The organism is Isoptericola sp. NPDC019693 (assembly GCF_044389085.1).
In the GTDB taxonomy this organism is placed as follows: Bacteria; Actinomycetota; Actinomycetes; order Actinomycetales; family Cellulomonadaceae; genus Isoptericola.
This window is the reverse complement of record NZ_JBIRXP010000005.1, coordinates 170,863-227,797: the sequence shown is the minus strand read 5'-3', so window position 1 is coordinate 227,797 and position 56,935 is coordinate 170,863. Positions and strand designations below refer to the sequence as shown.

Here is a 56,935-nt window from a genome sequence, read left to right as displayed (position 1 = left end):
TGCCTCCTTCGGCCGCCCGTCGCAGGCGGACGGGCAGTCTCCCCTCCACGCGCAGCAGCTGCCGTGCCGGGGCGACGGCCTCGTCGACGCCGCCGGACCGGAGCAGGGCCAGGACGAGCGCACCGAGACAGACCGGGTCGTCGGGCGCGAGCCCGTGGGCGTGGCGCACCACGTCAAGGTCCTGGTACACGCCGTGGACCTGCCGCGTTCTCTCGAGAGCCGCGTGGGCCAGATGGACCCGATGGAGCCGCCGGAGGGTGGGGACCGGCCGCGGGTCATGATCCACACGGAGGTCGACGTCGCGCGGGCCCCGGATCACCATGGCGGCGGACAGGCGTCCTCGCACGTCACCACCCATCTCGTCGGAGGCGCGCAGTGCCGCGAGCAGGCCGTCGGCCAGGTGGTCGGACTCGTGTCGTCCGGCCGCGGCGTCGAGCGCAGCAGCGGCGACAGCCGACCGTTCCATGAGGTTCGCCAGCACCAGGATCCCCGGTCCGTGCGCCACGGAGACGTGCGGCTCCAACGCGCGTCCACTGCGGACGGCGGTCCGGCCGGCCGAGTCGACGACGCCGATCTGCGCATCCTCGGGGAGATCGGGGGCCAGAGAGTCCACGATGATCTGCGCGGTGTGGCCGGCGAGGAGTCGTCGTCGCACGACGTCGCGGAGGGCCAGGGGCGCTCCGCCCTGCACAGCCGCGGCGCCTCTCCCACGGACGACCACGGGGACCCGGGCCCCGACTGCCAGGACGAAGCTCGCAGCGGCCGCCCCGACCTCGCCGGTCGACCTGTTGCTTGCCAGCACGGTGAACGTCAACGTCGCCTCCTCCTCGATCCCGAACACGCGTCGTCCTCGCGCTTGCGCGACTGGCTACCATGGAGTCACAGGCATCGACCCGGCCATCACCGGTGAGCCTCCGGAAGAACCGAGCGCACACGCACTCTCAGTAGAACCGGACGGGTAGGCCCGTCACAGCCTCCGATGAGCGGCGGACGCCAGCACGACCGGCGTCCGCAAGCGAGGTGGTACCGCGGAACCGCGCCCTCCGGGGCGGGGCGTCGTCCTCGCACAGCAGCACCGACGTCGTACCACCGACCGCCAGCTCGTCCGCACAGGAGCCCACCCATGGCCTATCCGCAGCACCGTTCGTCCGACCCGTCTCAGCGGGGCGCCGCCTTCGGCATCGCCGGCGTCCCCGCGTCCCCGGACCTGCCGGCCATCGAGCGCGAGGTGCTGGACTTCTGGGCCGCCGACGACACGTTCCGCGCCTCGGTCGAGAAGAACCCGGCCGGCGAGAACGGCAGCAACGAGTTCGTCTTCTACGACGGCCCGCCGTTCGCCAACGGGCTGCCGCACTACGGCCACCTGCTCACCGGCTATGCCAAGGACGTCGTCCCGCGCTACCAGACGATGCGCGGCAAGCACGTGGAGCGCCGGTTCGGCTGGGACACGCACGGCCTGCCCGCCGAGCTCGAGGCGATGAGCCAGCTCGGCATCAAGACCAAGGACGAGATCCTCGAGCTGGGGATCGAGAAGTTCAACGCCGCCTGCCGCTCGTCGGTGCTCAAGTACACCTCCGAGTGGCGCGACTACGTCACCCGGCAGGCGCGCTGGGTCGACTTCGACCACGACTACAAGACGCTCAACGTCACCTACATGGAGTCGGTGCTGTGGGGCTTCAAGAAGCTCTACGACGCGGGCCTCGTGTACGAGGACTTCCGCGTGCTGCCGTACTGCTGGAACGACCAGACGCCGTTGAGCAACCACGAGCTGCGCATGGACGACGACGTCTACCAGACGCGCCAGGACCCGGCGGTGACCGTCGGGTTCGACGTCACGACGGTGCCGGCCGGCCAGGACGTCGTCCGCCCCGGCGACAAGCTGCTCGTCTGGACGACGACGCCGTGGACGCTGCCGTCCAACCTGCTCGTCATGGTCGGCACGGACATCGAGTACGTCGTCGTCGAGTCCTCGTTCACGGGCACGCCGCAGCGGTACGTGCTCGCCGAGGCGCGCGTGGACGCGTACGCCCGCGAGCTGACCGACGAGGGCGAGGAGGCGCCGCGCGTCGTCGGGCGCCTCACCGGCCGCGAGCTGCTGCAGACCTCGTACACCCCGCCGTTCTCCTACTACGAGGGCCGCGAGCGCGCGCACCGCGTGGTCGAGGCGGACTTCGTCACGACGACGGACGGCACCGGCCTGGTGCACAGCGCCGGCGCGTTCGGCGAGGACGACAAGGTCGTCTGCGACCGGGAGGGTGTCGCGTCCGTCATGCCCGTGGGCGCGGACGGCAAGTTCACGCACCCGGTCGACGAGTACGCCGGGCTGCAGGTCTTCGACGCGAACCTGCCTATCATCGACCACCTCAAGGCCCGCACCCGCGGGGAGGCCGACGCCGGCTCCACGACGACAGGCACGGTGCTGCTGCGTCGCGAGTCCTACGCGCACTCCTACCCGCACTGCTGGCGCTGCCGGCAGCCGCTGATGTACATGGGTGTGTCCTCGTGGTTCGTCGAGGTCACCAAGATCAAGGAGCGCATGCTCGAGCTCAACGAGGAGATCTCGTGGACGCCCGAGCACATCCAGCACGGCCAGTTCGGCAAGTGGCTGGAGAACGCCCGCGACTGGTCGATCACGCGCAACCGGTTCTGGGGCTCGCCCGTGCCCGTGTGGAAGAGCGACGACCCGGCCCACCCGCGCATTGACGTCTACGGGTCGCTGGAGGAGATCGAGCGCGACTTCGGCCGCCTCCCGCTCAACGCCGACGGCGAGCCCGACCTGCACCGCCCGTTCGTCGACGACCTCACCCGCCCGAACCCCGACGACCCGACGGGGAAGTCCACGATGCGCCGCGTCGAGGACGTCATGGACGTGTGGGTCGACTCCGGCTCCATGCCGTACGCCCAGGTGCACTACCCGTTCGAGAACGCGGACTGGTTCGAGCACCACTACCCGGGCGACTTCATCGTCGAGTACATCGGCCAGACGCGCGGCTGGTTCTACACGCTGCACGTGCTCGCCACGGCGCTGTTCGACCGGCCGGCGTTCCGCAGCGCCGTCTCGCACGGCATCGTGCTGGGCTCCGACGGTCGCAAGATGAGCAAGTCGCTGCGCAACTACCCGGACGTCTCCGAGGTGTTCGACCGCGACGGTTCCGACGCGATGCGCTGGTTCCTCATGGCCAGCCCGATCCTGCGCGGAGGCAACCTCGTCGTCACGGAGGAGGGCATCCGCGACGCCGTGCGCCAGGTGCTGCTGCCGCTGTGGAGCACGTACTACTTCTTCACCCTGTACGCGAACAGCGCGACCGGTTCCGAGGGGGACGGCGCGGGCTACACCGCGAAGCCCGTCACGGCCGAGCGGGTGCCCGGGATGCCTGCCCTCGACCGGTACCTGCTGGCGCGCACCCACGACCTCGTGGCGAAGGTGACCGCGCAGCTCGACGCCTACGACATCGGGGGCGCGTGCGAGTCCGTGCGCGAGCACCTCGACGTGCTCACCAACTGGTACGTGCGCACCCAGCGCGACCGGTTCTGGGCCGAGGACGCCGACGCGTTCGACACGCTGTACACGGCGCTGGAGACGCTCACCCGCGTCATGGCCCCGCTGGCCCCGCTCCTCACCGAGGAGGTCTGGCGCGGGCTCACCGGCGGCCGCTCGGTGCACCTCACCGACTGGCCCTCGACGGACGGCGCCGTGGACGCCGCCCTGGTGCGCGACGACGAGCTTGTCGCCGCGATGGACGAGGTGCGCGCCGTGGTGTCCAGCGCGCTCGCGCTGCGCAAGGCGAACCAGCTGCGGGTGCGCCAGCCGCTGGCGCGCCTCACGGTGGCAGTTCCGGACCCGGCGGCGCTCGCGGACTACGTCGGCCTGCTGACGTCGGAGCTCAACGTCAAGGCGGTCGACCTCGTGGAGGCCGACGCGGACGCGTCCGAGCGGTTCGGCATCACCGAGCGCCTCGCCGTCAACGCCCGGGCCGCCGGCCCGCGGCTGGGCCGCGGCGTCCAGGCCGTCATCAAGGCCGCGAAGGCGGGCGCCTGGCGCCGCGAGGACGACGGCACCGTCGTCGTCACGACCGACGCCGGCGACGAGCCCCTGCTCGAGCCGGAGTACGAGCTCACCACCGTGGTGGGCGACGCGGCCGGCGAGCACGTCGCCGCGTCCGTGCTCCCGGGCGGCGGGTTCGTCGTGCTCGACCTCGCGCTCGACGACGCCCTGCGGGCCGAGGGCTACGCCCGCGACGTCATCCGCGACGTCCAGGACGCCCGCAAGGCCGCGGGGCTCGAGGTGAGCGACCGCATCGCGCTGGAGCTCGACGTCCCGGCCGAGCACGTCGCCGCGGTGGAGACGCACCGCGACCTCATCGCCCGCGAGACCCTCGCCCTCGAGCTCGCGGTGTCGGCGGGCGACGGCGAGCGTGCGGTGCGGGTGGCCAAGCGCTGACCCGCCTGCCGAGCATCTCCGTCGGTCAGGATTCACCCGCGGGACCCTGACCGACGGAGACGCTCGAGCCTGTGCGGGGGCCGTACGGCGGACTACGCTGGTGCTCCCCGGCGCGTCGGCGCCGACGCCCGCGAGGAGTCCGCATGGTCGCGACACCCGCCCCCGAGAAGCGCCCCTTCGTCCCACCGCGCTGGTTCGTCCGGACGGCGTGGGCCGTCCAGCGCGCCGGCTACCGGATCAGCGGCGGCCGGTGGCCCCTGCGCCGTCCCACCCCGGGCGGCAGGTTCGGCATGCTGCGGCTGCGCGTCGTCGGGCGCCGCAGCGGCGAGGATCGCGCCGTCATCCTCGGCTACGTCGAGGACGAGGGCAGGTACGTGACCCTGGCGATGAACGGCTGGGGCGACCCGCCCCCGGCCTGGTGGCTCAACCTGCGGGCGCACCCGGACGCCGAGGTGGACACGGTGGACGGTCCGCGCCCCGTGCGCGCGTCGGCGGCCCAGGGGGAGGAGCGCGACCGGCTGTGGGCCCTCGCCGGCCGCCACCAGGGCTGGGGCGAGATCGACCGGTTCGCCGCGCACCGCGCCGGCGAGACCCCGGTCGTGGTGCTCTCGCCGCGCTGACCGCCGCCGTCGACGGGCGCGCAGCGCCTATCCTTCGGGGGTGACCCCCGACGCTGAGAACAAGCCCTCGTCCGCCGCGCGCAAGGCCCGGACCGCCGAGCGGAAGGCCGCGCGGCAGGTCGCGGAGGACGCCGTCGCGGCCGAGTCGCTGCGCGAGGTCTACGCGGAGATCATGTCGCGGGCGCCGGAGCACGACATCGACCCGACGCTGGACCGCGTGCGGCGCGTGCTGGAGCTGCTGGGCGACCCGCAGCACGCGTTCCGCGCCATCCACCTGACGGGCACCAACGGCAAGTCGTCGACGGCGCGCATGACCGAGCGCCTGGTGCGCGAGCACGGACTGCGCACCGGCCTGTTCACCTCGCCCCACCTCACGAGCGTCACCGAGCGCATCCAGGTGGACGGCGAGCCGCTGAGCGCCGCCCGGTTCGTCGAGGTGTTCGAGGACGTCGCGCCGTACCTCGGCGTCGTCGACCGCGAGTCGCAGGCGGCGGGCGGCCCGCGCCTGAGCTTCTTCGAGGTGCTCACGGTGATGGCGATCGCCGCCTTCGCGGACGCACCCGTCGACGTCGCGGTGGTCGAGGTCGGCATGGGCGGGCGCTGGGACTCCACGAACGTCGTCGACGGCGAGGTCGCCGTGCTCACCCCGGTCGGCATCGACCACGAGCGCTGGCTCGGCTCCACCCTCGCCGAGATCGCCACGGAGAAGTCCGGGATCGTCAAGGAGGGCGCCACGGTCGTGAGCGCCGAGCAGGAGGTCGTCGTCGACGAGATCCTGCGCGAGCGCGCCTCGGAGGTCTCCGCGCACCTGCTGCGCGAGGGCGTCGAGCTCGAGGTGGCCGGCCGTCGTGCGGCCGTCGGCGGGCAGCTCGTCGACCTGCGCACCCCCGCGGGGCTGTACACAGAGGTGCTGGTGCCGCTGCACGGCGAGTACCAGGCCCACAACGCGCTGCTCGCGCTCGCCGCCGTGGAGGCGCTGCTCGGCGGACGGGCGCTCGACGGCGGGGTGGTGGAGACGGCGTTCGCCGACGTCGTCGTGCCGGGCCGGCTCGAGGTGGTCCGCTCCAGCCCGACCGTGCTGGTCGACGCGGCGCACAACCCCCACGGCGCGCAGGCGCTCGTCGACGCGCTCGACGAGGAGTTCGACCTGCCCCGTCTGGTCGGCGTCGTCGCGGTCATGGCGGACAAGGACGCCGAGGGCCTGCTGGCGACGCTCGAGCCCGCGCTCACGGAGCTGGTCCTCACGAGGAACTCGTCGGCGCGTTCCGCGGACCCCGAGGACCTCCTCGAGGTGGCCCGCGACATCTTCGGCGAGGACCGCGTGCGGACCGCCGCGCGGCTCGACGAGGCGCTGCAGGTCGCGGCCGACCTCGCCGAGAGCGGCGACCAGGTCGGCGTCGGCACGGGGCGCGGCGTCCTCGTCACGGGCTCCGTGATCACGGTCGCGGACGCGCGGGTCCTCCTCGGCCGCGGCTGACGGCACCGGACGGGCGCGCCCAGGGGCACGAGCACGATCACCCGCCCGGCACGCGGCAGGGCGCTGCGTGCCGTGCCCACCGGGTGTTGGATGGGGGCAGGCCGCCAGGGAGCACGGCGGCGGCACGCGAGGAGGCACGACATGAAGAAGCTGCTCGACGACCCCACGGACGCGGTGACCGACTCGCTGGCCGGATTCGGGCTGGCGCACGCCGACCTGGTCGACGTGCACGACGAGCCCGTGTACGTCACCCGTGCCGGAGGCCCCGTCGCGGGCAAGGTCGGCCTGGTCAGCGGGGGAGGCTCCGGCCACGAGCCGCTGCACGCCGGGTTCGTCGGCGACGGGATGCTCGACGCCGCCGTCCCCGGTGCGGTGTTCACCTCGCCCACGCCGGACCAGATCGTCCCGGCGATCCTCGGAGCGGACACCGGCGCCGGCGTCGTGGCGATCGTGAAGAACTACACGGGCGACGTGCTCAACTTCGAGACGGCGGTGGAGCTCGTCGAGGCGGAGGGGTCGCAGGTGACGACGATCCTCGTCAACGACGACGTCGCCGTCGAGGACTCGCTGTACACGGCCGGCCGCCGGGGCGTGGCCGGCACCGTCTGCGTGGAGAAGATCGCGGGCGCCGCCGCTGCGCGGGGGGACGACCTGGGCGCCGTCACCGAGATCGCCGGCCGGGTGGTGGCGAACGTCCGCAGCATGGGTGTGGCGCTCTCCGCGTGCACGGTGCCGCACGTCGGGAAGCCGTCGTTCGACCTGCCCGACGAGGAGGTCGAGATCGGGATCGGCATCCACGGCGAGCCGGGCCGGCACCGCATCCCCTACGCCGGTGCCGCCGAGATCACGCGCAGCCTGCTGGACCCGGTCGCCGACGACCTCCACCTGGACGGCGGCGACGACGTGCTGCTGTTCGTCAACGGGATGGGCGGCACGCCGCTGTCCGAGCTCTACGTCGTCTATGGTCGAGCGCGCGGGCTGCTCGAGGAGCGCGGGGTCACCGTCTCCCGGTCGCTCGTGGGCAACTACGTGACGTCGCTGGAGATGCAGGGCGCGTCGATCACGGTGCTGCGGCTGGACGACGAGCTGCGGGAGCTGTGGGACGCGCCGGTGCGCACGGCGGCGTTGCACTGGTGACGGGCGCCGCGGGGCGCCCCGAGGCGAGGAGGCGTGCGGTCATGGGTCTCGACGTGGCATGGGCGGAGCGTTGGGTGCGGCGCACCGCCGACGTCGTGGCGGGGTCGAAGGACGAGCTCACGGAGCTCGACCGGCAGATCGGGGACGGCGACCACGGGGAGAACCTGCACCGCGGGTTCCAGGCCGTGCTCGCCAAGCTGGACGACGCCGGTGCGCCGGAGCGCGCGGAGGTGGGGGACGTGCTGATGCTCGTCGCGACCACCCTCATGTCGAAGGTCGGCGGCGCCTCCGGCCCCCTGTACGGGACCGCGTTCCTGCGCGCGGCGAAGCGGTCGGCCCGCCCCAGCGTCGACGGGTCCGGGGTGGTCGTGCTGCTCGACGCCGCGCTGGAGGGCGTGACGTCGCGCGGCAAGGCGCAGGTGGGCGAGAAGACGATGGTCGACGCCCTCGCGCCCGCGGTGGACGCGGCCACCGCCGCCGCGGACGCCGGGCAGGACCCGGTGGACGTGCTGCGGGCAGCCGCCGAGGCGGCCGACGCGGGCGCGACGGGGACGATCCCGCTCGTGGCGACCAAGGGCCGGGCGTCGTACCTGGGGGAGCGGAGCGCGGGCCACGAGGACCCGGGCGCACGCTCGACGGCGCTGGTGCTGCGCGCCGCGTGGGACGCTGCGCTCGACGCCGAGCCCGAGCCCGTGGCCGACGGCAGCGAGTCGGAGGCGGTCGGGGAGTGAGCGTCGGGCTGCTGCTGGTCTCCCACTCGGCGCGGTTGGCCGAGGGCGCGGTCGAGCTGGCCCGCGAGATGGCGCCCGACGTCGTCCTGGTGAGCGGCGCCGGCGACGGCGCGGGTGGCCTGGGCACGTCGCTCGAGGTCGTCCAGGACGCCCTCGGGCGCGCGCTGCCGGACGTCGACGGCGTCGTCGTCCTGGCCGACCTGGGCTCCGCCGTGCTGACCGTCGAGACGGCGCTCGAGGTCGACGAGGACCTGGCCGGCCGGGTGCGCCTCGCCGAGGCGCCGTTCGTCGAGGGCGCCGTCGCCGCGGCGGTCGCGGCACAGCAGGGCGGCGGCCTGGACGCCGTGCTGGCGGCCGCCGAGGGGGCGGGCGCGTCGGCGGCACCCGCCGCGGCGGCTCCGGCTGCCGATGAGGGCCGCACAGACGCCGAGGTCGTGTCGGCGCGGGTCGTGGTCCGCAACCCGCTCGGCCTGCACGCCCGGCCGGCGGCGGTCGTCGCACGCGCCGCGGCGGCGTTCGGCGGGCCGGTCACCGTGCAGGGCGTCGACGCGACGAGCGTGCTGCAGCTCATGGCGCTGGGCACCACGGCCGGCACCGAGGTGGAGGTCGCCGCGCGCGGGGCGGACGCGCACGACGCCGTGGCGACCGTCGTCGGGCTGGTCGAGGGCGGTTTCGGCGAGGTGTGAGCATGCTCACAGAAAATTGCACTTGGTGCAATATTGCAGTGGGTGCATGATTGTCCGGTGACTCCTCCCGCCGGCGACCTCGGACTGCGTGAGCGCAAGAAGCGCGCGCGCACTGACGCGATCGTCGACGCCGCCCAGCGCCTCGTGCTCGAGCGCGGCCTGGACGCCGTCACGGTGGAGGAGATCGCCGAGGCCGCCCAGATCTCGCCCCGCACGTTCTTCAACTACTTCGAGTCGAAGGACGACGCGGTGCTCGGTCAGGGCTCTCTCGAGCTGAGCGCCGAGACCCGCGAGTCGTTCGCGGCCGGGGGGCCCACCGGCCGCCTGGCAGCAGACCTCGAGGTGCTCGTCCGGTCGCTGCTCACCGCGTTCGCCGGTCCCGGCAAGGAGCAGGGCGAGCGCGTGATGGAGATCCTGCAGCTCGAGCCCCGCCTGCTCGGCCGGCACTTCGCGTGGTTCGAGCGGCACAAGACCCAGGTCGTCGCGCTGTTCGAGCGACGGCACGAGACCACCCCCCTTCCGGCCGACCCCGAGATGTGCGCCATGGTCGTCTTCGTCCTCACCCGAGCGGCGATGGACGACTGGGTGCGCACCGGGCACGACGGCGACGTCGGCGACCACGTGCCGCACGTCGTCGGCCAGCTCACCGCCGTCCTCACGTCGTGAGCGGCGGGCCCCCGAGCCCGCACCCCGCCGTCCGACCACCCGCCCCCGTCACTCCCCGGCGCCCCCGCGCGCCACTGATCCGAGGTGTCCCATGAGCAGTGGCTCCGCAGCCGCTCCTGCCACGCCGGACAAGCCCGTCGTCGTCCTGACGAAGCGCACCGTCTGGCTGATCTTCGGCGCCCTGATGGCGTCGATGTTCCTGTCCTCCCTCGACCAGACGATCGTCGGCACCGCGATGCCCACGATCGTCGGCGAGCTCAACGGCGTCGAGCACCAGGGCTGGGTCATCACGGCCTACATCCTGGCCGTCGCCATCGGCATGCCGCTGTACGGCAAGTTCGGCGACCTCATGGGCCGCCGCTGGCCGTTCCTGGTCGCGATCGGGCTGTTCACGCTCGCGTCCGTCGGCGCGGCGCTGTCCCAGAACATGATCGAGCTCGTCCTGTGGCGTGCCGTCCAGGGGCTCGGCGGCGGCGGGCTGATGATCCTGTCGCAGTCGATCATCGCCGACATCGTGCCCGCCTCCGAGCGAGGCAAGTACATGGGCCCGCTCGGCGCCCTGTTCGGCATCTCCGCCGTGCTCGGCCCGCTCATGGGCGGCTGGCTCACCGAGGGGCCCGGCTGGCGCTGGACCTTCTGGATCAACCTGCCCGTCGGCGTCGCCGCCTTCGTCATCGCCTGGTTCGCGCTCAAGCTCCCCTCGCACCGCTCGTCCCGCCCGATCGACTGGGGCGGCATCGTCACGATGGCGGTGGCCACCACCGGCATCGTGCTCGTCACCAGCTGGGAGTCACTGTCGTCGGCCGGTTACGACTGGACCGACTGGCGCCTGTCCGGCCTCGTCGTGCTGACGCTCGCCGCCGTGGCCGCGTTCATCCTCGTCGAGACGCGCGTCGCCGAGCCGCTGATCCCGCTGCGCCTGTTCAAGAACCGCACCTTCACCATCACCACCCTCATCGGGCTCGTGCTGGGCATGGGCATGTTCTCCGCGATGGCCATGATCCCGACGTTCCTGCAGATGTCCACGGGCGCGGGCGTCACCGAGTCGGGCTGGCTGATGCTCCCGATGATGGCCGGCATGATGCTCACGTCGATCGTCTCGGGTTTCGCGATCTCCAAGACGGGGAAGTACAAGGCCTACCCGGTGGCCGGCCTGATCGTGGTCGCGCTGGCGATGGTCTGGCTGACCGGCCTCACCGGCGACATGTCGATGTGGACCTTCGGCGCGATGATCTTCACGCTCGGCGCCGGCATGGGCCTGGTGATGCAGACCATCGTCCTGGCGGTGCAGAACGCCGTCGACCCGCACGAGCTGGGCACCGCTACGAGCGCCAACAACTTCTTCCGGGAGATCGGCGCGGCCGTGGGCTCCGCCCTGTTCACGACGATCTTCACCACGCGCCTCACGGACAACCTCACCGACGTCTTCGCGGGCGCCCCCGAGGCCGCCGGCGGCGCGGGGGAGTCGAGCCTGACGCCGGGCGTCGTGCAGTCGCTGCCCGAGCCGCTCAAGTCGGGGATCATCGACGCCTACGCGGACGCCCTCGCGCCCTCGTTCTGGTACCTCGTGCCCCTCGTCCTCGTCGGGCTCGTCCTGGCCTTCTTCCTCCCGGTGATCAAGCTCTCCGACGTCGCCGGCATGGTGGCGCGCGGCGAGGCGGTCGGCGACCCGGCCACGTCGGCGGCCGCCGACGAGGCGGCCGTCGCCGAGGGCGCGTCCGACGCGCCGGTGGCGGTCGCGTCGCGCGGGACGGACGGAGCGGACGACGACGGCGGTCCCGGGAGCCGCGAGCGCGCGGATATCGTGGGGTCGTGAGCAAGAAGGACGACCGTCCCCGCCCGGGGGACCGCATCAAGCCCCGCAAGCCCGCCAAGGTGCAGTTCACGTCGATGATGCTGCAGCTGGAGGCGTTCGTGGTGCTGTTCGCCGGCGTCGCCCTGTACGGGCTGCGGAACTCCGGCTACGAGCGCGGGCCGCTGGTGATCGAGTCGCCGCTCGCCCTGTGGCTCGTGATCGGCGTGCTGTTCGTGGTGCTGCTGGTGATGTCCCGCATGGTCGGGACTCCGATGGGGTACTACGCCGGGACGGTCGTGCAGGTGCCCGTCCTCGCGATGGGCCTGCTGCTGCCGATGATGTTCGTCGTCGGCGTCGTGTTCGTCGCGATGTGGGTCGTCTCCCTGCGGCTGGGTGGTCGCATCGACCGCGAGCGTGCGGAGTACGACGCCCAGCACCCGGAGACGGCGCCGAACCTCTGACTCGTCAGCCCCCTTCGAGCACGGGATCCGTATCGCCAAACCGGTGTTGAGCGATACGGATCCCGTGCTCGAAGGGGGCTTTCGTGACCTGCGGGAGCTGTTGGCCGGGCGTCCAGCCGAGACGTCGCAGCCGCGCTGCGACCTCCCGCCCCAGGGTGCCCGGGACTCGCAGGTCGCGGCCCGTGACCCGTTGCATCACGACGCTGCCGTCGGCCACGAGGGCGTTCTGCCGCCGCCGGTCGTCGTACAGGGCCGCAGGTGCGGCGTGCACGTCGGAGCCGTCCGCCTCGAGCCAGAACCATCGGCCGTCGGGCAACCGCCACACCATGTCGCCGCGCCCGAGGAAGATGCCGCGGCGGTCGACCAGCACGCGCTGGAGGTCGTCCGGCGGGACATCGGCGTCGACGCACTCGAGGCGGACCGCCGTCTCGAGCGGCGACTCGGCGCGCCCGTCGACCAGGCGCCACCAGTCGTGCGTCCGCTCGACGCCGCGGCGTCCGCGGGCGAGGTCGTGGGCCCGCTCCACCTCAGCCCGCGTGATGAGACCCTGGTGCACGGCGTTGTCCAGCACCGCGACCGCGTGCCGCCGGTCGAGCGTCGGCACGGCCTGTGCCAGGGCGTGGAGCACGGTGGGCACCTTCCGCCCGGCGATCAACACCGTCGGCGTCGTGGGGTCGTACTGGCGCACGATCGCGACGTCGCGCGGCAGGCGCGCCGAACCCGGGACGCTCGCCTCGGGCGCGATCCGGGTCGGCAGGCCTCGGACGTCGTGGAAGACGAGCGCGCACTGGCCGACGGGCATCGCGTTCGGCCCGAGGGCGAGGACGGCCCGCCACGCCGCCCGGCGTCGTCGATGGTCGAAGAAGTCTGGACGTTCGCGGTGGTCGACCGGTACCGGGTCCGTGTCATAGACGCCTGGCGCCACCCGCACCCATCTGCCCTGTCCCGCCATCCGTGCGAGGCGTGTCCGGGTCATCCCGGCCGCCTCGCACTGGGCGGTCGTGATCAGCCCGTCCTGGGAGCGCGCGAGGTCGAGGGCCCGGGTCGGCGGAGGGGAGAGCGGTCGCATGGCCGCACTCGACCACTGCGTGGCGGCGCCCCCGTGCGGACGGCGCCGTCCTGTGGACGGGCGACGGCTGGGGGCAGCCTCGACCCCTTCGAGCACGGGATCTGTGTCGTCATTCACGTGATGGCGAAACGGATCCCGTGGTCGAAGGGGTCGTTGGCGCCGATAGGCTCTCCGCCATGACCGACGTCGCAGACACGACCCTGCCCGCCGAGCCCGCCGTCGAGCGCACCCTCGTGCTCGTCAAGCCCGACGGCGTGCGCCGCGGCCTGTCCGGCGAGGTGCTCCGGCGCATCGAGGCGAAGGGCTACACGCTCGCCGCCGTCGAGCTCAAGCAGGCCACCCCGGAGCTGCTCGCCGCGCACTACGCCGAGCACGAGGGCAAGCCGTTCTACCAGCCGCTCGTCGACTTCATGCTCTCGGGCCCGACGCTCGCCGTCGTCGCCGAAGGGCAGGGCGTCATCCCGGGCTTCCGCTCGCTCGCCGGCGCGACCAACCCGACGGAGGCCGCCCCCGGCACCATCCGCGGCGACCTGGGGCGTGACTGGGGCCTCAAGGTGCAGCAGAACCTGGTCCACGGCTCCGACTCGCCCGAGTCCGCCGCGCGCGAGATCGGGCTCTGGTTCCCGCACCTCTGAGCCGACGCACCACCCCGTCCGACGCATCGAGCGTGCTGACGTGATCCTCGGGCGACACCGCTGAGGAGCGCGGCAGCACGCTCGACCCGTCCCGACGGGCCGGGGTGCGTGCGGGACCGGCGGAGTTCCGCGGATCCGCGCCGTCCGGCGGTTAGGCTCGCCGGGTGCACCTCAAGACGCTCACGCTCCGAGGCTTCAAGTCGTTCGCCTCGGCGACGACGCTGAGCCTCGAGCCGGGCATCACGTGCGTCGTCGGGCCCAACGGCTCGGGCAAGTCGAACGTGGTCGACGCCCTGTCCTGGGTCATGGGGGAGCAGGGCGCCAAGTCGCTGCGCGGCGGCAAGATGGAGGACGTCATCTTCGCCGGGACGGCCGGCCGCCCGCCGCTCGGCCGGGCCGAGGTGTCCCTCACGATCGACAACACCGACGGCGCCCTGCCGATCGACTACACCGAGGTGACGATCTCCCGCACGCTCTTCCGCAGCGGCGGGTCGGAGTACGCGATCAACGGCAGCTCGTGCCGCCTGCTGGACATCCAGGAGCTGCTGAGCGACTCCGGCATCGGCCGGGAGATGCACGTCGTGGTGGGCCAGGGGCAGCTCGACGCCGTCCTGCGCGCCACGCCCGACGACCGCCGCGGCTTCGTCGAGGAGGCGGCGGGCGTCCTCAAGCACCGCAAGCGCAAGGAGAAGGCGCTGCGCAAGCTCGAGGCGATGCAGGGCAACCTCGCCCGCCTCACCGACCTCACCGCCGAGCTGCGCCGCCAGCTCGGCCCGCTCGGGCGGCAGGCCGAGGCTGCCCGCAAGGCCCGCACCGTCCAGGCGGACCTGCGCGACGCGAAGGCGCGCCTGCTCGCCGACGACCTGGCCCAGCTCACCGCGCAGATGGCGCAGGAGCGGGCCGACGAGGCGGCGCTGCGCGAGCGGCAGCGGGAGACGGAGCAGGGGCTGGAGCGGGCGCGCGAGCACCTGGCGCGGCTCGAGGTGGCGGCGTCCGCCGCCGTCGCCGACGCCGGTCGCGCGGCCGACGCCTTCCACGCCCTCGGCGCCCTGCGCGAACGCCTGCGCGGCCTCGCGACCCTGGCGGACGAGCGGGTGCGGCTGCTCGGCTCGGCCGAGCCCGAGCACCGCGGTCAGGATCCTGCCGACCTCGAGGCGCAGGCGGAGCGCGCCCGGGCCACGGAGGCGGAGCTCGCGCGGGAGGTGGAGCTCGCGCGCGCCGCGCTCGAGTCCGCCGTCGCCGCCCGCACCGACGCCGAGAAGGCCGCTGACGCCGCGGAGCGCGAGCTCGCGACGCTGCACCGGGGCGCCGCCGACCGGCGGGAGGGCCTCGCCCGGCTCTCCGGGCAGGTGGCGGCACGCCGCAGCCGCGTCGAGGCCGGGGACGCCGAGCTCGAGCGCGTGCGCGAGGTCGTCGCCGAGGCGGAGCGCAGGGCGGCCGAGGCGGCGCGCGAGTTCGGCGCGCTCGAGGTGCAGGTCGTGGGTGCCGAGGAGGGCGAGGAGGACCTCGACGCCCGCCACGAGGAGGCGACGGCGGCGCTCGCCGACGCGCAGGAGGCGGTGCAGGACCTCGAGACCCGCGCGGCCGAGGCGGAGCGCGACCGGGCCACCTGGAGCGCGCGCGTCGAGGCGCTCGAGCTCAGCCTGGACCGCAAGGACGGCGCGGGAGCGCTGCTCGCGGACGCCGCCCCCGGGGTGCTCGGCTCGGTCGCCGCGCTGCTCGGCGTCGAGCCCGGGTACGAGGACGCGGTGACGGCCGCGCTCGGACCCGTCGCCGACGCCGTCGCCGTGCGCGACCTCGACGCGGCGGTCGACGCCCTGCGGCGCCTGCGCGACGACGACGCCGGCCGGGCCGGGCTGGTGGTGGGGGCCGACGAGCACGACCCGGGGGTGTCCCCGGTGCCGGCCGACCTGCCCGACGGTGCCCGCCGCGCGGCCGACGTCGTCACCGTGGCGGGGCCCGCGGCGACGCCGCTGCGCGCGCTGCTGCGCGACGTCGTGGTGGTGGAGGACCTGGCCCAGGCGCGGGCCCTCGTGCAGGCGACGCCGGCCGTCGTCGCCGTGACGCGCGCGGGCGACCTGCTGGGCGCGGCGCGGGCCTGGGGCGGCTCCGCGGCCGCGCCGAGCGTGCTGCACCTGACCTCCGCCCTCGACGAGGCCAAGGAGGGGCTCGACGACGCGGCGGCCCGGGGCGAGCGCTGCCGGTTCGAGCTGGTCGGGGCGCGGGAGCGGCTCGACGCCGCGCGGTCCGCCCACGACGACACGCTCGCGCGGCTGCACGAGTCGGACGCTGCGCTCGCCGCCGTCGCGGAACAGCTCGGCACCCTGGGCGCGGCGCACCGTTCCGCGCTCGCGGAGGCGGAGCGGCACCGCACGACGCTGGCTCAGGCGACCGAGCGGCGGGAGGCCGACGCCGTGGAGCTCGCGGAGCTGACCCGGCGCCTCGAGGTCGCGGAGGCCGAGCCCGCCCAGTCCCAGGAGCAGGTGGCCGAGGCGCAGGCCGCGCGCGAGGCGGCCCAGGAGGCGGCGACCGCGGCGCGGGCCGCGGAGACCGAGGCCCGCCTGGAGCTGCGCACGAGCGAGGAACGCGCCCGCGCCGTCGCCGGCCGGGCGCAGGGTCTCGCCCGGGCCGCCGCCCAGGAGCGCGCCGCCCGCGAGAAGGCGGAGCGCCGGGCCGTGCAGCGCGCGGCCGAGGCGCGCACGGCCGCCGCCGTCCGCGACGACGCGGGCACGGCCCTCGCCGTGCTGGCCCGCTCGATCGAGCGGGCGCAGGCCGAGCGCGCCGCCGCCGACGAGGAGCGCGGCGCGCGGCAGCAGGAGCTCGAGGCGGTCCGCACCGACGCGGACCGGCTCGCGGGCGAGCTGCGCGACCTCACCGACGTCGCGCACCGCGACGAGGTGGCCCGCGCGCAGCAGGTCGCGCGGCTGGAGCAGCTGCAGGCGCGGGCGGTCGACGAGCTGGGCAGCGACCCCGAGGTCCTGGTCGAGGAGTTCGGGCCGCACCGCGAGGTTCCCGTGGCCCGCCCCGCCGACGCCGCCGAGGACGACCCGGACCCGCAGCCCGTGCCCTACGTGCGGGCGGAGCAGGAGAAGCGGCTCGCGACGGCCGAGCGGGCGCTCGCCCGCATCGGCGCGGTCAACCCGCTGGCCCTGGAGGAGTTCGCGGCACTGGAGGAGCGGCACCAGTTCCTCACGGAACAGCTCGCCGACCTCAAGAAGTCGCGCCAGGACCTGCTGCACATCGTCGAGGAGATCGACGAGCGGGTGCAGCAGGTCTTCGCCGAGGCGTTCCGCGACACCGCGGAGCAGTTCGAGCGGGTCTTCGGCCGGCTCTTCCCGGGCGGCGAGGGGCGCCTGGTGCTCACGGAACCGGGGGATCTCCTCACCACGGGCATCGAGGTCGAGGCCCGCCCCGCGGGCAAGAAGGTCAAGCGGCTGTCGCTGCTGTCGGGCGGGGAGCGGTCGCTCACGGCGGTCGCGTTCCTCGTGTCGATCTTCAAGGCGCGGCCGAGCCCGTTCTACGTGATGGACGAGGTCGAGGCGGCTCTCGACGACGTCAACCTGGGCCGCCTGCTGGAGATCTTCCGCGAGCTGCAGGAGGACTCCCAGCTCATCGTCATCACCCACCAGAAGCGCACGATGGAGGTCGCGGACGCGCTGTACGGCGTGACGATGCGCGGCGACGGTGTGACGACCGTCATCTCCCAGCGGATGCGCGAGACCGTCGATGCGCGGGGAGAATAACGCCATGCTCACGTTCGTCCTCTGGGTCCTCGGGTCCCTCGTTCTCGCCGCGGTGGTGTTCCTCGTGGCCAACGTCATGGAGCGTCGTGAGGGTCAGGACGACGAGGCCCCCGGTCTCGGTCGTTTCCTCCGCGACTTCCGGTCCGGGCTGCGGCGCAGGCGCGTCGCGCCCCCCGCCCCGGTCGAGACCGGGATGGACGAGTTCTTCGCCGCGACGATCGAGGACGCCCCGGGCTACGTCGACCCGGAGGAGCTCACCGACGCCCTGCACCGGGCCCGCCTGCAGGCGCGCAGCTCGTGGCACGTGGGCACGGTCCGCAAGCCGGAGTGACGACCCGTCCGCGCGCCTGGCGGTGAGCCCCGCCGGGCGGCGCGCTCGTGCGCTTCTGGGAGACTGTGCGCGTGACTGATCTGCTCTGGCTCTGGATCCTTCTTGGCGTCGTCGTGGTCGGCGGCGGCGCCGCCCTGCTCGTCCCGCGGTCGCACCGTCGGCCCCCCGAGGTCGAGGCGCACGACGAGAGCACGACGATCGCTCCCGCCCCCGCAGAGCCCTCCGCCGGGCCCGCCCCCGGGGCGCCGCCCGCCGCGGAGCCCGGGGTGGCGGCACCGGAGGCGCCCGCGCTCGAGACGCCGGAGCCCGTGGCCGGCCGCCTGGTCCGCCTGCGCGACCGGCTCGCCCGCTCCGGGTCTCCGCTCGGGGCGCGCCTGCTGAGCGTCCTGTCGCGCGACCACCTCACCGAGGACGACTGGGACGAGCTCGAGGAGACGCTGCTGCTCGCCGACATCGGCGCCGGCCCGGCCGAGGAGCTGCTCGACGCCCTGCGCACCCGCGTGCGCGTGCTCGGCGTGCGCGACCCGAAATCCGTGCGGGACCTGCTGCGTGAGGAGCTGCTCAAGGTCGTCGACCCGTCGCTGGACCGGGCGCTCGCCACGACCGGCCCGGTCGGCGACGACGGCACGCGGCTCCCCGCCGTCGTCCTGGTCGTGGGGGTCAACGGCACGGGCAAGACGACGACGGTCGGCAAGCTGGCCCGCGTGCTGGTCGCGGAGGACCGGTCCGTGGTGCTCGGCGCGGCGGACACCTTCCGCGCCGCCGCGGCCGACCAGCTGCAGACCTGGGGCGCGCGCGTGGGCGTGGAGACGGTCCGCTCCGACCGCGACGGCGCCGACCCGGCCGCCGTGGCGTTCGACGCCGTGCGGCGGGGCAGGACGGACGGCACGGACGTCGTCCTCGTCGACACCGCCGGCCGCCTGCAGAACAAGGCGGGGCTCATGGACGAGCTCGGCAAGATCACCCGCGTCATCACCCGCGAGGCCCCGCTGTCCGAGGTGCTCCTCGTGCTCGACGCGACGACCGGGCAGAACGGGCTCAACCAGGCGCGCGTCTTCGGCGAGGTCGCGGGCGTCACCGGGATCGTGCTCACCAAGCTGGACGGCACCGCCCGGGGCGGCATCGTGGTCGCCGTGCAGCGCGAGCTCGGCGTGCCGGTGAAGCTCGTCGGGCTGGGCGAGGGGCCGGACGACCTGGCGCCGTTCGACCCTGAGCAGTTCGTGGACGGCCTCCTGGGCTGAGCGTCGCGGCACCTCGCGACACCGGGCGGCAGGGCCCCGTCACGCAAAGTTCACGCGTGACGGGGCCTTGTCACACCCACGAAACACCAGAACACCCCAGGCGAAACGCCGCCCGACCACGGTAGTGCCCGACCCGGCCGCCCGGCTGGTGAGGGAGGAACAACTCATGGAGCTGGACACCGGAGCAACCGCGTGGATGCTGATGTCGGCATCTCTCGTGCTCCTGATGACCCCTGGACTCGCGCTCTTCTACGGCGGGATGGTGCGCGGCAAGTCCGTGCTGAACATGATGATGATGTCGTTCGGCGCGATCGCCGTCATCGGCGTCGTCTACGTGCTGTGGGGCTGGTCGATGTCCTACGGCGCTGACATCGGCGGCATCGTCGGCAACCCGTTCGACCAGTTCGGGCTGTCGGGCGCGATCTACGACGCCGCCGGTGAGTTCGTGATCGACGACTTCGGCGTCCCCGGCATCGTGGGCGTGGGCTTCCAGGCCACGTTCGCCATCATCACCGTCGCCCTGATCTCCGGCGCGATCGCCGACCGTGCCAAGTTCGGCACCTGGATGGTCTTCGTGGCCGTGTGGGTGACCCTCTGCTACTTCCCGATGGCGCACATGGTCTGGGGCGGCGGTCTGCTGTCCGGTGACGGCCCCTTCGCGTCCATCGCGACGCCGATCGACTTCGCCGGCGGCACCGTGGTGCACATCAACGCCGGTGTGGCCGCGCTGGTCCTCGCCCTCGTGGTGGGCAAGCGCAAGGGCTTCGGGTCCGAGCCGATGCGCCCCCACAACCTGCCCCTGGTGATGCTGGGCGCGGCGCTCCTGTGGTTCGGCTGGTTCGGCTTCAACGGCGGCTCGGCGTTCACGGCCGACGGCTTCGCCGGTCTCGCCTGGGTCAACACGACGGTGGCCACCTCGGCCGCGGTGCTCGGCTGGCTCGTGGTGGAGAAGCTCCGCGACGGCTCGGCGACGTCGCTCGGCGCCGCCTCCGGCGTCGTGGCGGGCCTCGTCGCGATCACCCCGGCCGCCGGGTCGGTCAGCCCCGTGGGCTCGATCGCGGTCGGCGCGATCGCCGGCGTGCTCTCCGCCTTCGCGGTGGGACTGAAGTACAAGCTGGGCTACGACGACTCGCTCGACGTCGTGGGCGTGCACCTCGTGTCCGGCCTGTGGGGCACGGTCTCGATCGGCTTCCTCGCCACCGAGACGGGCCTGTTCTACGGCGGCGGCCTCAACCAGCTCGCGGTCCAGGCGATCATCGCCGTCGTCGCGATCGTGTTCTCCGGCATCATCACCTACCTCATCGCGATCGCCCTCAAGGCGACCATGGGCTGGCGGGTCTCCGAGGAGGCCGAGGTCGGCGGCATCGACCTCGCGGTGCACAGCGAGTCCGCGTACGAGACCGTCCCGCAGGGTTCCGCCAGCGGCCAGATCAAGAGGGAGATCCGCGCATGAAGCTCGTCACCGGGGTCGTCCAGCCCCACCGCCTGGACGACGTGAAGTCCGCCCTCGAGGCCGCCGGCATCCGCGGGATGACGGTCAGCGAGGCCAGCGGCTACGGCCGCCAGAAGGGCCACACCGAGGTCTACCGCGGCGCCGAGTACACGGTCGACCTGGTGCCCAAGGTCCGCGTGGAGGTCCTCGTCGCGGACGAGGACGCGCCCACCGTCGTGGACGTCGTCGTCAAGGCCGCCCAGACGGGGCGGATCGGGGACGGCAAGGTCTGGACCACCACGCTCGACGACGTGGTGCGCGTCCGCACCGGCGAGCACGGCGACGCGGCGCTCTAGGAGGCCCTGACCGTGCTCCCGGACGACCAGCCGGGCGCGAGCGAGCCCTGCACCCCCGACGCCGGGGTGCAGGGCTCGCGCGTCGTCACCGGCCCCACCGGCGCGTCAGGCACCCCCGACGCGCCGGCCGCCACCGGCGTCGTCGGCGCCCTGCGCGCCGACCTGCTCGCGGCCGCCGACGGGCTCACCGGCCCCGGCAGATCAGGGGTGGCCCGCCGCACGACCCTGCAGCAGCTCGTCACCGACCGCCTCACCCCGCTGTTCGCGGCCGCCACGGCGGACGTCGACCCCACGGGCCTCGCGCTGGCCGCCGTCGGCAGCCTGGGACGGGGCGAGCTGGGCCCGCTGTCCGACCTCGACCTCGTCCTCGTGCACGACGGCCGCACGCACAAGCCCGACGAGCTCGCCCGCGTCGCCGACGCCCTCTGGTACCCGCTGTGGGACTCCGGCGTCGACGTCGACCACGCGGTGCGGTCGCTGAGCCAGACGCGCCGCCTCGCCTCCACGGACCTGCCGGCCGCCGTCGGGTGGCTGGACGTGCGGCCCGTGGCCGGGGACGCCGTCGTCGTGCACCGCGCAGCGTCCGCGATCCTCACCGACTGGCGCTCGGCGTCCCGCCGCCGGCTGCCCGAGCTGCTGCACAGCGCCCGCGAGCGGGCCGAGCGTGCGGGGGAGCTGGCCTACCTCATCGAGCCGGACCTCAAGGAGTCGCGCGGCGGCATCCGCGACGCCGTCCTGCTCTCGGCGCTCGCGGCCACGTGGCTCACCGACCGCCCGCACGGGCGGGTGGACCGCGCCTACGCCCACCTGCTGGACGTGCGGGACGCGGTGCACGTCGTGACGCGGCGCAGGTCCACGAAGCTGCTCCTCGCGGACCTGGACGAGGTGGCCGCCCGGTGCGGCCACGACGACCCCGACGAGCTGCTGGCCAGCCTCGCGGAGGCGGGCCGCGAGATCTCCTACGCCCTGGACTCCACGGTGCGCCGCGCCCGGCAGGCGCTGCAGCGCCCGGCGGCCCGCCGGCCGGTCATGGTCCGGGGGCGCCGCTCTGCGCCGCGGCTGCGGTCGGTCGGCGACGGCCTGGTGGAGCACGACGGCGAGCTGGTGCTGGCGGTGGGGGCGCAGCCCGCCGAGGACCCCCTGCTCCCGCTGCGTGCGGCGGCCACCGCGGCGCGCACCGGCCTGGTGCTCTCGCCCGTGACGGTCCAGTCCCTCGCGGAGTCGCCGCCGCCGCCCGCGCCGTGGCCGTCGGCGGCGCGCACGGCGCTGCTCACCCTGCTGGGGGCGGGGCCCGCGCAGGTGCCCGTGTGGGAGGCGCTCGACCTGGCGGGCGTCGTGACGACGTGGATCCCCGAGTGGTCGGCCGTGCGCAACCGCCCCCAGCGGGCCGCGGTGCACCGGCACACGGTGGACCGGCACCTGGTCGAGACGGCGGCACGCGCCGCGCGGGTGCGCCGTCAGGTCGCCGCCGACGCCGGGGTCGCGCCCGCGCCGACGGAGACGCTGCTGCTCGGCGCCCTGCTGCACGACATCGGCAAGAGGCGCGGTGCCCTCGACGACGACCACTCCGTGGAGGGCGCGCGGGTCGCCCCGGACATCGTGCGCCGGACGGGCTTCGGCGACGACGTGGCGCGCGACGTCGGCATCGTGGTGCGCCATCACCTCACCCTCGCGCGGCTGGCGACGACCGCCGACCTCGAGGACCCGGCCACCGTGGCGGAGCTCCTCGACGCCCTCGAGCATCGCGCGGACCTGCTCGAGATCGTGCGGGTGGTGACGGAGGCGGACGCGTCGTCGCTGGGGCCGGCGGGCTGGACGGCGTGGCGCGCGAGCCTCGTCGACGACCTCACCGGGCGGGCCCGTCGGGCGCTCGCCGTCGGACGGTAGGCTAGGTGGCCGCACCCCACGACGACCTCTCCTAAGGACCTGCCTGGTGTTCAACTCCCTGTCGGACCGGCTCACCGCGACGTTCAAGAACCTGCGCGGGCGGGGCCGGCTCTCCGAGGCGGACATCGACGCGACCGTGCGCGAGATCCGCCGGGCGCTGCTCGACGCCGACGTCGCGGTGCCCGTCGTGCGCGAGTTCACGGCGGCGGTGCGCGAGCGCGCGCTGTCGTCCGAGGTGTCGGGCGCGCTGAACCCGGCGCAGCAGATCGTGAAGATCGTCAACGACGAGCTCGTGGCGATCCTCGGCGGCCAGACCCGGCCGCTGCAGCTCGCCAAGACGCCGCCCACGGTCATCATGCTCGCGGGTCTCCAGGGCGCCGGTAAGACCACCCTCGCCGGCAAGCTGGCGCTGGCGCTCAAGGAGCAGGGGCACACGCCGCTGCTGATCGCCGCCGACCTGCAGCGCCCCAACGCCGTCACCCAGCTGTCCGTCGTCGCCGAGCGGGCCGGGGTGCCGGTCTACGCGCCGCACCCGGGCAACCAGGGCGCCGAGACGGACGTCGTCATCGGGGACCCCGTGGGCGTGGCCCGCGACGGCGTCGCCGAGGCGAGGACCAAGCAGCACGACGTCGTCATCGTCGACACCGCGGGCCGCCTGGGCGTCGACCAGGTGCTCATGCAGCAGGCCTCCGACATCCGCGACGCCGTCCAGCCGGACGAGGTCCTGTTCGTCATCGACGCGATGATCGGCCAGGACGCCGTCGCCACGGCGAAGGCCTTCGAGGAGGGCGTCGACTTCACCGGCGTCGTGCTGTCCAAGCTCGACGGCGACGCCCGCGGTGGCGCCGCGCTCTCGGTGGCCACGGTCACGGGCCGCCCCATCATGTTCGCCTCGACCGGTGAGAAGCTCACCGACTTCGAGGTCTTCCACCCCGACCGCATGGCGTCGCGCATCCTCGACATGGGTGACGTGCTCACCCTCATCGAGCAGGCGGAGAAGGCCTTCGACGCCGAGGAGGCCGCCAAGATGGCGGCCAAGGTGGAGAAGGGCGAGGACTTCACGCTGTCCGACTTCCTGGTGCAGATGCAGCAGATGAAGAAGCTCGGGTCCATGAAGAAGATGCTCGGCATGATGCCGGGCATGGGGCAGATGCGCGAGCAGCTCGAGAACTTCGACGAGCGCGAGGTCGACCGCGTGCAGGCCCTCATCCAGTCGATGACGCCCGCCGAGCGCGACAACCCCAAGATCATCAACGGCTCGCGCCGCGCCCGCATCGCCCGCGGCTCCGGGCAGACGACGACGGCCGTCAACCAGCTGCTCGAGCGGTTCACCCAGGCGCAGAAGATGATGCGCCAGATGAGCAAGGGCGGCGGGATGCCGGGTATGCCGGGCGGCGTCCCCGGGATGCCGGGCATGCCCGGCGGCGGCAAGAAGTCGCGCGGCAAGCAGGCGCCGTCGAAGAAGGTCAAGGGCAAGTCGGGCAACCCGGCGAAGCGGGCCCAGCAGGAGCGCGAGGCGATGCAGCGTGCGCTCGGCGGCCCCGCCGCGAAGCCGTCGGCGCCCGGGTCCGCGTTCGGCGTGGGCGGCGGGGAGCCGGCCGAGCAGGACCTCTCGAAGCTCCAGCTGCCGGACGGCCTCGACAAGCTGCTCGGCGGCCGCTGAGGCACGCACGGTCCGGCGCCCGGGTCCCGGTCTCCCGACTCGGTAACCTTCGACCATGTCTGCCCCGCACGTCCCGCTCCACGTCACCGGTCACGTCCTGCTGGGCCACGACCGCGACGTCGGCGAGATGTGGGTGCGCGACGGGCGGGTGAGCCTCACCCGGCCGTCGCCGCAGGGCAGCGCCACCCGCGAGCTCGAGGGCTGGGTGCTGCCCGGGCTGGTCGACGTGCACTGCCACGTGGGTCTCGGGCCCGACGGCGCGGTCGACCAGCAGACCGCCGAGTCGCAGGCGATCACCGACCGCGACTCCGGCGTCCTGCTCGTGCGCGACGCGGGCTCGCCGGTCGACACCTCCTGGGTGCAGGAGCGCCCGGACCTGCCGCGCCTCGTGCGAGCCGGCAGGCACCTGGCCCGACCCCGGCGGTACCTGCGGAACTTCGGTCTCGAGCTCGACGACGTCGCGGCGCTCCCCGACGCCGTGCGCGCGCAGGCCCGCGGCGCCGACGGCTGGGTCAAGCTGGTCGGGGACTGGATCGACCGCGAGACGGGGGACCTCGGCCCGCTGTGGCCGCGCGACGTGCTCACCGAGGCAGTCGCCGCCGCCCACGCCGAGGCGGCGCGCGTCACGGTGCACGCGTTCTCCGAGGAGGTCGTGCCCGACCTGCTCGCCGCCGGGGTGGACGGCATCGAGCACGGGACGGGCATCGTGGGCCCGCTGGTGGACGAGGTCGCGGCGCGCCGCATCCCGGTGACCCCCACGCTGCTCCAGGTGGCCCGCTTCGAGGAGATCGCCCGGCAGGCGGAGGAGAAGTACCCCGTGTACGCGGCGCGGATGCGCCGCATGCACGCGCGCCGCTACGAGCACGTGCGGACGCTGCACGAGGCCGGCGTCCCCCTGCTGGTCGGCACGGACGCCGGCGGCAGCCTCGGGCACGGGCTCGTCGTGGACGAGTGCGCCGAGCTGGTCGCGGCCGGCATCCCCACCGCGGACGTCGTCGCGATGGCGACCTGGCGGGCACGCGAGCTGCTGGGGTACGGCTCGCTCGTCGAGGGGTCCAGCGCGGACCTGGTGGTGTACCCGGCCGACCCGCGCGAGGACGTCGAGGTGCTGCGCCACCCGACCGCCGTCGTGCTGCGCGGGCAGGTCGTGCGCGGCTGACCCGGCCCACCCGGGCGGGTATCCCGGCCCGTGGTCGCTGCTAGACGTCCGCCGGATCCGGACGGCTCTTCACGTACCGCACAGATTCGGGAAGGCGGCGGACCCACTCGGCGAGTGGGCGTGTCAATCCTCGGAAGAGACTCGGGGCGACGAGGTGAGCACACCCGGACGCACTGACGAGTTCAAGATCCCCGTCGCCGTCCGTCCCCGCGAGGACGACGTCATGAGCGCGTACGACCTGGTCCGGGCCGTCGCCGCGCAGCACGATCGCATCCTTGTAGACCACCACCGACATACCCCGAGCCGGTCCGAAGAGGCGCCCGCGGAAGACCCTGCCGGTGCCGGTCGGGGTCTCAGAACCGTGCTGCCGCTCGGGCCGGATCCCTGCGTCCGCCAGCGCTCGCTCCGTCCGCGCGCCGACCGACACGCTGCCCGGGACCGAGACCAGGAGAGACGCGGCGACCTCCGCGAGCACGTCGCGCACCTGGTCGGCCGTGACCGCCCCGAGCGACGCGCTCAGCTCTGCGGCGTCGAGCAGGCGGATCCCGCGGAGCTCGTACGCGGCCACGGTGTCGAGCAGGCTCGCCTGCACGGCACCGAGCGAGAGCTCGCTGGCGAGGGTCTCGCGGGCGTCGTCGAGGAGGCCCGCCGTCGGGCCCGCGTCGGCCAGGCGGTCCAGGGTGGCTACCGCGGTCGTGGCCACGGTGCCCGTGCGGTCCGGCTGCGGGTCGAGGTCCACCAGGACGAGCGTGCCCGAGGCGAGGGCGACGGCGCCGACCTCGACGGCGTACACGTCGCCGGTGGCCGTGCGTGTCGACTCGGTGAGCGCGTCGGACAGCACACTGCGAGCGAGCTCGACGGCGGCGCGGCCGTGGTGACTCCCCACCACGCCGCTGAGGTTGAGCTCCGCGGGGTGGAACGTCCATGCCCGCCCCGAGAGCACCGGGTCGGGATCCGCTTGTCGCTCCACCGGTCGTGCCGCGGGGAGGTCGAGCCGCAGGTCCGCCGGCACCGGCCGGGTACTCGTGAGCACGGCGTTCCCGGCGTGGAACCAGCGCCGCACGACGTCGAGCACCTCGCCCTCCCGCCAGTCGAGCAGCCGCGCGTGCGAGGCGACCGCCGTCCCGGGGCCTCGCGGCCCGTACCGGTGGGAGAGCGGGTCGGGGGCGCCGTACAGCCCGTCCTGCCCGATCTCGGCGAGCACGGTGCGGCGCTCCGCCTCCAGGTCGGCGTCGCCGAGCCCGCTCGTCGCCAGGTCGCGCACCGCGTCGCAGACGCGCCCGAGGAACTCCGTGGTCTGCGCGGGCGTCCCCGTGACGTAGAACGAGGTCGACCCGAGCGACGACTCGGCGTTCACCGAGTACCGAACGCGACCTACCCTGCGCATCACGAGGTGCTCCACGAGGTGGGTGATCCCTGCCGTGCCCGGTCTCAGGTCGCGGAGGCCGACGCCGAAGGTGAGCGTCGTGGTCGGGTCGGTCATGAGGTCGGCCCAGAGCACGGGCACGCCGTCCACGGCGGTGCGGTGCGTGCTCGTCGTCTCGGCGCGTGCGTCCGGGTCCATCGGTCGGTCGCCCTTCTGTGCTGGACGGCCGGGCGCAGGCGGTGCCATCGGTCGCGTCCCCGGGAGGGTAGAGGAGCGGGCCGAAGCCGACCAAGTGGTGACCGGGTGAAGCGCGTGAGCCCCGCCACCTGCGGCGGCTTTGGACCGCGCGAGGCCATCTGGCAGAATGGCCTCGTACTCGGCGTGCCCAGGCCCCTCTCTCCTGCGCAGGTCGCGTTCCTGACCTCCGGACACCGCCAGGACCCCACCCGGCGGCGCGCGAGGTCGCCCCACCAGAACCAGGAGACACCACCACAGTGGCCGTCAAGATTCGTCTGAAGCGCCTCGGCAAGATCCGGGCCCCGTACTACCGCGTCGTCGTGGCCGACTCGCGCTCCAAGCGCGACGGGCGCGTCATCGAGGAGATCGGGAAGTACCACCCGACCGAGGAGCCGTCGTTCATCGAGATCAAGTCCGAGCGGGCGCAGTACTGGCTCGGCGTCGGCGCGCAGCCGACCGAGCAGGTCGCCGCGCTGCTCAAGATCACCGGTGACTGGCAGAAGTTCAAGGGTCTTCCGGGCGCCGAGGGCACCCTCAAGACCAAGACCGTGAAGGCCGACAGCGCCGCCGCGGTCGAGGCTGTCGCCGCCGAGGCCGAGAAGGCCAAGGCGAAGGCCGCCGAGAAGAAGGCCGAGGAGCCGGCGGCCGAGGCCGCCGAGGCTGAGGCCGAGGCCTGATGCTCGCCGAGGCCCTCGAGCACCTGGTGCGCGGCATCGTGGACAACCCGGACGACGTCCGGGTGGCCGCGCGGACGCAGCGCCGGGGCGACCTGCTCGAGGTGCGGGTGCACCCCGACGACCTCGGCCGCGTGATCGGTCGGGGCGGACGGACGGCGAAGGCGCTGCGCACGGTGGTCGGCGCGCTCGCGACGGACGGCCCCGTGCGGGTCGACGTCGTGGACGTCGACCGCCGCTGACGCGCGCCGCACCCGCTGCCGCAGCTCTGACGAGGCCCGGTCCCACACCGTGGGGCCGGGCCTCGTCGTCTGCGGCGGTGCATGCTGGGACGGGCGGGCGCCCGTCCCGGGCCTGAGGACCGGGCCTGAGGGCCGGTCCATGAGACAGGTCCATGAGACAGGTCCACGAGACAGGTCCACTGAGACAGCCCACGAGACAGTTCGAGACAGGAGTGGTCATGCAGCTGGTGGTGGCGCGCGTCGGGCGGGCGCACGGGCTCAAGGGCGAGGTCGGCCTCGACCTGCGCACCGACACCCCCGAGGAGCGGCTCGCGGTGGGGACCACCCTCACGACCGAGCCGGTCGAGGCCGGGCCGCTGACGGTCACGGCCGCGCGGGTGCACCAGGGCCGCTGGCTCGTGTCCTTCGCAGAGGTGGCCGACCGCACGGCGGCCGAGGCGCTGCGTGGCGTCGAGCTGGTCGTCGAGGCCGACGGCTCCGACGAGGAGGACGCCTGGTACCCCCACGAGCTCCAGGGCCTGCGCGCCGAGCTCGAGGACGGCACCGTGGTCGGCGAGGTGACCGGCCTCGAGCACCTGCCGGCCCACGACGCCCTCGTGGTGCGGGAGACCGGCGGCGAGCGCACGCTCGTGCCGTTCGTGCGTGCGATCGTGCCGGTGGTCGACGTCGCCGGAGGGCGCGTCGTGCTGACGCCGCCGGGCGGTCTGCTCGCCCGGGACGCCGAGGCCGTCGTCGTCGACCGTGCGGACGACGCACAGGGCGAGGGCTGACGTGCGGGTCGACGTCGTCTCCATCTTCCCCGACTACCTCGCCGCGCTGGACCTGTCGCTGGTGGGCAAGGCCCGGCGCGCGGGCCTGCTGGACCTGCGGGTGCACGACCTGCGGGACTGGACCACCGACCGGCACCGCACCGTCGACGACACCCCGTTCGGCGGGGGAGCGGGCATGGTCATGCGGCCGGACGTGTGGGGCCGCGCGCTCGACGACGTCCTGCCGGCGGGCGGCGGCGGCCACCTGGTCGTGCCGACGCCGTCGGGCGACGTGTTCACGCAGCGGCACGCGGAGGCGCTGGCGGCCGAGGAGCACGTCGTGATCGCGTGCGGGCGGTACGAGGGCATCGACGCCCGCGTCGCCGAGCGCACCCGCGCCGCCGGGCACCGCGTCAGCGAGCTGTCCATCGGGGACTACGTCCTCAACGGCGGGGAGGTGGCCGCGCTCGTGATGATCGAGGCGTTCGGGCGCCTGCTGCCCGGCGTCGTGGGCAACCCGCACTCGCTCGTCGAGGAGTCGCACGGCGCGGCGGGCCTGCTGGAGTACCCGGTCTACACCAAGCCCCCGCAGTGGGAGGAGCTCGAGGTCCCCGAGGTGCTCCTGTCCGGGCACCACGCGCGGATCGAGCGCTGGCGGCGCGACCGCGCCCTGGAGCGCACGGCCGCCCGGCGCCCCGACATGGTGGCCGCGCTCGACCCGGCGGAACTCGACAAGGCGGACCTGGCCCTCCTCGCCGGCCTCGGCTGGGAGGTGCGCGACGGGCGGCTCCGCCCCGGGGCCGATCCCGGGCCGGGAGCCGTGCCGGAGGGTATGCCGGGACGTATGGCAGAATAGGGCGCTGGTGTGTTCGCCGACCCGGCCTCTGCCACAGGGGAGGTCACGGCGGCTGCTGGTCAGCCGGCCCGGTCGAGGAGCCGACGCACCACCGTTACGTCAGACATCGCGCGCCTGCGGGCGCGCCAGGATCTTGCACCTGACCTGTGGCAGGGCGGGGAGACAACCATGCACACGCTCGACTCCGTCGACGCAGCCTCGCTGCGCTCCGACGTCCCGGACTTCCGCGCCGGCGACACCGTCAAGGTCAACGTCAAGGTCGTCGAGGGCAACCGCTCGCGCGTCCAGGCGTTCCAGGGCATCGTCATCGCGCGCCAGGGCGGCGGCGTCCGCGAGACGTTCACCGTCCGCAAGATCAGCTTCGGCGTCGGCGTGGAGCGCACGTTCCCCCTGCACGCCCCGACCATCGACTCGATCGAGGTCGTCTCCCGCGGCGTCGTCCGCCGGGCGAAGCTGTACTACCTGCGCAACCTGCGCGGCAAGAAGGCGAAGATCCGCGAGAAGCGCGAGACCGCGCCCGCGAAGTGACGTTCCTCGTCACGGCGCGCTGAGGCGCGCCGCACCGCGCGAACGGGCGGCCCCGCCACACGGTGGGGCCGCCCGTTTCGTCGTCCGCACCGGGTTTCGCCGTGGACGGTGGCGAGTGAAAGAGTGAGAGCGTGGCAGACTCCGATCCTGTGACCGACCGGCCCAGTGCGCGCGAGCCCCGTCCCCATGATCCCGCGGGCAGCGGCTCCGGCGACGGGGTCGAGGGCTTCGACGCCGTGGTCGGTGCGGGCCGTCCCGCCCCCGCCGAGGGTCGCGCCCCGAGCCGTGGGCTCGGCGTCCTGCGCGAGACCGCGATCATCGTGGTCAGCGCGCTGGTGCTGTCGTGGCTGATCAAGACGTTCCTGGTGCAGGCCTTCTACATCCCCAGCGGGTCCATGGAGGACACCCTGGAGATCGGTGACCGCGTGATGGTCTCGCGCATGGTGCCCGACGTGTTCGACGTCAACCGCGGCGACATCGTGGTGTTCAAGGACCCGGGAGGCTGGCTGCCGCCGTACGAGCCGCCCGAGCGGACCCCGGTCGGGCAGGGCGTGGCGAACGTGCTGACGTTCGTGGGCCTCCTGCCGCAGGAGACGGGCGATCACCTGATCAAGCGGGTCATCGGGACGCCGGGCGACCACGTGACGTGCTGCGACGACCAGGGGCGCGTGAGCGTCAACGGGCAGCCGATCGACGAGGAGTCGTACATCAAGCCGGGCTCCGTGCCGAGCCAGGACCCCTTCGACACCGTCGTGCCCGAGGGCATGCTGTTCGTCATGGGGGACAACCGGCAGAACTCGCAGGACTCCCGCTACAACACGGGCAAGCCGGGCGGCGGGTTCGTGCCGATGGACAACGTCGTCGGGTCGACGTTCGCCACCGTGTGGCCGCTCGGTGACGCGACCCTCCTGCGCAACCCGGGCGACGTCTTCGCGAAGGTCCCGGAGCCGTGACGTCGCTCGTCGAGCGCGGTGCCGAGCGTGCTGTCGAGCAGGGCGCAGGGCAGCCCGGCCGCGTGGCCCCGGGGCCGGAGACGGTACGCCGGCCCACACCGCCCCGTCGCCGCGCCGCGACCTCCTCCGGCGCCGGCAAGCAGCGCCGGAGCCCGACGCTGCGTCAGGAGCGCGCGCTGCTCACGGGCGGGGCGCGCCTGGTCGCGGGCATGGACGAGGTGGGGCGCGGCGCCCTCGCCGGGCCGGTGAGCGTGGGGGTCGTCGTCGTGGACGCCGCGACACGGACGGCGCCGCAGGGCCTGACCGACTCCAAGCTGCTCACCCCGGCGGCGCGGGTCGCCATGGTGCCGCAGCTGCAGCGCTGGGGCGTCGCGTGGGCCGTGGGGCACGCGGGACCCGCGGAGATCGACGCGCACGGCATCGTGGCCGCGCTGCGGCTCGCCGGACGCCGGGCCCTGGCCCAGGTCCGCCGCACGTGCGGCGACGTCGACGTGGTGCTGCTCGACGGCTCCCACGACTGGCTGAGCCGCGGGGACGTCGACCTGTTCGAGGCCGCGGCGCTCGACCCGCTCGGCCCCGAGGCGCCGGAGCCGGGCGTGCGCACGCTCGTCAAGGCGGACCTGCAGTGCTCCTCCGTCGCAGCGGCGAGCGTGCTCGCCAAGGTGGAACGAGACGGCCTGCTCGTGCGCCTCGCGCGCCAGTACCCGGCGTTCGCGTGGGACCAGAACAAGGGCTACTCGGCGCCGGCGCACCTGGACGCGCTGCGCCGGCTGGGCCCGACGCCGCAGCACCGCAGGTCGTGGAACCTGCGGGCGCTCGCCGACGACGGCGGCAGGGCGTCCGGTACGGACGGCTCGCTGCCCGACGCGACCGCAGGCACGCTCGACGTCGCCCTCGCCGATGTGACACCCGATGGGAGGATGGCCCCGTGAGCGCCGAAGACCTCGAGAACTACGAGACCGAGATGGAGCTCGCGCTCTACCGCGAGTACCGCGACGTGGTGGGGCTCTTCTCGTACGTCGTGGAGACGGAGCGACGGTTCTACCTCGCCAACCAGGTGGACCTGCAGGTGCGGTCCGCGGCCGGGGAGGTCTACTTCGAGCTCCGGCTGGCCGACGCGTGGGTGTGGGACGTCTACCGCTCCGCGCGGTTCGTGAAGTCGGTCCGGGTGGTGACGTTCAAGGACGTCAACGTGGAGGAACTCGCGAAGGCGGAGCTCGCCCTGTAGCTCGGGAGCCCCCAGGACGTCCTCAGCCGTCCGAAGGCCTGGAGCCCGCCCACAGGGCGGCCCTGCTCGTCCGCTGTGCACAGGTCGGACCACCGCGCGTCTCGTCCGCCCGTCGGGGGCGCGAGGCTTCCCGCGGAGGTGGTTCGATGCGGGCGAAGGACGCCGTCGGACGGTACGGGGAACGGGTGGCTGCGCGCCACGTCGAGACGCACGGCCTGGAGGTGCTCGAGCGGAACTGGCGCGGCGCCGGCGGCGAGCTCGACCTCGTCGCGCGCGACGGCGACGTGCTGGTCGCCATCGAGGTGAAGACCCGGCGCGGCACCGGGTTCGGTCATCCGGCGGAGGCGGTGACGCCCGCGAAGCTGTCCCGCATCCGCCGCCTCACGGGGCAGTGGATCGCCGAGCACCGGGACGTGCGGTGCCGGGAGATCCGCGTCGACGTCGTGGCGGTGGTCCTCCCGCGAGCGGGCGCCGCCCAGGTCGAGCATCTCGTGGGGGTGCTCTGATGGGGCTCGGGACGACGGCGGCCGTCGCCCTCACCGGTCTGACCGGGCACGTCGTGGAGGTGCAGGCGCAGCTCGCGGCGTCGGTGCCCGGGTTCACGCTGGTGGGGCTGCCCGACACGGCGCTGAACGAGTCGCGCGAGCGGGTGCGGGCCGCGGTGCTCTCCACCGGGATCAAGTGGCCGCACCGCAAGATCACCGTCAACCTGTCGCCCGCGTCGCTGCGCAAGTCCGGGTCGTCGTTCGACGTCGCGATCGCCGTCGCGGTGCTCGCGGGGGACGGGACGGTGCCCCGGGCGGGGCTGGACCGGGTCGTGCACCTGGCCGAGCTCGGTCTGGACGGACGCCTCCAGCCCGTGCGGGGGGTGCTGCCGGCCGTCGCCGCGGCCGTCGAGGCGGGCTGTCCCGACGTCGTCGTCGCGACCGGGGACGCGGACGAGGCGCGCCTCGTCCCCGGGGCTCGCGTCCACGCCGCGTCGAGCCTCGCCGAGGTGGTGCTGCTGCACGGGGGCGAGCTCACGGACCCGCCCGTGCTGGACCCGGTCCGCGCGGCACGGCAGGCCGTGCCGCCCCGGTCGACGGGAGACCTCGCGGAGGTCGTGGGGCAGGTGCAGGCGCGGACGGCCCTCGAGGTGGCCGCCGCCGGCGGGCACCACCTGCTCCTGGTCGGGCCGCCGGGCGCGGGCAAGACGATGCTCGCCGCCCGCCTGCCGGGCATCCTGCCGGACCTCACGCCGTCCGAGGCCGTCGAGGTGACGTCCGTGCACTCGGTGGCCGGGACGTTCGACCCCGGGCAGGGCCTGCTCACGCGGCCACCGTTCGAGGACCCGCACCACACGGCCACCCCGGCGGCGATCGTCGGCGGGGGCAGCGGGCTGGCCCGGCCGGGCGCGGTCTCCCGGGCGCACCGAGGAGTCCTGCTGCTCGACGAGGCGCCCGAGTTCCCGTCCCGCGTGCTCGAGACGCTGCGGCAGCCGCTGGAGCAGGGCGAGCTGGTGCTGCACCGGTCCGGGGGAGCGGCGCGCTACCCGGCCCGGTTTCAGCTCGTCCTGGCGGCGAACCCCTGCCCGTGCGGGATGGCGTCGGTGAACAAGGGGCTGGACTGCAGCTGCACCCCCATGGCCAAGCGACGGTACTTCGGCCGCCTGTCGGGGCCGCTGCTCGACCGTGTCGACCTGCAGGTGGAGGTCCTGCCGGTGACGCGGGCCGACCGGACCGCCGGGGCGGAGGGGGAGTCGTCGGCGGTCGTCGCGGCCCGCGTCGCGCAGGCGCGGGCCGCGGCGCGCGAACGGCTGGCCGGGACGCCCTGGACCACGAACGCCGAGGTGCCCGGCCGATGGCTGCGGGAGCGCTCGCGCGACCCGGTGGTGCTGCGGCCGATCGAGCAGATGGTCGACCGAGGCGTCCTGAGCCTGCGCGGCGCCGACCGGGTGCTGCGGATCGCGTGGACGCACGCCGACCTGGCGGGGCGCGCCGCGCCGACCGTGGACGACGTCTCGACGGCCGTGACGATGCGCACGAGGGGGAGCCATGCGTGAGCCGGTCAGGGAGCCCGTCGTGGGCGGGACGCGGTCAGCGGGTGGCGGCGCGCTGCCCTTCGAGGGGGACGACCCGGTGCTCGCCCGCGCGGCGTGGAGCCGGTTGGCGGAGCCGGCGGACGCCGTGGCCGGCGCCCTCGTCGCGCACCTCGGCGCCTCGGCGGCCCTCGGGTGGGTCGTCGACGCCGTCCGCGACCCCGCCCGCGCGCTGCGCGGGGCGGCCCTGGAACCGCTGGGCAGCGAGGTCGCGGCCGATCGGCTGATGGAGGGCGTGGCCCGGTGGGCCCCGCGCCTCGACCGGCTCGACCCGCGGCGGGAGCTGCGGGTCCTCGAGCGGTTCGGCGGCAGCCTCGTGGTGCCGGGGGACCCGCGCTGGCCGTCCCGGCTCGCCGCCCTGGGTCCCGAGGAGCCGTTCGCCCTGTGGGTGCGGGGCGAGGCGGATCTCGCCGGCATGACGGAGCGCTCGGTGGCGCTCGTCGGGGCACGGGCGTCCAGCGCCTACGGGGACCGCGTGGCGGCCGACCTGGCGGCCGGGGTGGCGGACCGCGGGTTCGCCGTCGTGTCGGGCGGGGCGTACGGGATCGACGCCGCAGCCCATCGCGGGGCCGTGGCCGGCGGGGCCCCCACGGTGGCGGTGCTGGCGGGCGGTGTGGACCGCTTCTACCCGCCCGGCAACCAGGACCTGCTGCGGCGGCTGGCGGACGGCGCGGGCGCGGTGGTGAGCGAGGTCCCTCCGGGCTCGGCGCCGTTCAAGCAGCGCTTCCTCGCCCGCAACCGGATCATCGCGGCGGTGTCGTGCGCGACGGTCGTCGTGGAGGCGGCCTGGCGCTCCGGGGCCCTGTCGACGGCCCGGCACGCGACGCGGCTGCTGCGTCCGCTCGGCGCCGTGCCCGGTCCGGTGACGTCCGGCACCTCGACGGGCTGCCACGCGCTCCTGCGCGACGGGGCCGCCGTCTGCGTGACGGACGCTGCCGAGGTGGCCGAGCTGGCCGGCCCGTACGACGGCGACGCGGCGGGGGAGCAGGGCACGCGTCAGGAGGTGCCGGGCCCCGGGCCGGCCGCGCGCGCGGTGTCGAGGCGGCGGGTCCCGGCCGAGGTCGAGGCCCTCGGCGAGCGTGCGTGCCGGGTGTGGGACGCGCTGCCCGTCCGAGCGTCCGCCGGTCCGGACGCGCTCGTCCGGACCGCCGGTCTGGCCCCGGGGGAGCTGCTCGCCGGTCTCGGAGCGCTGGAGCTGCACGGCCTGGCCACGCAGGACGGCGGGCGGTGGCGCAGGGTCCGGCGCGACGACGGCCGCGCACGCCAGGAGAAGGCGAGCAGGTGAGGCCGGCAGGCGGAGCCGGCCGGGGCCGAGCGACGGGCTGTCTGCCGGCCCGGTACCGGCGTGCGACCTCGACACGCGCGCCGCCTCACCCCCTCGGCGACGCCTCAGGGGCACACTGACCTGGATGGACACCGATCCGGACCTGCCGCCGCTGCCGGCGCCGCTCGCTGACGCGCTGGCCCGTTTCGACGAGCATCTCGAGGTCCAGCGCGGGCACTCGGCCCACACCCGGCGGGCCTACCGGGCCGACGTCGGGTCGCTCCTGCGGTACGCGGTGCGGCACGGCGTCGACGGGCTGCCGGGGGTGGACGTCGGCGTGCTGCGCGGCTGGCTGGCCGCGCAGTCCGAGCGTGGTCTGACCCGGGCGACCATCGCCCGCCGCGGCGCGGCCGCGCGGACCTTCCTGAGGTGGGCGTACCGCGTCGGCCTGGTGCAGTCGGACCCGACGGCACGGTTGGCCAGCCCGAAGGTCTCGCGGACGCTGCCGACGGTGCTGAGCGCGGACGCGGCCGCGACGCTGCTCGACACCGCCCGTGAGGCGGCGCACACCGCCGAGCCGGACGCCCGCCCGGCGGCCCTGCGCGCGTGGGCGGCGGCAGAGCTCCTGTACGGCAGCGGCATCCGCGTCGGCGAGCTGGTCCAGGTCGACGTGCCCGCCGTCGACCTGACGGAGCGGCTGGTGCGGGTGCTCGGCAAGGGGGGCAAGGAGCGGGTCGTGCCGTTCGGCGTCCCGGCGGCGCGCGCCCTGTCGGAGTGGCTGGCGCACGGCAGGCCGGCCCTGGTGCAGCCCGCCTCGGGCGCGGCGCTCCTGCTGGGCGCGCGCGGCGGACGCTGGGGTCAGCGGCAGGTCCGTGACGCGGTGCACCAGCTCGCGGCGCGCGCCGGTGTCGACGACGTCGCGCCGCACGCGCTGCGGCACTCCGCCGCGACGCACCTGCTGCAGGGCGGTTCGGACCTGCGCTCGGTCCAGGAGGTGCTGGGGCACTCCGACCTCGGCACCACGCAGCGGTACACGCACGTGGACGACGAGCGCCTCCGCAAGGTGTTCGTGCAGGCGTTCCCGCGCGCCTGACCAGCGCCATCCGCACGCGCGCCGGGCGGGACTTGCCAGGCACACCGACCACCCCTAGGCTCTCTCGTGTCTCATATATGAGATACGAGACTGGAGGTCGGAATGCCGCTGCAGGCCCACGTGGTCGCACCGTCCCGCACGGCGCACGTGCTGGAGATCATCAAGGGGGCGATCCTCTCCGGTGACCTGGCAGCAGGGAGCCCGTTGGTCGAGACGGACCTCGCGCTCCAGCTGGGCGTGTCGAAGACACCGGTGCGCGAGGCGCTCAAGACGCTGGAGGGCACCGGGCTCGTGGTCATCCGGCCCTACCTGGGCGCGACGGTGCGCGAGATGTCCTACGAGGACGCCGCGGCGGTCTACGACATGCGGCTGCTGCTCGAGCCCGAGGCCGTGCGCCGCACGGTCGCCGCCGGCGGTCGCCTGTCCGCCGCCGAACGGGCCCTCGAGCGGGCGCGGGAGGCCGACGGGGGCGTGGCACGCAGCGCCGCCAACCGGGAGTTCCACCGCGCGCTCTACGAGGGCTGCGGCAACCCGTTGCTGGTGGCCTCGCTCGACGGGCTGCGCGACCAGACGTCGCTCGTGTCCGTCGCAGCGTGGGCCCGCCGCGCGTCGTGGGAGACGGAGGCCGCCGAGCACGAGGAGATCCTGGGCGCGGCGCGGGAGGGCCGGGCCGACGAGGCGGCCGACCTGGTGCGGCGCCACGTGGCGGCGTTCCTCGACCGGCTCCCGAAGCAGGACATCGATCCCGCGCCGCCGTCCCCGTGACCGGGACGCCCCCGCGGCCTGACCGCACATGAGCCACTGACCACACCGACGTGCCGACCGTCCGGTCGGCCGTAGAGGCACGGGCCGTTCTCCGCCAAGATCCCGACCCGTGCCCCTCATCAGGGCGCTCCGACCGGAGCGTCACCGCCACCCCAAGGAGCGACGATGCTTCATCATGACACGCGTCCCGACGCGGCTCAGGCCGCCGGGGGCGCCCGGCGACGCAGCCGGATGCGCTGGTCGATCGTCGGGTTCTCGGCCCTCGGCCTGACGATCGCCTACCTCGACCGGGCGGCCCTCAGCGTGGCCATGCCCTTCATGTCCGACGAGTTCCACATCAGCCCGGCCGTCCAAGGGGTGCTGCTGTCCAGCTTCTTCTGGACGTACGCGCTCTTCCAGATCCCGTCCGGCTGGCTCCTGGACAAGTTCGGCCCGCGGGTGATCTACCCGATCGCCGTGGGCTGGTGGTCGGTCTGGACGGCCCTCACCGCGCTCGCGACCGGGGTGGGGAGCGTCATCGTCTTCCGGCTCGGGCTGGGCATCGGCGAGGCACCGGTGCAGCCCGCGAACGTCAAGGTCGTCTCGAAGTGGTTCCCGCGCCGGGAGCGGGCCTTCGCGTCCAGCCTGTTCGACATGGGCCAGCAGATCGGCACGGCCCTGTCGGTGCCGCTCGTCACGGCGCTCGCGGTCTTCGCGGGCTGGCGCAGCGCCTTCGTGGTGATCGGCGTCGTCGGCCTGCTGTGGATCGTCGGCTGGCTCGCCATCTACCGCGCCCCGGAGAAGCACCCGCGCGTGTCGGAGGAGGAGCTGCGCCACATCCGCTCCGACCAGGGCGAGATGGTGGAGGCCTCGAGCGAGCAGCCGACCGTCTCCTGGAGGAGCCTGGTCCGCAACGGCCAGGTGTGGGCGCTGACGACCGGCTACGTGTTCCGCTCGCTCGCGGGGGCGTTCTTCCTGACCTGGTACCCGAGCTACCTGCTGGACGACCGGGGCTTCTCGGAGGCAGATTTCGGCATGGTGGGTGCGCTGCCCGCCGTCATCGCCATCGGGTCGACCGTGCTCGGCGGCATCGTGTCCGACCGGATGCTCGCGGCGGGCATGTCGACGAACCGGGCACGCAAGATCCCGATCATCGCGGGGCTCGTGCTCAGCGCCAGCATCGGGTTCAGCCCGTTCATCGAGAGCAACGCCCTCCTCATGGTCGTCCTGACCCTGTCCAGCGCCGCCCACTCGTTCGCGGGCGCCGCCATCCTGAGCCTGCCCGCCGAGGTGGCCGAGGACCCGAACCAGGTCGGCTCGATCGCCGGGTTCCAGAACTTCGGCTCGCAGCTGGGCAATCTCGTGAGCCCCATCGCGATCGGCCTGTTCCTCACCACGACGGGCTCCTACCTCGGCCCCATGGTGTTCGCCGCCGTGAGCTGTCTCGTCAGCGCCGCCGTCTACGCGTTCTGGGTCCGCATCAAGCCCGTCACCACCCTCGACCAGGTCGAGGGGACCGTCCCCGAGGAGCCCCGACCGTGACATCGACGACATCGACCGACCTGCACGAACGCCTGGCCACCGTGGTCGGCATCCCCGTCGTGCCCTACGACCCCGAGGGCCGGGTCGACGAGGAGCGCACCGCGCGGCTCGCCGACCGGCTCCTCGACGCGGGCCTGACCGTGATCACCCCGAACGGCAACACCGGCGAGTTCTACGCGCTGTCGCCCACCGAACGACGGCGCGTGCTCGAGATCGTGGCCGCAGCGCGACGTCCCGACACCGTGGTCGTCGCGGGCGTCGGCCTCGACCTCGAGAGCGCGGTCGCGGACGCGCGGCACGCGGCGGCGCACGGTGCGGGGGCGGTGATGATCCACCAGCCCGTGGTCCCGTACCTCTCGCCCGACGGCTGGGTCGAGTACAACGCGACGATCGCCGCCGCCGTGCCGGACCTCGCGGTGCTGCCGTACCTGAGCACCCGGCTCGTGGCCGGCCGGCACGTGGCGGCCCTCGCCGAGCGCGCCCCGAACGTCGTCGGGCTGAAGTACTCGGTGCCGGACCCGGTCCACTTCGCCGCGGTGCGGGACGACGCCGGGCACGACCTGCTGTGGATCGCAGGCCTCGCCGAGTCCTGGGCGCCCGCCTACTGGCAGGCGGGCGCTCGAGGGTTCACGTCCGGCCTGGTCAACGTCGCGCCGCAGGTGTCGTTCGCGCTGCTCGACGCGCTGCGTGCCGGTGACCCGGAGACCGTGGCGCGACTGTCCCGGCAGATCCGCGACTTCGAGGCGCTGCGGGCCCGCCGCGGGTCCGCCGACAACGTGTCCGTGGTCAAGGAGGCGATGCACCTCGCCGGTCTCTGCGACCGCTCGGTGCGGCCCCCCAGCCACGTGCTCGACGAGGACGCCGCCCGCGAGGTGCGGGACGCGGTGGCCGCCTGGGGTATGCGGGCCGCGCAGGAGCGTGTCGCATGACGGCGCAGGCCGGCACCGGGGCACGGGAGGCGGGGCCCGGCGACGCGGACCTCCGGATCGACCGCCTCGAGACGTTCCTGCAGCGGGTGGGAGACCGGCCGCGGGTCCTGGTGAAGATCACGACGGCAGGTGGGCTCACCGGCTGGTCGGAGGTCTACAACCACGGCCCGGACCTCGCGTTCCCGCCGCTGCTGGAGTACCTGGCCGACCAGGTGCGGGGCGTGGACGCCACCCGCGTCACCTTCGTCAACGAGCTGCTGCGCCAGTCCTCCCGGTTCCCGCCGGGCGCCCTGGGACTGGCGGCGATCTCGGCGATCGACCACGCGCTGTGGGACGTCGCGGGCAAGGCCGCAGGCCTTCCGGTCTACCGGCTGATCGGAGGCGCCGTGCGCGACCGGGTCCGCGTCTACGCCGGCCTGTACTCCGCGCCCGACCTGCCCGATCTCGTGGACCGCACGCGGTCCCTGCACGACTCCCACGGGTTCACCGCGTTCAAGCTCAGCCCGTACCGGAGCGACCTCCACCGCCGCCGGTTCGGTGCGCTCGCACGCGAGACGGGCGAGTACTTCCGCCAGGTCCGCGCGGCCCACCCCGACGACTGGGAGTTCGCTCTCGACGCGCACGCGTGCCTCTGGGAGCCGCACCAGGCGGTGGAGCTGGGGCGTGCGGTCGCCCCCTCGGAGCCCCTGTTCCTCGAGGAGCCGCTGCGCCCCGAGCACGTCCCGGCGTGGGCCCGGGTGCGGGACCAGATGCCGGTACCGCTCGCGACGGGCGAGTCGCTGTACTCCACCCACGAGTTCGACGCGCTCCTCGCAGCCCAGGGGGCCGACATCGTGCAGCCCGACATCTGCGTGGTGGGCGGCCTCACGACGATGCTCAAGATCGCCGCGCTCGCCGAGACCCGCTACGTCCCCGTGGCCCCGCACAACCCGCTCGGCCCGCTCGCGACGGCGGCCAACGTGCACTTCGCCGCCGCGACGACCAACTTCTCGATCCTGGAGTTCAAGCCTGACGCCGTGTCGTGGTGCCCGGACCCCTACGAGCCCGTGGACGGGCACCTCGAGCTGCGGCCCGAGCGCCCGGGCTGGGGCGTGACGATCGACGAGGACGCGCTGCGCGACGACGACTGGGTGCACTGGGAACGCCGCGTGCCCCGTCGGCCGGACGGCTCGACGGCGTGGATGTGAGCGACGACGTGAGGAACGACGCGACCAACGACGTGAGCGATGACGTGAGCAACGAGATGAGCGATGACGTGACAGGCGACGTGAGCGCAGGCATGGAACCGGACACGACGACGACCGGCCTCCACGACGTCCTCCGGGCGGCGACCGCCGCGGCGGACCTGGCGGCCGAGTCCGACCCGGGCACCCGCGCACGGTGGCTCCGGGCCGTCGCCGACGCCCTGGACGCGGCGGCACCGGTGCTCGTCCCGCTGGCGCGGCGCGAGTCCCGTCTGCCCGACGCCCGGCTCGCGGGAGAGCTCGCCCGGACGACCGCCCAGCTGCGGCTGTTCGCCTCCGTGGCGCTGGAGGGGTCGTGCCTGGAGGCGACGATCGACCACCCGGACCCGGAGGGTGTCCCGCCGGTGCCGGACCTGCGGCGGATGCTCGTCCCCCTCGGTGTGGTGGCCGTGTTCGCCGCGTCGAACTTCCCGTTCGCCTTCTCGGTCGCGGGCGGGGACACGGCGTCGGCGCTCGCGGTCGGCAACGCCGTGGTGGTCAAGGCGTACCCCGGGCACCTCGAGCTGTCGCGGGCCACCGCCGAGGTCGTGGTGTCGGCGCTCGACGCGGCGGGCGCCCCGTCGGGGCTCTTCGCCGTCGTGGAGGGTTTCGACACCGGCGTGGCGCTCGTCGAGCACCCGGCGGTACGCGCCGTCGGCTTCACCGGTTCGGTGCCGGGTGGGCGTGCCCTCTTCGACCGGGCCGCGAGGCGTCCCGACCCGATCCCCTTCCACGGCGAGCTGGGGAGCCTCAACCCGGTCGTCGTGACGCGCGGGGCGCTCTCCGCCCGCGGGCCGGAGCTGGCCGCGGGGCTCGCCGCGTCCTTCACCCTGGGGGCGGGGCAGTTCTGCACCAAGCCGGGGCTGGTGGCCGTGCCTGCGTCCTCGGAGTTCGACGCGGCGCTCGTGGCGGCCGTGCCCGAGCAGGCGGCCCCGATGCTGACCCCGGGGATCAGGGCAGGGTTCGCCGCCCGGGCGGCGCAGGTGCTCGCCGTCGCCGGGGTGCGGGTGCTGACCGGGCGACCGCCTGCGGGCTCCGGCGGCGACGACGGGCCGGTGCTTCCCCTCGTGGTCGAGGCCGACGTCGCGACGGTGCTCGGTGCAACGGACATGCTGCTCGAGGAAGCGTTCGGCCCGCTCACCGTGCTCGTGCGCTACGCCGACGAGGGCGAGCTCGCGGCCCTGGTCGCGGCCCTGCCGGGAAGCCTCACGGCCACGATCCACGCCGAGGGCGACGAGGACGTCGACGGCCTGGTCCGTGCGTGCCGGGCCGTGGCCGGACGGGTGCTGTTCGAGGGCTGGCCCACCGGGGTCGCGGTCTCCTGGGCGCAGCACCACGGCGGGCCGTACCCGGCGACGACGTCCCAGCACACGTCGGTCGGCGCGACCGCCACCAGGCGGTGGCTGCGGCCCGTCGCGTACCAGGACGCACCCCAGCACCGTCTGCCGCCGCCGCTGCGCGACCACGACCCGTGGGGCGTGGTCCGGCGCGTGGACGGCGTGCTGCAGGTCCCGGCGGCGAACGGCGGCGACGCCGCACCCGGCGCGGCGGGCTGACCGGCGCGGGACGACACGGGCGGTGCCGGGGCCGGTCACCGTGGCGGCGCTCCGGGCAGCAGGACGATCGGCGGGGCCTCGCCGAGCAGGGCGAGCGGGTCGAGGTAGACCTCGCCGCGCAGGACGCCCCAGTGCAGGCACCCGGCGGGCGCGCAGTGCCCCGACCCGGCGGCGAGCGTGCCCACGACGTCGCCCGCCGCCACCGCGTCTCCCCGGCCCCTCGACGCGGTGACCGGCTCGAAGGTGGACCGCAGCCCGTCGGCGTGCGCCACCACCACGACCGGCTTGCCGGCGACCTGCCCGGCGAACGACACGACGCCCGGCGCCGGTGCCCGGACGGGCTCGCCGGTCGTGGCGGCGAGGTCGACTCCACGGTGCCCGGCGCCCCACTCCTCGGCCGGCGGGTCGAACGGGTGCACGACCTCGCCGGGCACGGGCCGCGTCCAGCCGTGGCCGTCGACCGGCGGGGCGGGCGCCGCCGCGCCCCCCAGCGGCACGGCGGACAGCAGCGCCGCCGTGGCCAGCACCACGACGGTCACGCGGGGGTTCACGCGAGGGTTCACGCGAGGGTTCACGCGAGGGTTCACGCGAGGGTTCACGCGGAGACTCATGGGTGCAGACTGGGCGACCGCACGGTCGGGCTGTCGCCTCGTCGGGGCCGCCTGTGGACGACATGGCGCGGACGGCGCCCGGGGGCAGGTTCGCGGCGTGGACATCGCGCGCACCCGTCGTCGGGCGAGACCCGGGGGAGAGGCCCGGGGGAGAGGTGCGGCACAGCGTGCGACCGCGGGCGGGGAGGCCCGGAAGGGTCGGGTAGACTCTCTCCCGCGATCGGCTTGTGCCTCGCCCTCCCGAACCATCCGGTGGATGCTCGTGGACCGTCCTCGACGTCCTGCGGGCCCGCCGGGCGGGGGAGCGGGCGTGAACCGGTCGACATCGCGCGTCACGTGCGCGCCCCGCGACCCGGTCCTCCGGGTCCAGGGCGCGGCCGCGTCGGCAGCGGTCCGTCCTCGGGTCCCCGAGAACGGTGCCGGCCCGGCGTGACGCCAGGGGTGCCGGGCCCGATGCCCGTCACCGACGAACCGAGTACAGCGACCGGGGACCTGCTCCAGCAGCCCGGTCGCCCGACGCGCGTGCAGCCCGGAGGATCCGGCGCACGCGGCGAAAGGACGTGTCATGGCCGTCGTGACCATGCGCCAGCTCCTCGAGAGCGGTGTCCACTTCGGACACCAGACCCGCCGTTGGAACCCGAAGATGAAGCGGTTCATCTTCACCGAGCGCAACGGCATCTACATCGTCGACCTCCAGCAGTCGCTGTCGTACATCGACCGCGCCTACGAGTTCGTCAAGGAGACCGTCGCCCACGGCGGCAGCATCCTGTTCGTCGGCACCAAGAAGCAGGCACAGGAGCCCGTGGCCGAGCAGGCCGCCCGCGTCGGCATGCCGTACGTGAACCACCGCTGGCTCGGTGGCATGCTCACCAACTTCACCACCGTGCACAAGCGCCTCCAGCGCCTCAAGGAGCTCGAGGAGATCGACTTCGACGACGTCGCCGGCTCCGGCCTGACGAAGAAGGAGCTCCTGGTCCTGCGTCGCGAGAAGGACAAGCTCGCGCGCACCCTGGGCGGCATCCGTGACATGGCCAAGACCCCGTCGGCGGTCTGGATCGTGGACACGAACAAGGAGCACCTCGCCGTCGACGAGGCCCGCAAGCTGGGCATCCCGGTCGTCGCGATCCTCGACACCAACTGCGACCCCGACGTCGTCGACTACGCGATCCCGGGCAACGACGACGCGATCCGCTCCGTCACGCTGCTCACCCGCGTGATCGCGGACGCCGCCGCCGAGGGCCTGCTGCAGCGTCACTCGGGCAAGAAGGGCGAGGCCGCCGAGTCCGCCGAGGCCGAGCCGCTGGCCGAGTGGGAGCGCGAGCTCCTGGCCGGTGCCGAGGCCGCGCAGGCCGAGGCCCCCGCCGCCGAGGCGACCGAGGCCCCCGCCGCCGAGGCGACCGAGGCCCCCGCCGCCGAGGCTGCTCCGGCCGCCGAGGAGACGCCTGCCGCCGAGGGCGAGCAGGCCGCCGAGAAGTCCGAGTGAGTCCTCGCGGGCCGGTCGCCCTCGGGTGACCGGCCCGCGGACCCGCCGCACGTCCCACTCCGTCCGGCACCCCGACCGGGGCCGGGTGGACCTCGAACCAGCACGGAGGACATCCATGGCGAACTACACCGCCGCTGACATCAAGGCGCTGCGCGAGCGCACCGGTGCCGGCATGCTCGACGTCAAGAAGGCGCTCGACGAGGCCGACGGCAACGCCGACCAGGCGATCGAGATCATCCGCAAGAAGGGTCTGGCCCGCGCGGCCAAGCGTGAGGGCAACGCGACCACCGAGGGCCTCGTGGCCGTCAAGGTCGCCGACTCCGCCGCCGGCCAGGTCGCCACGATGATCGAGCTCGACGCCGAGACGGACTTCGTCGTCAAGAACGAGAAGTTCATCGCCCTCGCCGAGACGGTCCTCGAGGCCGTCGCCGCCGCGGGCGCCACGGACGCCGAGTCCGGCCTCGCGGCCCCGGCCGCCGAGGGCACGGTGGCGGACACCATCGCCGCCCAGGGCGCCACGATGGGGGAGAAGGTCGTGCTGCGCCGCGTGGCCCGCCTCGAGGCCCCCAAGGTGACGACCTACCTGCACAAGACGGCCAAGGACCTGCCGCCGTCGATCGGTGTGCTCGTCGCCACCGACGACGCGGCCGAGCCCGTCGCCAAGGACGTCGCGCAGCACATCGCCGCGCTCGCCCCGAAGTACCTGTCCCGTGAGGACGTCCCGGCCGACGTCGTCGAGAAGGAGCGCGAGATCGCCCGCGAGGTGTCGATCGCCGAGGGCAAGCCCGAGGCCGCGCTCCCGAAGATCGTCGAGGGCCGCCTGAACGGCTTCTTCAAGGACGCCGTGCTGGTGGACCAGCCGCTGGCGAAGGACACGAAGACGACGGTCGCCAAGCACGTCGCCACCACCGGTGGCAACCTGCTGGGCTTCGTCCGCTTCCGCGTCGGCAGCTGACGCTCGCGAGCGCTCAGGCCCGGCCGCACCCTGCGCGGTGCGGCCGGGCCTTCGCGTACCCGCCGGCGGCGGGCGGCTGACGGAGCGGGAACGCCCGTCGGGTGCCAGGATGCGCGGAGGGCGAGCACAGCAGGACCGGGCGCGGGGGCGCGCCCGACCCGCCGGCGCCGAGCGCGTCGAGCGGAACATGCCACGCGGCATCACAGACGGCATGCGGAACAGACGGCATGCGGAACAGACGGCATGCTGAACAGACAGAGAGCGACGGTGACGCACGTGACCGAGACCAACCCGATCGAGCCGACCATCGACGCCGAGGGGCGGACGCCCGCCCGCCGGGTGCTCCTGAAGCTCTCCGGTGAGACCTTCGGCGGCGGCAGCGTGGGTCTCGCGACCGATGTCGTGCGGCGCGTCGCCCAGGAGATCGGCGACGCCGTGCGCCAGGGCGTGCAGGTCGCGATCGTCTCCGGCGGCGGCAACTTCTTCCGCGGCGCGGAGCTCTCGCGCGCCGGCCTGGACCGGGCGCGCGCCGACTACATGGGCATGCTCGGCACGGTGATGAACTGCCTCGCGCTGCAGGACTTCCTCGAGCAGGACGGCGTCAAGACGCGCGTGCAGACCGCGATCACGATGGGGCAGGTCGCCGAGCCGTACATCCCGCTGCGTGCCATCCGGCACCTGGAGAAGGGGCGCGTCGTGATCTTCGGCGCGGGCGCCGGCATGCCGTACTTCTCCACCGACACGGTCTCGGTCCAGCGCGCGCTCGAGACGCACTGCGACGAGGTCCTCATGGGCAAGAACGGCGTCGACGCCGTCTACTCGGCCGACCCGCGCACGAACCCGGACGCCGAGCGCCTCGAGCACCTGACCTACACCGACGCCCTGGTGCGCGGCCTCAACGTGATGGACGCCACGGCGCTGTCCCTGTGCCGGGACAACGACGTGCGGATGCGTGTCTTCGGCCTCGAGGAGCCGGGTAACGTGACCCGCGCGCTGCTGGGCGAGAAGATTGGCACGCTGGTCACCACCCACTGACCGCCTGCAGCAAGAACTCGCTGCGCAGCACCCGAGCAGCACCCGACGCACGAGCAGCACCACGACGAGAATGGAGCACCGGTGATCGACGACACCCTCCTCGAGGCCGAGGAGAAGATGGACAGGGCGATCGAGGTCGCCAAGGAGGAGTTCGCGGGGATCCGCACGGGCCGCGCCAACTCGGGCATGTTCTCGAAGATCACCGTGGACTACTACGGCGCCCCGACGCCGCTGCAGCAGCTCGCGTCCTTCAACATCCCCGACGCCCGCACGGTGCTCATCTCCCCGTTCGACAAGGGCTCGATGACGACCATCGAGAAGGCGCTGCGCGAGTCCGACCTGGGCGTCAACCCGTCGAACGACGGCAACGCGATCCGCATCGTCATGCCCGCCCTCACGGAGGAGCGCCGCCGCGACTACGTGAAGATGGCCAAGACGAAGGCGGAGGACGCCCGGATCTCGGTGCGCAACGTCCGCCGCAAGGCCAAGGAGGAGCTCGACCGCATCGTCAAGGACGGTGAGGCCGGCGAGGACGAGGTCACCCGTGCGGAGAAGGAGCTGGAGTCGCTGACGAAGAAGCACGTCGACGCGATCGACGTGCTCCTCGCCGGCAAGGAGAGCGAGCTGCTCGAGGTCTGATGGTGACCCATCCCCTCGAACCGGGCGAGGACGCGTCCCCGTTCGACCCGGCCACCGGTGCGGCGGCCGACCCGACGTCGTCGCGCGCCGGCCGCAACCTCCCCGTGGCCATCGGGGTGGGCGTCCTGCTGCTGCTCGGCGTCGCGGCGTCCCTGTGGTTCCGGCCGGAGCCGTTCGTCGCGGTCGCCGCGGTCGCGGTCGGCGCCGCGCTGTGGGAGCTGCGGCAGGCGTTCGCCCGTCGAGACATCCACCTGCCGATGCTGCCGCTGATGGTCGGCGGCGTCGGCATGGTGGTCTCCGCGTACGCCTCCGGTCCCGAGGCGCTGCTGGTCGCCTACGTGCTGACCGTCGGCGCGGTCGTCGTCTGGCGGGTGCTGGACGGCCCTGGGCCGCAGGCGCTGCGCGACTGCGCGGCCGCGGTCTTCGCGGCCACCTACGTGCCGTTCCTGGCGGGCTTCGTCATGCTGCTGCTCGCGCAGCCGGACGGGGAGCTCCGGGTGGCCCTGTTCATCCTCCTGGCCGTGGCGAACGACACGGGCGGGTACGTCGCGGGCGTGACGATGGGCCGCCACCCGCTGGCACCCACCGTGAGCCCGAAGAAGACCTGGGAGGGCCTGGCGGGCTCGCTCGTCCTGGCCACGGCCGTCGGCGTCGCGGGCGCGGTGCTCGCCCTCGACGCGAGCCCGGTGCTCGGCATCGTGCTCGGCGTCCTCACCGCCATCACGGCCACCGTGGGCGACCTCGCCGAGTCGCTCATCAAGCGGGACCTAGAATTGAAGGACATGGGTTCGCTGCTCCCGGGCCACGGGGGTGTGCTGGACCGCCTCGACTCGATGGTCGTCACCGCCCCGTTCGTGTACCTCGTGCTCACCATGGCGCCGTCCGGCGCCCTGTAAGGAACCGTCATGCCCCCCACCACCGCCCGTCCCGCGACGTCCGGCGCCGACCTCGGCATCCCCGCGGTCCGCCCGGGCGACGAGACCGCGCCCATGCCCCTGCAGATGGCGCCGCGCCGCCGGGGCAAGCCGCCGAAGCACTTCGCGGACCTCACGCCGGCCGAGCGTGTCGCGTCGATGCAGGAGATGGGGGAGAAGCCGTTCCGGGCCAAGCAGCTCGCGACGCACTACTTCCAGCACTACACGTCCGACCCCGAGCAGATGACCGACCTGCCGGCGAAGACCCGCGAGGCCATCGCGACGACGATGTTCCCGCAGCTCATCCGCCCGACCCGGCGTCTCGAGGCCGACGGCGGCACCACCGTCAAGACGCTGTGGCACCTGTTCGACGACGCCAAGGTCGAGTCGGTGCTCATGCGCTACCCGCAGCGCACCACGCTGTGCGTGTCGTCGCAGGCGGGCTGCGGCATGGCGTGCCCGTTCTGCGCGACGGGCCAGCTGGGGCTGACCCGCAACCTCTCGACGGCGGAGATCCTCGAGCAGGTGCGCGCGGCGAACCGCTCGCTCGCGGCGGGCGAGATCCCCGGTGGGCCGACCCGCCTGAACAACCTCGTCTTCATGGGGATGGGCGAGCCGCTGGCGAACCCGAAGGCCGTGTTCGAGACGGTGAAGGCGCTCGTGGCCCCGCAGCCCGAGGGCTTCGGGATGTCGGCCCGCAACATCACCGTCTCGACCGTGGGGCTGGTCCCCGCGATCGAGAAGCTCACGAAGCTCGAGATCCCGGTGACGCTGGCCCTGAGCCTCCACGCCCCCGACGACGACCTGCGCAGCGAGCTCGTGCCGATCAACACCCGGTGGAGCGTGGACGAGGCGCTCGACGCCGCGCGGCGATACTTCGAGGTCACGGGCCGGCGCGTGTCGATCGAGTACGCGCTCATCAAGGACATGAACGACCACGGCTGGCGCGCCGACCTGCTGGGGGAGAAGCTCAACGCCCGCGGGCGCGGCTGGGTGCACGTCAACCCCATCCCGCTCAACCCCACGCCCGGCTCGATCTGGACCGCGAGCGAGCGTGCTGTCGAGGACGAGTTTGTGGCACGCTTGCGCGGGCACGGCATCCCCACCACGATCCGTGACACCCGTGGGAGCGACATCGACGGCGCCTGCGGGCAGCTGGCGGCCGAGGAGGACGAGTGAGCGCACTGTTCAGCACGGTGTCCGCGATGCGCACCGGGTACGACCGCGACGAGGTCGAGGACTTCTTCGACCACGCCCGGCAGGCCTACGAGGGACGCACCGCGGAGCCGTTGTCGCACGCCGACATCCAGGTGTCGACGTTCGACCTGGTGCGCGGCGGCTACGACACGCACGAGGTCGACGCGGCCCTCGACCGGCTCGAGGCGGCGTTCATCGCGCGGCAGCGCGCCGAGTACGTCGCGGCGCACGGGCAGGAGGCCTGGATGGCCGCCCTGGCGGACCGCGCCCGCACGATGTACGGGCGCCTGGGCCGGCCCGACGGCGAGAAGTTCGCCCCGGCCGAGCGGGGCGAGCAGGGGTACGACCCGGACGACGTCGACGCGCTGTGCGACCGGCTGGTCGCGTACTTCGACCGTCAGGAGCCGCTGACGTCCGGTGAGATCCGCTCCGCCACCTTCGGCCGCACCAAGGGCTCGGACGGGTACGCCGAGGGGCCCGTGGACCGCTTCTTCGCCCGCGCGATCGAGGTGCTGCTCGGGGTCGAGTGACCCTGGCCCGCTCCCAGCAGACCTGACGAGGGCCGCCGACGACACGTCGGCGGCCCTCGTCATGTCGTCAGCGGGCGCCGGCCACGGGGGCGCTGCCTGCCGCGTCGGCCTCCGACAGGAGGGCGGCGTGCTCGGTGCGGGTGAGGACGTCGCGGATCGTGTCCCGGCTGCGGGTGAGGCAGGCGAGCCTGTCCTCGATGCCCACGAGCTCGGCGGCGAGCATCTCCGCGACGGTCCGCGGGCACGTGGGCGCCTGGTCCGCGCACGCCTCCTCCATGTCGAGCAGCACCTTGATCAGCCGCGTGGGGATGCCGGCGCGCACCATGCCCGCGACCCTCGACACGCGCTCGACGTCGTCGTCGGAGTAGGTGCGGTACCCGTTCGCCGCGCGCTCCGCGACGAGCAGGCCCTGCTGCTCGTAGTAGCGCACGAGCCGCGGCGCCACGCCGCTGCGCCGTGCGACCTCGCCGATCTTCATCCGGTGCCTCCAGGGGTGACGGTCGTCACGCTTGACATTGACATCAGTGTCAAACTTTAGCGTCGGTCCCATGACGACACCAGGATCTTCCTCGTCCCCCGCCGGCACGCTCCCGTGGCCCTCGCTCCTGGTCCTCGGCGCGGCCACGTTCACGATGGTCACCGCCGAGATGCTGCCGACGGCCGTGCTGCCGCAGATGAGCGCGGGGCTCGGCGTGGACGAGTCGCGCACGGGGCTGCTCGTGTCCGTGTGGGCCGCCGTGGTGGTCGTGGCGAGCTTCCCGCTCGTCCGGCTCGTCGCCGGCAGGGACCGGCGCGCCGTGATCGCCGTCGCGCTCGGCGGCCTGGCCGCGTCCTCCCTCGCCACCGCCCTCGCGCCGACGTACGGCGTCGCGGTGGGGGCGCGCCTCGGGGGCGCCGCGGCCGTGGGCCTGCTGTGGGCGTCCGCCAACGCGCACGTCGCGGACCTCGTGCCGGACCGGCTCCTGGCGCGCGCCGTCGCCGTCGTGCTCGGCGGGGCCACCCTCGGCATGGTGCTCGGCACCCCGCTCGCGAGCCTCGTCACGCGTGCGGTCGGGTGGCGCGCCGCGTTCGCCGGGCTCGCCGCCGTGACGCTCGTCGTCGCCGTCCTCGTCCGGACGCTCGTCGCGCGCGCAGGAGACCCGGTGGGGGCGGGCGGTCGCGGGCTCGGGGACGACGTCCCGGCGGGCGCCGGCGCCCCGGCGGGCTCGCACGGGCCCGGCCCGATGATCGCCGTGACGGCGGTCGTGGGCGTGCTGCTCGTCGGTCACTACGGGGCCTACACCTACGTCACGCGCCTCGTCGAGACCCCGGCCGCCGCCGTGCCCGGCGGCGTGAGCACGCTGCTCCTGGTGTTCGGCGTCGCGTCCGCGCTGGGCGTGGCGCTCGCGGGGAGGTTCGGCGCGCGGACGGCGCCGGCGCTCGCGCTGGCCGCGGCCGCGACGGCGCTGGCGCTCCTCGGGCTGGTGGTCGTGGACGTGCACCCCGTCGTCGGCGTGGTGGTCCTCGTCGCCTGGGGCGCGGCCTCGGGTGCGCTCCCGCCGCTGGCGCAGACGCTGATCCTGCGCCTGGGCGGTGTCGAGCGTCGGGCGACGGCGGCCGCTCTGATCCCCGTCGTGTTCAACGGCGGGATCGCGGTGGGTGCGGCGGCCGCGTCCCTCGTCGTGGCCGAGGGCGGCGCGTCCGCGCTCCCGGTCCCCGCGGCCGTGGTGGTGGCGGCGACGGCCGTCGCGCTCGTCGTCGGCGCGCGGGTGTGGTCGCGCCCCGCCGGGGAGCGAGAGGCCGTCGCGCGGGCCGCGACCGCGGACGCCTGAGGACCGCTCCGGCAGCTCCGGCCGGCCGCCGGCCCTGTCCTCAGCAGGCAGGCGCGAGGGCGTTGCCGCTGCCCGTGTCGAGGTAGGCGTCGGACACCCAGTTGCCCGCGCCGACCCGGTACCAGAGGTTCGTGGTGCCGCGGGTGCCCGTGACGGTCTCGCCGCGCGCGTGGCACAGCAGCGGCACGCGCGCGGCGTGGGCGGCGGCGCCGGTCCACCGGTACCCGGTGCCGGGGCCGGTGCGGACGTTGAGGGTGTCGCCGCCGGCCGAGACGGTCCCGGTCCGGGCGGAGCCCTGCCACAGGTAGGTGACGTCGACCCAGGCGTTGGAACGCAGCCCGAGGCCGTCCCAGTACGTGCCGTCGGCGAGGTCGATGCCCGCGGGGTTCGTCACGGTGCGGCCGAACAGGTCCTTGCCGCCGTGGTGTCCCAGCCGGTACGCGGCCGACGCCTGCGGGGTGCCCTTCGGCAGGTCACGGTCGGCGTGCCGGGTGGCGCTCCAGTAGTCGTCGGTGGTGTTCCACGGCCCGACGTCCCACACCGGCGCGTACTCGCACCGGGTGCTGTCCGCCCGGCAGACCCGGACCGAGAACGCCCCGTCGCCGTCGGCGGACAGGGCGCGTCGCGACGGAAGGGCCACGAAGTGGTCCCGCTTCTCGATCGTGTGCCCGTTGGCGGTGCGCTTGCCCACCAGCCCCTCGCGGGTCGCGAAGATGCGGTGGGTCTCGCCGTCACCGTCCGCGGCGGCGGGTGCCGCGATCCCGACGACGGCGCCCGTGACCAGGGCGGCGACACCGGCGACGGTGGCCATGGCACGTTTTCCGGCTATCACGCGATAAGGACGCATGTATGCGAACGTAACCGGCGTCACACCCCGGCGCGACCGCTCGTGAGTGCCTCTGGTCCGAAAGTCAAGCACCCGAGCGGGTGAAGTTCTGTCCGATCCGCGGCGTGTCGCGGGGTCGGCCGCGGATCTGCGGCGGGGGTCGGCGGCCTCACGCTCCTGGGATGATGGCGCCATGCCTGACGTCACGACGCCCCGCACCGTCACCCTCCTCGGCTCCACCGGCTCGATCGGCACGCAGGCGATCGACGTCGTGCGGTCCCACCCCGGGCGGTTCCGGGTCGAGGCGCTCAGCGCGGGCGGGTCCGACGTCGGCCTGCTGGCCGAGCAGGTGGCCACCGTCGGGGCGCGCGCCGTCGCGGTCGCGGACCCCGCCCGCGTGGACGACCTGCGCGCGGCGCTGTCCGCGCGGCTGGGCGCCCGGGCGGAGGGCGTCGAGGTGCTGGCCGGCGCGGAGGCCGCGACCGAGCTCGCAGGGCGCGGCAGCGACGTCGTCCTCAACGGCATCACCGGGTCCGTGGGGCTGCGCCCGACGCTCGCGGCGCTCGCGGGCGGCTCGAGGCTGGCGCTCGCGAACAAGGAGTCCCTCGTGGTCGGCGGGTCCCTGGTCAAGGCCGCGGCGGCACCCGGCCAGATCGTCCCCGTGGACTCCGAGCACTCGGCCATCGCCCAGGCGCTGCGCGGCGGGGCGCGCGAGGAGGTGCGGCGGCTGGTCCTCACGGCCTCCGGCGGGCCGTTCCGGGGGCGCAGCCGCGACGACATCAAGAAGGTCACCGTCGACGAGGCGCTCGCCCACCCGACCTGGGCGATGGGCCCGGTCGTGACGGTGAACTCCGCGTCGCTGATGAACAAGGGGCTCGAGCTCATCGAGGCGCACCTGCTCTTCGACGTGCCCGTCGACGACATCACCGTGGTGGTGCACCCGCAGTCGGTCGTGCACTCGATGGTCGAGTTCCGCGACGGCTCCACGATCGCCCAGGCGTCCCCGCCGGACATGCGGCTGCCCATCGCGCTCGGGCTGTCCTGGCCGGAGCGGCTCGACGTGGTCTCCCCGCCGTGCGACTGGTCGCGTGCGGCGTCGTGGACGTTCGAGCCGCTCGACGAGGGCACGTTCCCCGCCGTCGGCCTGGCCCGGGCGGCGGCCGCGGCGTCGGCCACCCACCCCGCGGTGTACAACGCGGCGAACGAGCAGGGCGTGGCCGCCTTCCTCGCGGGGCGCATCGGGTTCCTGGACATCGTCGAGACGGTGGAGCGGGTGCTCGGGGAGCACGACGGCACGGCGGCGTCCGACGTCACGCTCGACGCCGTCGAGGGTGCCGAGCGGTGGGCCAGGGCCCGGGCCGACGAGATCCTCGCGCGGTCCTGACGATCCCTCCACGCAGGGCGCACGCGAGGGCCGGTCCCCGCCGCGGGGTGACCTAGGCTCGTGCTCGTGGATCAGCTTCTTGCCTGGGTGGTCGGCATCGCCGTGACGGTGGTGGGCCTCGCGCTGTCGATCGGGTTGCACGAGGTGGGCCACATGGTCCCCGCGAAGAAGTTCGGCGTGCGGGTGAGCCAGTACATGGTGGGCTTCGGCCCCACGCTCTGGTCGCGCACGAAGGGGGAGACCGAGTACGGGGTCAAGGCGATCCCGCTCGGCGGCTACGTGCGGATGGTCGGCATGATGCCCGCCGCGCCGGAGGGCACCCCCCGTCGCAGCGGGTTCTTCGGTCAGGCGATCGCCGACGCGCGCGACGCGTCGGTGAGCGAGATCCTCCCCGGCGAGGAGCATCGCGCCTTCTACCACCTCTCGACGCCCAAGAAGCTCGTCGTCATGCTCGGCGGCCCGGTGATGAACCTGCTCATCGCCGTGGTGCTGCTGTTCGTGATGCTCGTCGGCATCGGCGCCCAGACGATCACGACCACCGTGGGTGCGGTGAGCGCGTGCACCCCCACGTCGACGGCCGCGGACGGCGCCCCGGTGTGCGGCGCGGACGCCGCTCCGTCGCCGGCGGCCGCGGCCGGTCTGCAGCCCGGCGACGAGATCGTGGAGTGGGACGGGGCGGCCGTCACCTCGTGGGAGCAGCTCTCCGGCGCGATCGCCGACGTGCCCGACCAGCAGGTGCCGGTGGTGGTGCTGCGGGACGGCGCGGAGGTCGCGCTCACCGTCACCACCGCGGAGCGGCAGGTGCCCGTGCTCGAGGCCGACGGCACGCCGCAGGTCGACGGGTCGGGGCAGCCGGTGACCGAGACGGCGGGGTTCCTGGGCGTGACGCCGACCCAGGAGTACGAGCCGCTGCCCGTCTCCAGCGTGCCGCGGGAGACCTGGGCCATGGTGAGCGGGACGGCCTCGGCGGTCGTGACGCTGCCCGTGCGGATCGGGGAGGCCGCCGTGCAGGCGTTCACCGACGAGCCGCGCTCGCAGGACTCGGTGATGTCCGTGGTGGGCGTCAGCCGGATCGCGGTGAACGTCGTCGAGGCGGAGATGCCCGTCGTGACCACCCTGCAGCTCCTGCTGAGCCTGCTCGCGTCGCTGAACGTGGCGCTCTTCGTCTTCAACCTCATCCCGCTGCTGCCGCTGGACGGGGGGCACGTGGTCAACGCGCTCTACGAGGGCGCCAAGCGCCAGCTGGCGCGGCTGCGGGGCCTCCCGCGCCCGCGGCCGGCCGACGTCGCCCGCATGATGCCGGTCGCCTACGTGATGTTCGCGGTGCTCGTCGGCACAGGCGCGGTGCTCATCGTGGCGGACGTGGTGGACCCGGTCCGCCTGTTCTAGCCGCGCCTGCGCCCGGGGCGCCCGGCCGCGAGGGCGGCGCCCGCGTGAAGAACGTGCGACGAGAGTGGCACCGCACCGTGGACGGCGCGGCGCGAGGCCTCCCCGTGTGCGTGACCAGCCCCAGGAAGCGCGATACTGGCACCGTGACTGCGATCAATCTCGGCATGCCGACTCCGCCCGCACCCACGCTGGCCCCGCGCCGCAAGTCCCGCAAGATCCAGGTGGGCAAGGTGGCCGTCGGCGGTGACGCGCCGATCAGCATCCAGTCGATGACGACGACCCCGACCACGGACATCAACGCGACGCTGCAGCAGATCGCCGAGCTGACCGCAGCGGGCTGCGACATCGTGCGCGTCGCGGTGCCGACGATCGACGACGCGGAGGCGCTGCCGGTCATCGCGAAGAAGTCGCAGCTCCCCGTCATCGCGGACATCCACTTCCAGCCCAAGTACGTGTTCGCGGCGATCGACGCCGGCTGCGCGGCGGTGCGCGTGAACCCGGGCAACATCCGCAAGTTCGACGACCAGGTCAAGGAGATCGCCCAGGCGGCCTCGGACGCCGGGGTCTCGCTGCGCATCGGCGTCAACGCCGGTTCCCTCGACAAGCGCCTGCTGGAGAAGTACGGCAAGCCCACCGCGGAGGCGCTCGTGGAGTCCGCCGTGTGGGAGGCGTCCCTGTTCGAGGAGCACGGCTTCCACGACTTCAAGATCTCCGTGAAGCACAACGACCCGGTCGTCATGGTGCGCGCCTACGAGCTGCTCGCCCAGCGCGGCGACTGGCCGCTGCACCTTGGCGTCACCGAGGCGGGCCCGGCGTTCCAGGGCACCATCAAGTCGGCCACCGCGTTCGGCGCCCTGCTGAGCCAGGGCATCGGCGACACCATCCGGGTGTCCCTGTCGGCGCCGCCGGTCGAGGAGGTCAAGGTCGGCACGCAGATCCTCCAGGCCCTCAACCTGCGGCCCCGCAAGCTCGAGATCGTCTCCTGCCCGTCGTGCGGCCGCGCCCAGGTGGACGTCTACACGCTCGCGGAGAAGGTGACCGCAGGCCTGGAGGGCATGACGGTCCCGCTGCGCGTCGCGGTCATGGGCTGCGTCGTCAACGGCCCGGGCGAGGCCCGCGAGGCGGACCTCGGCGTCGCGTCCGGCAACGGCAAGGGCCAGATCTTCGTCAAGGGCGAGGTCATCAAGACCGTGCCGGAGGCGATGATCGTCGAGACCCTCATCGAGGAGGCGATGCGCATCGCCGAGTCGATGCCCGCCCCCGAGAACGACGCGCAGGCCGGGGCCCCGGAGGTCACGGTCGGCTGACAGGTCGGCGCGCGGTCGACGCGGCGGGCCGTGCCGGGGACGATGACGGTGGGACCCACGGCG

At 74.1% G+C, this 56,935-nt stretch carries 52 protein-coding genes (1 of these 52 cut by a window edge); 46 read left to right on the top strand and 6 right to left on the bottom strand.

All coding sequences use genetic code 11. From position 1 onward, the window contains the following. Positions 1-841 carry the 5' portion of a DUF1028 domain-containing protein gene (locus tag ACH436_RS16155; protein ID WP_430561216.1) on the bottom strand. The gene continues 44 nt to the left of window position 1, outside the view, so the window shows 841 of its 885 coding nt (coding positions 1-841); it begins with the start codon at positions 839-841; its stop codon lies off the left edge, out of view. 282 nt (positions 842-1,123) lie between these two features. On the opposite strand from ACH436_RS16155, the gene ileS reads away from it, so the two are divergent. From ileS to ACH436_RS16110, 9 genes are all read left to right on the top strand, one after another. Next, the gene (ileS, locus tag ACH436_RS16150) at positions 1,124-4,441 is read left to right on the top strand and encodes an isoleucine--tRNA ligase (protein ID WP_430561215.1); all 3,318 of its coding nucleotides are present in this window, start codon (positions 1,124-1,126) and stop codon (positions 4,439-4,441) included. Between the two features lie 143 nt (positions 4,442-4,584). Further along, positions 4,585-5,061 (top strand): nitroreductase/quinone reductase family protein, encoded by a 477-nt coding sequence (locus ACH436_RS16145; RefSeq protein ID WP_430561214.1) that lies wholly within the window; start codon positions 4,585-4,587, stop codon positions 5,059-5,061. A gap of 40 nt (positions 5,062-5,101) precedes the next feature. Continuing rightward, entirely contained in the window at positions 5,102-6,538 is a 1,437-nt protein-coding gene (locus ACH436_RS16140) for a bifunctional folylpolyglutamate synthase/dihydrofolate synthase (protein ID WP_430561213.1), read from the top strand. A 141-nt stretch (positions 6,539-6,679) separates the two neighbouring features. Continuing rightward, positions 6,680-7,675, top strand: coding sequence for a dihydroxyacetone kinase subunit DhaK (gene dhaK, locus ACH436_RS16135; protein ID WP_430561212.1), 996 nt, complete (start codon positions 6,680-6,682; stop codon positions 7,673-7,675). 41 nt (positions 7,676-7,716) lie between these two features. Then, a complete protein-coding gene (gene dhaL / locus ACH436_RS16130; RefSeq protein WP_430561211.1) occupies positions 7,717-8,406 on the top strand; it encodes a dihydroxyacetone kinase subunit DhaL in 690 nt (229 codons plus the stop codon). Further along, positions 8,403-9,092 carry a dihydroxyacetone kinase phosphoryl donor subunit DhaM gene (dhaM, locus tag ACH436_RS16125; protein WP_430561210.1) on the top strand — a complete coding sequence of 230 codons (690 nt, stop codon included), beginning with the start codon at positions 8,403-8,405 and terminating at the stop codon, positions 9,090-9,092. The genes dhaL and dhaM overlap by 4 nt, the downstream gene beginning before the upstream one ends. A 57-nt stretch (positions 9,093-9,149) precedes the next feature. Beyond that, on the top strand, positions 9,150-9,758 hold the full coding sequence (locus tag ACH436_RS16120; protein ID WP_430561209.1) for a TetR/AcrR family transcriptional regulator: 609 nt from the start codon (positions 9,150-9,152) through the stop codon (positions 9,756-9,758). A gap of 91 nt (positions 9,759-9,849) precedes the next feature. Then, on the top strand, positions 9,850-11,574 hold the full coding sequence (locus ACH436_RS16115) for an MDR family MFS transporter (protein ID WP_430561208.1): 1,725 nt from the start codon (positions 9,850-9,852) through the stop codon (positions 11,572-11,574). After that, positions 11,571-12,014 carry a DUF4233 domain-containing protein gene (locus ACH436_RS16110; protein WP_430561207.1) on the top strand — a complete coding sequence of 148 codons (444 nt, stop codon included), beginning with the start codon at positions 11,571-11,573 and terminating at the stop codon, positions 12,012-12,014. Before ACH436_RS16115 ends, ACH436_RS16110 begins: the two co-directional genes overlap by 4 nt. A 4-nt stretch (positions 12,015-12,018) precedes the next feature. Here the strand turns inward: ACH436_RS16110 and ACH436_RS16105 are convergent, their stop codons facing one another. After that, positions 12,019-13,083 carry a type IV toxin-antitoxin system AbiEi family antitoxin domain-containing protein gene (locus ACH436_RS16105; protein WP_430561206.1) on the bottom strand — a complete coding sequence of 355 codons (1,065 nt, stop codon included), beginning with the start codon at positions 13,081-13,083 and terminating at the stop codon, positions 12,019-12,021. Between the two features lie 176 nt (positions 13,084-13,259). Here ACH436_RS16105 and ndk point away from each other — a divergent pair, with 176 nt between their 5' ends. The 9 genes from ndk (at position 13,260) to ACH436_RS16060 (ending at position 25,530) form a co-directional block, all read left to right on the top strand. Further along, on the top strand, positions 13,260-13,718 hold the full coding sequence (ndk, locus tag ACH436_RS16100; RefSeq protein WP_430561205.1) for a nucleoside-diphosphate kinase: 459 nt from the start codon (positions 13,260-13,262) through the stop codon (positions 13,716-13,718). A 164-nt stretch (positions 13,719-13,882) separates the two neighbouring features. After that, positions 13,883-17,461, top strand: a complete 3,579-nt coding sequence (smc, locus tag ACH436_RS16095; RefSeq protein ID WP_430561204.1) for a chromosome segregation protein SMC — start codon at positions 13,883-13,885, stop codon at positions 17,459-17,461. A gap of 4 nt (positions 17,462-17,465) precedes the next feature. Further along, positions 17,466-17,792: a hypothetical protein gene (locus tag ACH436_RS16090; protein WP_430561203.1), complete on the top strand. Its 327-nt coding sequence runs from the start codon at positions 17,466-17,468 to the stop codon at positions 17,790-17,792. Between the two features lie 71 nt (positions 17,793-17,863). Beyond that, complete coding sequence (gene ftsY, locus ACH436_RS16085; protein ID WP_430561202.1) at positions 17,864-19,033, top strand: signal recognition particle-docking protein FtsY; 1,170 nt, start codon at positions 17,864-17,866, stop codon at positions 19,031-19,033. Between the two features lie 166 nt (positions 19,034-19,199). Next, positions 19,200-20,486 carry an ammonium transporter gene (locus ACH436_RS16080; RefSeq protein ID WP_430561201.1) on the top strand — a complete coding sequence of 429 codons (1,287 nt, stop codon included), beginning with the start codon at positions 19,200-19,202 and terminating at the stop codon, positions 20,484-20,486. Continuing rightward, the gene (locus tag ACH436_RS16075) at positions 20,483-20,821 is read left to right on the top strand and encodes a P-II family nitrogen regulator (protein WP_430549879.1); all 339 of its coding nucleotides are present in this window, start codon (positions 20,483-20,485) and stop codon (positions 20,819-20,821) included. Before ACH436_RS16080 ends, ACH436_RS16075 begins: the two co-directional genes overlap by 4 nt. A 66-nt stretch (positions 20,822-20,887) precedes the next feature. After that, the gene (locus ACH436_RS16070) at positions 20,888-22,708 is read left to right on the top strand and encodes an HD domain-containing protein (protein WP_430561342.1); all 1,821 of its coding nucleotides are present in this window, start codon (positions 20,888-20,890) and stop codon (positions 22,706-22,708) included. A 46-nt stretch (positions 22,709-22,754) separates the two neighbouring features. Next, complete coding sequence (ffh, locus tag ACH436_RS16065) at positions 22,755-24,371, top strand: signal recognition particle protein (RefSeq protein ID WP_430561200.1); 1,617 nt, start codon at positions 22,755-22,757, stop codon at positions 24,369-24,371. Between the two features lie 55 nt (positions 24,372-24,426). After that, the gene (locus tag ACH436_RS16060) at positions 24,427-25,530 is read left to right on the top strand and encodes an amidohydrolase family protein (RefSeq protein WP_430561199.1); all 1,104 of its coding nucleotides are present in this window, start codon (positions 24,427-24,429) and stop codon (positions 25,528-25,530) included. Between the two features lie 40 nt (positions 25,531-25,570). Here ACH436_RS16060 and ACH436_RS16055 read toward each other — a convergent pair whose 3' ends face one another. Then, the gene (locus tag ACH436_RS16055; RefSeq protein ID WP_430561198.1) at positions 25,571-27,094 is read right to left on the bottom strand and encodes a M16 family metallopeptidase; all 1,524 of its coding nucleotides are present in this window, start codon (positions 27,092-27,094) and stop codon (positions 25,571-25,573) included. Positions 27,095-27,390: 296 nt separating this feature from the next. On the opposite strand from ACH436_RS16055, the gene rpsP reads away from it, so the two are divergent. From rpsP to ACH436_RS15970, 17 genes are all read left to right on the top strand, one after another. Then, complete coding sequence (gene rpsP, locus ACH436_RS16050) at positions 27,391-27,810, top strand: 30S ribosomal protein S16 (RefSeq protein ID WP_430561197.1); 420 nt, start codon at positions 27,391-27,393, stop codon at positions 27,808-27,810. Beyond that, positions 27,810-28,049 carry an RNA-binding protein gene (locus ACH436_RS16045; RefSeq protein ID WP_380245361.1) on the top strand — a complete coding sequence of 80 codons (240 nt, stop codon included), beginning with the start codon at positions 27,810-27,812 and terminating at the stop codon, positions 28,047-28,049. Before rpsP ends, ACH436_RS16045 begins: the two co-directional genes overlap by 1 nt. Before the next feature lie 218 nt (positions 28,050-28,267). Further along, positions 28,268-28,819 (top strand): ribosome maturation factor RimM, encoded by a 552-nt coding sequence (rimM, locus tag ACH436_RS16040; RefSeq protein ID WP_430561196.1) that lies wholly within the window; start codon positions 28,268-28,270, stop codon positions 28,817-28,819. Between the two features lies 1 nt (position 28,820). After that, positions 28,821-29,654, top strand: coding sequence for a tRNA (guanosine(37)-N1)-methyltransferase TrmD (gene trmD, locus ACH436_RS16035; RefSeq protein WP_430561195.1), 834 nt, complete (start codon positions 28,821-28,823; stop codon positions 29,652-29,654). A gap of 168 nt (positions 29,655-29,822) precedes the next feature. Next, a complete protein-coding gene (rplS, locus tag ACH436_RS16030) occupies positions 29,823-30,182 on the top strand; it encodes a 50S ribosomal protein L19 (protein ID WP_430561194.1) in 360 nt (119 codons plus the stop codon). Positions 30,183-30,331: 149 nt separating this feature from the next. After that, a complete protein-coding gene (gene lepB / locus ACH436_RS16025) occupies positions 30,332-31,135 on the top strand; it encodes a signal peptidase I (RefSeq protein ID WP_430561193.1) in 804 nt (267 codons plus the stop codon). A 62-nt stretch (positions 31,136-31,197) separates the two neighbouring features. Next, positions 31,198-32,067, top strand: coding sequence for a ribonuclease HII (locus ACH436_RS16020; RefSeq protein ID WP_430561341.1), 870 nt, complete (start codon positions 31,198-31,200; stop codon positions 32,065-32,067). Continuing rightward, entirely contained in the window at positions 32,064-32,363 is a 300-nt protein-coding gene (locus ACH436_RS16015; protein WP_013838354.1) for a DUF2469 domain-containing protein, read from the top strand. The genes ACH436_RS16020 and ACH436_RS16015 overlap by 4 nt, the downstream gene beginning before the upstream one ends. A 146-nt stretch (positions 32,364-32,509) precedes the next feature. Further along, the gene (locus ACH436_RS16010) at positions 32,510-32,869 is read left to right on the top strand and encodes a YraN family protein (RefSeq protein WP_430561192.1); all 360 of its coding nucleotides are present in this window, start codon (positions 32,510-32,512) and stop codon (positions 32,867-32,869) included. Beyond that, positions 32,869-34,404, top strand: coding sequence for a YifB family Mg chelatase-like AAA ATPase (locus tag ACH436_RS16005; protein WP_430561191.1), 1,536 nt, complete (start codon positions 32,869-32,871; stop codon positions 34,402-34,404). The genes ACH436_RS16010 and ACH436_RS16005 overlap by 1 nt, the downstream gene beginning before the upstream one ends. Beyond that, positions 34,397-35,725, top strand: a complete 1,329-nt coding sequence (gene dprA / locus ACH436_RS16000; RefSeq protein WP_430561190.1) for a DNA-processing protein DprA — start codon at positions 34,397-34,399, stop codon at positions 35,723-35,725. The genes ACH436_RS16005 and dprA overlap by 8 nt, the downstream gene beginning before the upstream one ends. Before the next feature lie 124 nt (positions 35,726-35,849). Next, on the top strand, positions 35,850-36,797 hold the full coding sequence (locus ACH436_RS15995; RefSeq protein ID WP_430561189.1) for a tyrosine recombinase XerC: 948 nt from the start codon (positions 35,850-35,852) through the stop codon (positions 36,795-36,797). A 102-nt stretch (positions 36,798-36,899) separates the two neighbouring features. After that, positions 36,900-37,562, top strand: coding sequence for a GntR family transcriptional regulator (locus ACH436_RS15990; RefSeq protein WP_430561188.1), 663 nt, complete (start codon positions 36,900-36,902; stop codon positions 37,560-37,562). A 165-nt stretch (positions 37,563-37,727) separates the two neighbouring features. Beyond that, the gene (locus ACH436_RS15985; RefSeq protein ID WP_430561187.1) at positions 37,728-39,083 is read left to right on the top strand and encodes an MFS transporter; all 1,356 of its coding nucleotides are present in this window, start codon (positions 37,728-37,730) and stop codon (positions 39,081-39,083) included. Next, positions 39,080-40,012, top strand: a complete 933-nt coding sequence (locus ACH436_RS15980; protein ID WP_430561186.1) for a dihydrodipicolinate synthase family protein — start codon at positions 39,080-39,082, stop codon at positions 40,010-40,012. The genes ACH436_RS15985 and ACH436_RS15980 overlap by 4 nt, the downstream gene beginning before the upstream one ends. Next, positions 40,009-41,199 carry a mandelate racemase/muconate lactonizing enzyme family protein gene (locus ACH436_RS15975; protein ID WP_430561185.1) on the top strand — a complete coding sequence of 397 codons (1,191 nt, stop codon included), beginning with the start codon at positions 40,009-40,011 and terminating at the stop codon, positions 41,197-41,199. The genes ACH436_RS15980 and ACH436_RS15975 overlap by 4 nt, the downstream gene beginning before the upstream one ends. Positions 41,200-41,255: 56 nt before the next feature. Continuing rightward, the gene (locus ACH436_RS15970) at positions 41,256-42,791 is read left to right on the top strand and encodes an aldehyde dehydrogenase (NADP(+)) (protein ID WP_430561184.1); all 1,536 of its coding nucleotides are present in this window, start codon (positions 41,256-41,258) and stop codon (positions 42,789-42,791) included. A gap of 35 nt (positions 42,792-42,826) precedes the next feature. Here the strand turns inward: ACH436_RS15970 and ACH436_RS15965 are convergent, their stop codons facing one another. Then, positions 42,827-43,342, bottom strand: coding sequence for a murein hydrolase activator EnvC family protein (locus ACH436_RS15965; RefSeq protein ID WP_430561183.1), 516 nt, complete (start codon positions 43,340-43,342; stop codon positions 42,827-42,829). Positions 43,343-43,967: 625 nt separating this feature from the next. Between ACH436_RS15965 and rpsB the strand changes: the two genes are divergently transcribed. From rpsB to ACH436_RS15930, 7 genes are all read left to right on the top strand, one after another. Beyond that, a complete protein-coding gene (rpsB, locus tag ACH436_RS15960) occupies positions 43,968-44,885 on the top strand; it encodes a 30S ribosomal protein S2 (protein WP_430561182.1) in 918 nt (305 codons plus the stop codon). A gap of 115 nt (positions 44,886-45,000) precedes the next feature. Further along, positions 45,001-45,840: a translation elongation factor Ts gene (gene tsf / locus ACH436_RS15955; protein ID WP_430561181.1), complete on the top strand. Its 840-nt coding sequence runs from the start codon at positions 45,001-45,003 to the stop codon at positions 45,838-45,840. A 243-nt stretch (positions 45,841-46,083) separates the two neighbouring features. After that, a complete protein-coding gene (pyrH, locus tag ACH436_RS15950; RefSeq protein ID WP_430561180.1) occupies positions 46,084-46,875 on the top strand; it encodes a UMP kinase in 792 nt (263 codons plus the stop codon). Between the two features lie 81 nt (positions 46,876-46,956). After that, positions 46,957-47,514: a ribosome recycling factor gene (frr, locus tag ACH436_RS15945; protein WP_429728411.1), complete on the top strand. Its 558-nt coding sequence runs from the start codon at positions 46,957-46,959 to the stop codon at positions 47,512-47,514. Between the two features lie 2 nt (positions 47,515-47,516). Continuing rightward, positions 47,517-48,410 (top strand): phosphatidate cytidylyltransferase, encoded by an 894-nt coding sequence (locus ACH436_RS15940; protein WP_430561179.1) that lies wholly within the window; start codon positions 47,517-47,519, stop codon positions 48,408-48,410. Between the two features lie 9 nt (positions 48,411-48,419). After that, positions 48,420-49,607 carry a 23S rRNA (adenine(2503)-C(2))-methyltransferase RlmN gene (gene rlmN, locus ACH436_RS15935; protein ID WP_430561178.1) on the top strand — a complete coding sequence of 396 codons (1,188 nt, stop codon included), beginning with the start codon at positions 48,420-48,422 and terminating at the stop codon, positions 49,605-49,607. Further along, positions 49,604-50,155, top strand: a complete 552-nt coding sequence (locus ACH436_RS15930; protein ID WP_430561177.1) for a DivIVA domain-containing protein — start codon at positions 49,604-49,606, stop codon at positions 50,153-50,155. Before rlmN ends, ACH436_RS15930 begins: the two co-directional genes overlap by 4 nt. 67 nt (positions 50,156-50,222) lie before the next feature. Here ACH436_RS15930 and ACH436_RS15925 read toward each other — a convergent pair whose 3' ends face one another. Next, positions 50,223-50,633, bottom strand: a complete 411-nt coding sequence (locus tag ACH436_RS15925) for a MerR family transcriptional regulator (RefSeq protein WP_430561176.1) — start codon at positions 50,631-50,633, stop codon at positions 50,223-50,225. Positions 50,634-50,703: 70 nt separating this feature from the next. Here ACH436_RS15925 and ACH436_RS15920 point away from each other — a divergent pair, with 70 nt between their 5' ends. Continuing rightward, a complete protein-coding gene (locus ACH436_RS15920; RefSeq protein ID WP_430561175.1) occupies positions 50,704-51,966 on the top strand; it encodes an MFS transporter in 1,263 nt (420 codons plus the stop codon). A gap of 40 nt (positions 51,967-52,006) precedes the next feature. Here ACH436_RS15920 and ACH436_RS15915 read toward each other — a convergent pair whose 3' ends face one another. Beyond that, positions 52,007-52,777, bottom strand: coding sequence for a hypothetical protein (locus ACH436_RS15915; RefSeq protein WP_430561174.1), 771 nt, complete (start codon positions 52,775-52,777; stop codon positions 52,007-52,009). Positions 52,778-52,985: 208 nt separating this feature from the next. On the opposite strand from ACH436_RS15915, the gene dxr reads away from it, so the two are divergent. The 3 genes from dxr (at position 52,986) to ispG (ending at position 56,872) form a co-directional block, all read left to right on the top strand. Further along, positions 52,986-54,176 carry a 1-deoxy-D-xylulose-5-phosphate reductoisomerase gene (gene dxr, locus ACH436_RS15910; protein WP_430561173.1) on the top strand — a complete coding sequence of 397 codons (1,191 nt, stop codon included), beginning with the start codon at positions 52,986-52,988 and terminating at the stop codon, positions 54,174-54,176. A gap of 66 nt (positions 54,177-54,242) precedes the next feature. After that, a complete protein-coding gene (locus ACH436_RS15905; RefSeq protein WP_430561172.1) occupies positions 54,243-55,565 on the top strand; it encodes a M50 family metallopeptidase in 1,323 nt (440 codons plus the stop codon). Positions 55,566-55,729: 164 nt separating this feature from the next. Beyond that, on the top strand, positions 55,730-56,872 hold the full coding sequence (ispG, locus tag ACH436_RS15900) for a flavodoxin-dependent (E)-4-hydroxy-3-methylbut-2-enyl-diphosphate synthase (RefSeq protein WP_430561340.1): 1,143 nt from the start codon (positions 55,730-55,732) through the stop codon (positions 56,870-56,872). Positions 56,873-56,935: the final 63 nt, after the last annotated feature.

Bases quoted from the DNA above. Each gene is read 5' to 3' on its own strand.
- ACH436_RS15995 (WP_430561189.1), top strand. From the start codon at position 35,850: ATGGACACCGATCCGGACCTGCCGCCGCTGCCGGCGCCGCTCGCTGAC.
- ACH436_RS15915 (WP_430561174.1), bottom strand. From the start codon at position 52,777: ATGGCCACCGTCGCCGGTGTCGCCGCCCTGGTCACGGGCGCCGTCGTC.
- ACH436_RS16145 (WP_430561214.1), top strand. From the start codon at position 4,585: ATGGTCGCGACACCCGCCCCCGAGAAGCGCCCCTTCGTCCCACCGCGC.
- ACH436_RS16115 (WP_430561208.1), top strand. From the start codon at position 9,850: ATGAGCAGTGGCTCCGCAGCCGCTCCTGCCACGCCGGACAAGCCCGTC.
- ACH436_RS16090 (WP_430561203.1), top strand. From the start codon at position 17,466: ATGCTCACGTTCGTCCTCTGGGTCCTCGGGTCCCTCGTTCTCGCCGCG.
- rimM (WP_430561196.1), top strand. From the start codon at position 28,268: ATGCAGCTGGTGGTGGCGCGCGTCGGGCGGGCGCACGGGCTCAAGGGC.
- ACH436_RS15920 (WP_430561175.1), top strand. From the start codon at position 50,704: ATGACGACACCAGGATCTTCCTCGTCCCCCGCCGGCACGCTCCCGTGG.
- rpsB (WP_430561182.1), top strand. From the start codon at position 43,968: ATGGCCGTCGTGACCATGCGCCAGCTCCTCGAGAGCGGTGTCCACTTC.
- dhaK (WP_430561212.1), top strand. From the start codon at position 6,680: ATGAAGAAGCTGCTCGACGACCCCACGGACGCGGTGACCGACTCGCTG.
- ACH436_RS15970 (WP_430561184.1), top strand. From the start codon at position 41,256: ATGAGCGATGACGTGACAGGCGACGTGAGCGCAGGCATGGAACCGGAC.
- tsf (WP_430561181.1), top strand. From the start codon at position 45,001: ATGGCGAACTACACCGCCGCTGACATCAAGGCGCTGCGCGAGCGCACC.
- ACH436_RS16005 (WP_430561191.1), top strand. From the start codon at position 32,869: ATGGGGCTCGGGACGACGGCGGCCGTCGCCCTCACCGGTCTGACCGGG.
- dhaL (WP_430561211.1), top strand. From the start codon at position 7,717: ATGGGTCTCGACGTGGCATGGGCGGAGCGTTGGGTGCGGCGCACCGCC.
- ileS (WP_430561215.1), top strand. From the start codon at position 1,124: ATGGCCTATCCGCAGCACCGTTCGTCCGACCCGTCTCAGCGGGGCGCC.
- ACH436_RS16045 (WP_380245361.1), top strand. From the start codon at position 27,810: ATGCTCGCCGAGGCCCTCGAGCACCTGGTGCGCGGCATCGTGGACAAC.
- dprA (WP_430561190.1), top strand. From the start codon at position 34,397: ATGCGTGAGCCGGTCAGGGAGCCCGTCGTGGGCGGGACGCGGTCAGCG.
- ACH436_RS16080 (WP_430561201.1), top strand. From the start codon at position 19,200: ATGGAGCTGGACACCGGAGCAACCGCGTGGATGCTGATGTCGGCATCT.
- rplS (WP_430561194.1), top strand. From the start codon at position 29,823: ATGCACACGCTCGACTCCGTCGACGCAGCCTCGCTGCGCTCCGACGTC.
- ACH436_RS16055 (WP_430561198.1), bottom strand. From the start codon at position 27,094: ATGGACCCGGACGCACGCGCCGAGACGACGAGCACGCACCGCACCGCC.
- ACH436_RS16075 (WP_430549879.1), top strand. From the start codon at position 20,483: ATGAAGCTCGTCACCGGGGTCGTCCAGCCCCACCGCCTGGACGACGTG.
- rlmN (WP_430561178.1), top strand. From the start codon at position 48,420: ATGCCCCCCACCACCGCCCGTCCCGCGACGTCCGGCGCCGACCTCGGC.
- ACH436_RS15975 (WP_430561185.1), top strand. From the start codon at position 40,009: ATGACGGCGCAGGCCGGCACCGGGGCACGGGAGGCGGGGCCCGGCGAC.
- dxr (WP_430561173.1), top strand. From the start codon at position 52,986: ATGCCTGACGTCACGACGCCCCGCACCGTCACCCTCCTCGGCTCCACC.
- ACH436_RS16060 (WP_430561199.1), top strand. From the start codon at position 24,427: ATGTCTGCCCCGCACGTCCCGCTCCACGTCACCGGTCACGTCCTGCTG.
- ACH436_RS16105 (WP_430561206.1), bottom strand. From the start codon at position 13,083: ATGCGACCGCTCTCCCCTCCGCCGACCCGGGCCCTCGACCTCGCGCGC.
- ACH436_RS15990 (WP_430561188.1), top strand. From the start codon at position 36,900: ATGCCGCTGCAGGCCCACGTGGTCGCACCGTCCCGCACGGCGCACGTG.
- pyrH (WP_430561180.1), top strand. From the start codon at position 46,084: ATGCTGAACAGACAGAGAGCGACGGTGACGCACGTGACCGAGACCAAC.
- ACH436_RS15985 (WP_430561187.1), top strand. From the start codon at position 37,728: ATGCTTCATCATGACACGCGTCCCGACGCGGCTCAGGCCGCCGGGGGC.
- ACH436_RS15925 (WP_430561176.1), bottom strand. From the start codon at position 50,633: ATGAAGATCGGCGAGGTCGCACGGCGCAGCGGCGTGGCGCCGCGGCTC.
- ispG (WP_430561340.1), top strand. From the start codon at position 55,730: ATGCCGACTCCGCCCGCACCCACGCTGGCCCCGCGCCGCAAGTCCCGC.
- ACH436_RS16010 (WP_430561192.1), top strand. From the start codon at position 32,510: ATGCGGGCGAAGGACGCCGTCGGACGGTACGGGGAACGGGTGGCTGCG.
- ndk (WP_430561205.1), top strand. From the start codon at position 13,260: ATGACCGACGTCGCAGACACGACCCTGCCCGCCGAGCCCGCCGTCGAG.